This window comes from Nonomuraea antimicrobica, from assembly GCF_039536965.1.
Lineage (GTDB): Bacteria > Actinomycetota > Actinomycetes > Streptosporangiales > Streptosporangiaceae > Nonomuraea > Nonomuraea antimicrobica.
Genome location: NZ_BAAAZP010000103.1, coordinates 1 through 57,310, shown reverse-complemented (window position 1 = coordinate 57,310; position 57,310 = coordinate 1). Strand labels below are relative to the sequence as shown.

At 70.8% G+C, this 57,310-nt stretch carries 51 protein-coding genes (1 of these 51 cut by a window edge); 33 read left to right on the top strand and 18 right to left on the bottom strand.

What is annotated here, in order from left to right; all coding sequences use genetic code 11:
• The 3 genes from ABD844_RS29855 to ABD844_RS29845 form a co-directional block, all read left to right on the top strand.
• Nucleotides 1–464, top strand: the 3' portion of a protein-coding gene (locus ABD844_RS29855; protein ID WP_344885604.1) for a FadR/GntR family transcriptional regulator. It extends 241 nt beyond the left edge of the window; 464 of the gene's 705 nt are visible here — the last part of the coding sequence; its start codon lies off the left edge, out of view; the stop codon is at nt 462–464.
• Nucleotides 465–528: 64 nt separating this feature from the next.
• Nucleotides 529–1,281, top strand: a complete 753-nt coding sequence (locus ABD844_RS29850) for a hypothetical protein (protein ID WP_344885414.1) — start codon at nt 529–531, stop codon at nt 1,279–1,281.
• A gap of 82 nt (nt 1,282–1,363) precedes the next feature.
• A complete protein-coding gene (locus tag ABD844_RS29845) occupies nt 1,364–2,059 on the top strand; it encodes a hypothetical protein (protein ID WP_344885411.1) in 696 nt (231 codons plus the stop codon).
• Nucleotides 2,060–2,078: 19 nt separating this feature from the next.
• Here ABD844_RS29845 and ABD844_RS29840 read toward each other — a convergent pair whose 3' ends face one another.
• The 3 genes from ABD844_RS29840 to ABD844_RS29830 form a co-directional block, all read right to left on the bottom strand.
• Nucleotides 2,079–3,515, bottom strand: coding sequence for a nickel/cobalt transporter (locus tag ABD844_RS29840; RefSeq protein ID WP_344885408.1), 1,437 nt, complete (start codon nt 3,513–3,515; stop codon nt 2,079–2,081).
• Nucleotides 3,512–4,711, bottom strand: a complete 1,200-nt coding sequence (locus tag ABD844_RS29835; RefSeq protein ID WP_344885405.1) for a tetratricopeptide repeat protein — start codon at nt 4,709–4,711, stop codon at nt 3,512–3,514. The genes ABD844_RS29840 and ABD844_RS29835 overlap by 4 nt, the downstream gene beginning before the upstream one ends.
• Nucleotides 4,712–4,876: 165 nt before the next feature.
• A complete protein-coding gene (locus tag ABD844_RS29830; RefSeq protein ID WP_344885402.1) occupies nt 4,877–6,253 on the bottom strand; it encodes a DUF4331 domain-containing protein in 1,377 nt (458 codons plus the stop codon).
• Nucleotides 6,254–6,479: 226 nt separating this feature from the next.
• On the opposite strand from ABD844_RS29830, the gene ABD844_RS29825 reads away from it, so the two are divergent.
• The 3 genes from ABD844_RS29825 to ABD844_RS29815 all read left to right on the top strand — a co-directional run bounded on the left by ABD844_RS29825 (nt 6,480) and on the right by ABD844_RS29815 (nt 10,875).
• On the top strand, nt 6,480–8,186 hold the full coding sequence (locus tag ABD844_RS29825; RefSeq protein ID WP_344885399.1) for an ABC transporter ATP-binding protein: 1,707 nt from the start codon (nt 6,480–6,482) through the stop codon (nt 8,184–8,186).
• 135 nt (nt 8,187–8,321) lie between these two features.
• Nucleotides 8,322–9,971: a urocanate hydratase gene (gene hutU / locus ABD844_RS29820; protein WP_344885396.1), complete on the top strand. Its 1,650-nt coding sequence runs from the start codon at nt 8,322–8,324 to the stop codon at nt 9,969–9,971.
• A 58-nt stretch (nt 9,972–10,029) separates the two neighbouring features.
• Nucleotides 10,030–10,875 carry a MurR/RpiR family transcriptional regulator gene (locus tag ABD844_RS29815; protein ID WP_344885393.1) on the top strand — a complete coding sequence of 282 codons (846 nt, stop codon included), beginning with the start codon at nt 10,030–10,032 and terminating at the stop codon, nt 10,873–10,875.
• On the opposite strand, the gene ABD844_RS29810 is transcribed toward ABD844_RS29815, so the two are convergent.
• Genes ABD844_RS29810 through ABD844_RS29800 form a run of 3 tightly spaced genes read right to left on the bottom strand, consistent with a single transcriptional unit; the run spans nt 10,855 to nt 12,826 of the window.
• Complete coding sequence (locus ABD844_RS29810; protein WP_344885390.1) at nt 10,855–11,604, bottom strand: ABC transporter permease; 750 nt, start codon at nt 11,602–11,604, stop codon at nt 10,855–10,857. The genes ABD844_RS29815 and ABD844_RS29810 overlap by 21 nt on opposite strands.
• Complete coding sequence (locus ABD844_RS29805) at nt 11,601–12,554, bottom strand: ATP-binding cassette domain-containing protein (RefSeq protein WP_344885388.1); 954 nt, start codon at nt 12,552–12,554, stop codon at nt 11,601–11,603. Before ABD844_RS29805 ends, ABD844_RS29810 begins: the two co-directional genes overlap by 4 nt.
• Nucleotides 12,555–12,571: 17 nt before the next feature.
• Nucleotides 12,572–12,826, bottom strand: a complete 255-nt coding sequence (locus ABD844_RS29800; RefSeq protein ID WP_344885385.1) for a hypothetical protein — start codon at nt 12,824–12,826, stop codon at nt 12,572–12,574.
• Between the two features lie 47 nt (nt 12,827–12,873).
• Between ABD844_RS29800 and ABD844_RS29795 the strand changes: the two genes are divergently transcribed.
• The 5 genes from ABD844_RS29795 to ABD844_RS29775 all read left to right on the top strand — a co-directional run bounded on the left by ABD844_RS29795 (nt 12,874) and on the right by ABD844_RS29775 (nt 18,403).
• Nucleotides 12,874–13,560 carry an SDR family oxidoreductase gene (locus tag ABD844_RS29795; RefSeq protein WP_344885382.1) on the top strand — a complete coding sequence of 229 codons (687 nt, stop codon included), beginning with the start codon at nt 12,874–12,876 and terminating at the stop codon, nt 13,558–13,560.
• A 32-nt stretch (nt 13,561–13,592) separates the two neighbouring features.
• The gene (locus ABD844_RS29790) at nt 13,593–14,807 is read left to right on the top strand and encodes an allantoate amidohydrolase (protein ID WP_344885379.1); all 1,215 of its coding nucleotides are present in this window, start codon (nt 13,593–13,595) and stop codon (nt 14,805–14,807) included.
• Entirely contained in the window at nt 14,798–16,120 is a 1,323-nt protein-coding gene (locus tag ABD844_RS29785; RefSeq protein WP_344885376.1) for a formimidoylglutamate deiminase, read from the top strand. The genes ABD844_RS29790 and ABD844_RS29785 overlap by 10 nt, the downstream gene beginning before the upstream one ends.
• Nucleotides 16,121–16,209: 89 nt before the next feature.
• Entirely contained in the window at nt 16,210–17,355 is a 1,146-nt protein-coding gene (gene hutI / locus ABD844_RS29780; RefSeq protein ID WP_344885373.1) for an imidazolonepropionase, read from the top strand.
• A 106-nt stretch (nt 17,356–17,461) separates the two neighbouring features.
• Nucleotides 17,462–18,403, top strand: a complete 942-nt coding sequence (locus ABD844_RS29775) for a sigma-70 family RNA polymerase sigma factor (RefSeq protein WP_344885371.1) — start codon at nt 17,462–17,464, stop codon at nt 18,401–18,403.
• A 100-nt stretch (nt 18,404–18,503) separates the two neighbouring features.
• On the opposite strand, the gene ABD844_RS29770 is transcribed toward ABD844_RS29775, so the two are convergent.
• Complete coding sequence (locus ABD844_RS29770; protein WP_344885369.1) at nt 18,504–19,073, bottom strand: TetR/AcrR family transcriptional regulator; 570 nt, start codon at nt 19,071–19,073, stop codon at nt 18,504–18,506.
• 79 nt (nt 19,074–19,152) lie between these two features.
• Here ABD844_RS29770 and ABD844_RS29765 point away from each other — a divergent pair, with 79 nt between their 5' ends.
• Nucleotides 19,153–19,971, top strand: coding sequence for an alpha/beta fold hydrolase (locus ABD844_RS29765; protein ID WP_344885367.1), 819 nt, complete (start codon nt 19,153–19,155; stop codon nt 19,969–19,971).
• A gap of 49 nt (nt 19,972–20,020) precedes the next feature.
• Here the strand turns inward: ABD844_RS29765 and ABD844_RS29760 are convergent, their stop codons facing one another.
• The gene (locus ABD844_RS29760; RefSeq protein ID WP_344885364.1) at nt 20,021–20,947 is read right to left on the bottom strand and encodes an ABC transporter substrate-binding protein; all 927 of its coding nucleotides are present in this window, start codon (nt 20,945–20,947) and stop codon (nt 20,021–20,023) included.
• A 208-nt stretch (nt 20,948–21,155) separates the two neighbouring features.
• Here ABD844_RS29760 and ABD844_RS29755 point away from each other — a divergent pair, with 208 nt between their 5' ends.
• The 7 genes from ABD844_RS29755 to ABD844_RS29725 all read left to right on the top strand — a co-directional run bounded on the left by ABD844_RS29755 (nt 21,156) and on the right by ABD844_RS29725 (nt 29,590).
• Entirely contained in the window at nt 21,156–22,514 is a 1,359-nt protein-coding gene (locus ABD844_RS29755) for an ammonium transporter (protein ID WP_344885361.1), read from the top strand.
• The gene (locus tag ABD844_RS29750) at nt 22,511–22,849 is read left to right on the top strand and encodes a P-II family nitrogen regulator (RefSeq protein WP_185071480.1); all 339 of its coding nucleotides are present in this window, start codon (nt 22,511–22,513) and stop codon (nt 22,847–22,849) included. Before ABD844_RS29755 ends, ABD844_RS29750 begins: the two co-directional genes overlap by 4 nt.
• A gap of 121 nt (nt 22,850–22,970) precedes the next feature.
• Nucleotides 22,971–25,196 carry a [protein-PII] uridylyltransferase gene (locus ABD844_RS29745; protein WP_344885354.1) on the top strand — a complete coding sequence of 742 codons (2,226 nt, stop codon included), beginning with the start codon at nt 22,971–22,973 and terminating at the stop codon, nt 25,194–25,196.
• Nucleotides 25,197–25,329: 133 nt separating this feature from the next.
• Nucleotides 25,330–28,194: a nitrate- and nitrite sensing domain-containing protein gene (locus ABD844_RS29740; RefSeq protein ID WP_344885351.1), complete on the top strand. Its 2,865-nt coding sequence runs from the start codon at nt 25,330–25,332 to the stop codon at nt 28,192–28,194.
• Between the two features lie 25 nt (nt 28,195–28,219).
• Nucleotides 28,220–28,642: a roadblock/LC7 domain-containing protein gene (locus ABD844_RS29735; RefSeq protein ID WP_344885348.1), complete on the top strand. Its 423-nt coding sequence runs from the start codon at nt 28,220–28,222 to the stop codon at nt 28,640–28,642.
• A 26-nt stretch (nt 28,643–28,668) separates the two neighbouring features.
• The gene (locus ABD844_RS29730; RefSeq protein ID WP_344885345.1) at nt 28,669–29,031 is read left to right on the top strand and encodes a DUF742 domain-containing protein; all 363 of its coding nucleotides are present in this window, start codon (nt 28,669–28,671) and stop codon (nt 29,029–29,031) included.
• Nucleotides 29,012–29,590 carry a GTP-binding protein gene (locus tag ABD844_RS29725; protein WP_344885342.1) on the top strand — a complete coding sequence of 193 codons (579 nt, stop codon included), beginning with the start codon at nt 29,012–29,014 and terminating at the stop codon, nt 29,588–29,590. The genes ABD844_RS29730 and ABD844_RS29725 overlap by 20 nt, the downstream gene beginning before the upstream one ends.
• Here ABD844_RS29725 and ABD844_RS29720 read toward each other — a convergent pair.
• Entirely contained in the window at nt 29,587–30,390 is an 804-nt protein-coding gene (locus tag ABD844_RS29720) for a nitroreductase/quinone reductase family protein (RefSeq protein WP_344885339.1), read from the bottom strand. The genes ABD844_RS29725 and ABD844_RS29720 overlap by 4 nt on opposite strands.
• A gap of 75 nt (nt 30,391–30,465) precedes the next feature.
• Between ABD844_RS29720 and ABD844_RS29715 the strand changes: the two genes are divergently transcribed.
• The gene (locus ABD844_RS29715; protein ID WP_344885336.1) at nt 30,466–30,915 is read left to right on the top strand and encodes a MarR family transcriptional regulator; all 450 of its coding nucleotides are present in this window, start codon (nt 30,466–30,468) and stop codon (nt 30,913–30,915) included.
• A 40-nt stretch (nt 30,916–30,955) separates the two neighbouring features.
• Here the strand turns inward: ABD844_RS29715 and ABD844_RS29710 are convergent, their stop codons facing one another.
• The gene (locus ABD844_RS29710) at nt 30,956–31,729 is read right to left on the bottom strand and encodes a TetR/AcrR family transcriptional regulator (RefSeq protein ID WP_344885333.1); all 774 of its coding nucleotides are present in this window, start codon (nt 31,727–31,729) and stop codon (nt 30,956–30,958) included.
• An 80-nt stretch (nt 31,730–31,809) separates the two neighbouring features.
• Here ABD844_RS29710 and ABD844_RS29705 point away from each other — a divergent pair, with 80 nt between their 5' ends.
• Together ABD844_RS29705 and ABD844_RS29700 are read left to right on the top strand one after the other, a co-directional pair.
• Nucleotides 31,810–32,748, top strand: a complete 939-nt coding sequence (locus ABD844_RS29705; protein WP_344885330.1) for an ATP-binding cassette domain-containing protein — start codon at nt 31,810–31,812, stop codon at nt 32,746–32,748.
• Entirely contained in the window at nt 32,745–33,539 is a 795-nt protein-coding gene (locus tag ABD844_RS29700) for an ABC transporter permease (protein WP_344885327.1), read from the top strand. Before ABD844_RS29705 ends, ABD844_RS29700 begins: the two co-directional genes overlap by 4 nt.
• 3 nt (nt 33,540–33,542) lie before the next feature.
• On the opposite strand, the gene betA is transcribed toward ABD844_RS29700, so the two are convergent.
• Genes betA through ABD844_RS29675 form a run of 5 tightly spaced genes read right to left on the bottom strand, consistent with a single transcriptional unit; the run spans nt 33,543 to nt 40,143 of the window.
• Nucleotides 33,543–35,192, bottom strand: a complete 1,650-nt coding sequence (gene betA / locus ABD844_RS29695) for a choline dehydrogenase (protein ID WP_344885323.1) — start codon at nt 35,190–35,192, stop codon at nt 33,543–33,545.
• Complete coding sequence (locus ABD844_RS29690; RefSeq protein WP_344885320.1) at nt 35,168–36,106, bottom strand: ABC transporter substrate-binding protein; 939 nt, start codon at nt 36,104–36,106, stop codon at nt 35,168–35,170. Before ABD844_RS29690 ends, betA begins: the two co-directional genes overlap by 25 nt.
• Nucleotides 36,107–36,158: 52 nt before the next feature.
• Complete coding sequence (locus tag ABD844_RS29685) at nt 36,159–37,133, bottom strand: ABC transporter substrate-binding protein (protein WP_344885317.1); 975 nt, start codon at nt 37,131–37,133, stop codon at nt 36,159–36,161.
• Nucleotides 37,130–39,043 carry an ABC transporter permease gene (locus tag ABD844_RS29680; protein WP_344885314.1) on the bottom strand — a complete coding sequence of 638 codons (1,914 nt, stop codon included), beginning with the start codon at nt 39,041–39,043 and terminating at the stop codon, nt 37,130–37,132. The genes ABD844_RS29685 and ABD844_RS29680 overlap by 4 nt, the downstream gene beginning before the upstream one ends.
• Nucleotides 39,040–40,143, bottom strand: coding sequence for a quaternary amine ABC transporter ATP-binding protein (locus tag ABD844_RS29675; RefSeq protein ID WP_344885311.1), 1,104 nt, complete (start codon nt 40,141–40,143; stop codon nt 39,040–39,042). The genes ABD844_RS29680 and ABD844_RS29675 overlap by 4 nt, the downstream gene beginning before the upstream one ends.
• Nucleotides 40,144–40,486: 343 nt before the next feature.
• On the opposite strand from ABD844_RS29675, the gene ABD844_RS29670 reads away from it, so the two are divergent.
• From ABD844_RS29670 to ABD844_RS29655, 4 genes are all read left to right on the top strand, one after another.
• On the top strand, nt 40,487–43,267 hold the full coding sequence (locus ABD844_RS29670; RefSeq protein WP_344885308.1) for a sensor histidine kinase: 2,781 nt from the start codon (nt 40,487–40,489) through the stop codon (nt 43,265–43,267).
• Nucleotides 43,264–43,686 carry a roadblock/LC7 domain-containing protein gene (locus ABD844_RS29665; protein WP_344885305.1) on the top strand — a complete coding sequence of 141 codons (423 nt, stop codon included), beginning with the start codon at nt 43,264–43,266 and terminating at the stop codon, nt 43,684–43,686. Before ABD844_RS29670 ends, ABD844_RS29665 begins: the two co-directional genes overlap by 4 nt.
• Nucleotides 43,687–43,752: 66 nt before the next feature.
• The gene (locus ABD844_RS29660) at nt 43,753–44,067 is read left to right on the top strand and encodes a DUF742 domain-containing protein (protein WP_344885601.1); all 315 of its coding nucleotides are present in this window, start codon (nt 43,753–43,755) and stop codon (nt 44,065–44,067) included.
• Entirely contained in the window at nt 44,048–44,614 is a 567-nt protein-coding gene (locus ABD844_RS29655; protein WP_344885302.1) for a GTP-binding protein, read from the top strand. Before ABD844_RS29660 ends, ABD844_RS29655 begins: the two co-directional genes overlap by 20 nt.
• A gap of 32 nt (nt 44,615–44,646) precedes the next feature.
• Here the strand turns inward: ABD844_RS29655 and ABD844_RS29650 are convergent, their stop codons facing one another.
• Nucleotides 44,647–45,606, bottom strand: coding sequence for an SIS domain-containing protein (locus tag ABD844_RS29650; RefSeq protein WP_344885299.1), 960 nt, complete (start codon nt 45,604–45,606; stop codon nt 44,647–44,649).
• Complete coding sequence (locus ABD844_RS29645; RefSeq protein ID WP_344885296.1) at nt 45,603–46,817, bottom strand: hypothetical protein; 1,215 nt, start codon at nt 46,815–46,817, stop codon at nt 45,603–45,605. Before ABD844_RS29645 ends, ABD844_RS29650 begins: the two co-directional genes overlap by 4 nt.
• A 172-nt stretch (nt 46,818–46,989) precedes the next feature.
• Here ABD844_RS29645 and ABD844_RS29640 point away from each other — a divergent pair, with 172 nt between their 5' ends.
• The 4 genes from ABD844_RS29640 to ABD844_RS29625 are packed head-to-tail and all read left to right on the top strand — an operon-like array spanning nt 46,990 to nt 50,799.
• Nucleotides 46,990–48,105, top strand: coding sequence for a polyamine ABC transporter substrate-binding protein (locus ABD844_RS29640; protein ID WP_344885293.1), 1,116 nt, complete (start codon nt 46,990–46,992; stop codon nt 48,103–48,105).
• Nucleotides 48,106–48,124: 19 nt separating this feature from the next.
• Nucleotides 48,125–48,991: an ABC transporter permease gene (locus ABD844_RS29635; RefSeq protein ID WP_344885290.1), complete on the top strand. Its 867-nt coding sequence runs from the start codon at nt 48,125–48,127 to the stop codon at nt 48,989–48,991.
• The gene (locus ABD844_RS29630) at nt 48,984–49,763 is read left to right on the top strand and encodes an ABC transporter permease (protein WP_344885287.1); all 780 of its coding nucleotides are present in this window, start codon (nt 48,984–48,986) and stop codon (nt 49,761–49,763) included. Before ABD844_RS29635 ends, ABD844_RS29630 begins: the two co-directional genes overlap by 8 nt.
• The gene (locus ABD844_RS29625; RefSeq protein ID WP_344885284.1) at nt 49,750–50,799 is read left to right on the top strand and encodes an ABC transporter ATP-binding protein; all 1,050 of its coding nucleotides are present in this window, start codon (nt 49,750–49,752) and stop codon (nt 50,797–50,799) included. Before ABD844_RS29630 ends, ABD844_RS29625 begins: the two co-directional genes overlap by 14 nt.
• Here the strand turns inward: ABD844_RS29625 and ABD844_RS29620 are convergent.
• Nucleotides 50,793–51,398, bottom strand: a complete 606-nt coding sequence (locus ABD844_RS29620; protein ID WP_344885281.1) for a TetR/AcrR family transcriptional regulator — start codon at nt 51,396–51,398, stop codon at nt 50,793–50,795. The two genes, ABD844_RS29625 and ABD844_RS29620, sit on opposite strands and share 7 nt — an antisense overlap.
• Before the next feature lie 125 nt (nt 51,399–51,523).
• Here ABD844_RS29620 and ABD844_RS29615 point away from each other — a divergent pair, with 125 nt between their 5' ends.
• The 3 genes from ABD844_RS29615 to ABD844_RS29605 form a co-directional block, all read left to right on the top strand.
• The gene (locus ABD844_RS29615) at nt 51,524–52,789 is read left to right on the top strand and encodes a glycosyltransferase (RefSeq protein WP_344885278.1); all 1,266 of its coding nucleotides are present in this window, start codon (nt 51,524–51,526) and stop codon (nt 52,787–52,789) included.
• A gap of 27 nt (nt 52,790–52,816) precedes the next feature.
• Nucleotides 52,817–54,214, top strand: a complete 1,398-nt coding sequence (locus ABD844_RS29610; RefSeq protein WP_344885274.1) for an aminobutyraldehyde dehydrogenase — start codon at nt 52,817–52,819, stop codon at nt 54,212–54,214.
• Nucleotides 54,215–54,464: 250 nt separating this feature from the next.
• Nucleotides 54,465–57,310: sensor histidine kinase (locus tag ABD844_RS29605; protein WP_344885270.1), on the top strand; the 2,846-nt coding region annotated here is incomplete at its 3' end.

Sequence of the window (57,310 nt, the reverse complement as noted above, 5' to 3'; positions counted from 1 at the left end):
CGCCCGAGCCCGACGCCGGAGACCTGCGTCAGGCGGTCAACGAGATGGGCATGGCCGAGCTGACGGACGCGCTGACGTTCCGGCTGGCCGTGGAGTGCGGCGCGGCCCAGGTCCTGGCCGCCACCACGCTCACCGAGGACCAGCGGGAGGTGCTGCGCCGCCGGCTCGCCGAGCTGAACCAGGCCGGGCTCGACGACTACCGCCGCCTCGACACCGCCTTCCACCTGTCCATCGCGGAGCTGACCGGCTCCACCCTGCTCGCCACGACCTGCGCCGACGCCCGCTCCCGGGTCAGCGACCTGCTGAACGCGATCCCCATGCTCCAGGTCAACCTCGACCACGCCGCCGTGCAGCACCGGGCCATCGTGGAGGCCATACTGTCCGGAGACCAGGACGCGGCCAGGCGGGCCGTGGCCGAGCACCTGGAGGGCACGGCGGCGTTGCTGCGGGCGTTCCTGTCCTGAGGTTCCCCTGACGGGGCACGCGGCCCGTAACGGGCGGGCGGCTCGTACCATCGAAGCCAGGCTCATGGGGAACTGGTTCCAGCACAGCATCGTCGCCACGGGACGGCTTCCGCTGTTCTGCTACTTCGTCATGCTCATCGTGGCCTTCATCGCCACCCGCATCAACGTCCGCCTGATCAGGGCGAAGGTCGGCTGGTTCCGCAACGTCAACGTGGGGGAGATGCACATCCACCACGTGGTGTTCGGCGTGGTGCTGATGCTGGTCGGCGGCGTCGCGCTCATCGTCTCGCCCGGCTCGCAGGTCAGCACGGCCGTCGCGGCCTCGGTGTTCGGCGTCGGCTCGGCGCTGGTGCTGGACGAGTTCGCGCTGATCCTGCACCTGCACGACGTCTACTGGGAGGAGGAGGGGCGCACCTCCGTCGACGCGGTCTTCATCGCGATCGCCGTGAGCGGCCTGCTCCTCATCGGCCTGCGCCCCCTCACCTGGGACTACGGCACCCCGGTCAATCCGGCCGCGCTGATCGGGGTCAACCTGGTGCTCGCCGTCGTCACCCTGCTGAAGGGCAAGATCTGGACGGGCATGGCAGGGCTGTTCCTGCCGCCCATGCTGGTGGTGGGGGCCGTACGGCTGGCGCGGCCGGGCTCCCCGTGGGCCCGCTGGTTCTTCGCCGGGCGCTCCCCGCGCAAGCTGGCCAGGGCCGTCCATCGGGAGGAGCGGTGGCGGCGGCCGGTGATCAAGGTGAAGATCGCGTTCCAGGAGTTCCTCTCCGGGCGTCACGACCTGCCCTCCACGCGGCGTGCGCGGCGGCGTACCTGAGGTCGGGCATCGCTTGAGGTGTGGCACCTCCCCCGTGTCGGCATACTTGAGGCGTGGCATCTCCGCGGGAGATCATCGGCTGATGGGCTTTCCTCCGCCGCTCCAGGAGCGGGTGCTGCGCGTGCTCGCGCCCGTCTGCGAGCCCTACGGGCTGGCTCTGGCGGGATGGCACGCGTTCGGGGCGCACGGCGTGGCCGTCCGGCCGGGCGACGGTCTCGACCTCGTCGCCGCCTCGGAGATCCCGCTGGCGCTCGTGGCGCGAGGGGTCGCCGGAGCGTTCCCGGCCGACGGGCTGGAGGCGACGATCGCCGAGGTCACGCGGCGAACGGGGCGGGTGGTGGTCAAGGACCCCGTCACCGGCCAGACCTGCGCGTGCGGCCTGCACCGCGAGGCCCTCCAGGTCCCCCCGATCACCTGGGGCTCGCTGAAGGTGGTCGGCCTCGACGACGCCGTCGGGCTGCGGATGCGCGCCCTGCACGAAGGCGGCCTGGCCGGAGACCTCATCGACGTCGCCGCCGTCGCCCACCTCTACTCCTACCGGGCACTCGAACGCCTCGGCGCCGCGCACCACGACGGCTTCTCGGTGCACGAGCTGCTCGTGCGGCTGGAGTTCGCCGATCTCATGGGGCCGGAGAGCTTCGAGGCCCACGGCCTGGACGAGGAGCGGATCAAGGAGCTCCGCCGGTTCACCCGGGACTGGGTGGCGGACATCAAGCTGCGGCGGGCCGACGACGGCGACGCCGACCACGACTCTCCCGACGTGCCGGAGATCGACTAGGAGCCCGGTCGCCGCCCGGCTAGAGTGCCGCGACCGAGCGCAGGGCCAGGCCCGTGCCCAGGAGGACGATCATGGCGGCCGTTCCCACCGGGGCCAGGCCCGAGAGCCTCACGGCCAGGCGGCGGCCGGCCGAGGCGCGTCGTTCCAGTCGGTCCACGAGCCTGACCAGGAGCAGTCCGGTCACCGTGAGGGTGGCGGCCATGCCGACCCCGTACGCGGTCACCAGCGCCACCCCGAACCACGTACGGCCCAGGGCGATCGCGCCGAGCAGCACGATCAGGGCCGAAGGGCTGGGGACGAGGCCGCCCGCCACACCGAGCCCGATCAGCCCCGACCGCCTCGCGGGCCGATCTCCGTGCCCGTGTCCGTGCCCATGCCCGTGTTCGTGGGGGTGGCCGTGGCGGGCGTTCAGGAGGAGGCGCAGGCCGATGGCGGCGATGAGCGCGCCGCTGGCCACCCCCAGCCAGGCCAGCACCGACTCCCCGGCCAGCGCCGTGAACACCGTCAGCAGCAACCCCACCACCAGCACCCCGGCCGTGTGCGTGGCGGTCACCGTCGCGCCCACCACCAGGGCGTCACGCGGACGTCCGCGCCGCCCCGCCAGGTACGCCGCCATGACGGTCTTGCCATGCCCAGGGATCAGCGCGTGCCCGGCCCCGAGCACCACGGCCAGCCCCACCGCCAGCAGCCCGAGCGGCACCGTGAGCGACTCCGAGCCGATCAGCCCGGCGAACGTGCGGTCCAGCGCGGCCAGCGCGTCCCCGACCGGGCCGCCGACGCCGATGCCGCCAGGAACGGCGCCGCCCTGAGCGCCACCCTGCGTGCCGCCCGAGAGGGCACCGGTGCCGGAGACGGTGCCGGAGATGGTGCCGGAGACGGTGAAGGTGGCGGTGCGTTGGTCGAGCGGGTCCGAGAGGAGGTCGTCGGGGTAGGCCCGCAGCTCCCGGCTGACGCTCGTCGCGGGCGCCGAGGAGGCGGTCAGGCCCACCCCGTCCCCGGCCACGGTGATCTCGCGCCAGCCGATCCTGTCCTGCTCGAACCCGTCGGTGAAGGTCACGGCCCCCGAGGCGCGGACTTCGGCCACGAGACGGCAGGACAGGCGGCTGGTCCGCAGGCCCCCCTCGCCGGGGGAGTAGGTGAGGGCGGAGCCGGTCACCCGCCACGGCACCGCCGCACCGGCCACCTCCAGCCGCTGGGCGGCGGCCAGGGCGGCGCAGCGGCGGGCCGCGTACGTGGCGTCCGCCTCCGGCCGTTCCTGCAGGGTGGGCAGCTCGGCCAGGTCAACGACGGCGAGATTGCGCACGTCGGAGGCCGAGACGCGCAGGCCGTTGTAGTGGTTGACGGTGAAGTTGCCCAGCGGATGGGCGGCGGCGGGGGTGGCCAGGAGGACGCCCGCGCACAGCGTCAGCAGCAGCCCCGTCGCCACGGACAGCAGACCGAGCGGGACCGCTCTCATGAGAACCTCGCCAGCGCGGACAGAGCCGGGTCGAATCCGGGGTCCACCCGCGCGGGGCGTCCCAGGGCCCGCTCGATCCTGGCGCGGTGGTAGGAGAGCAGCGGGTTGCGCCAGCCGGTGGCGGTGGCCTCCTTCGCGTACGGCAGCGCCTCGCCCGGCCTGCCCGCCCTGAACAGCGCCCAGGCCAGGGCGTCGGCGGCGACGAGGTTGGGGTTGCGGGCGTATTCGGCCCGCGCGTGCCGTACGGCCTGCGCCGGGTCGCCGTGGTCGGCCTCGAACTCGGCCCACGTCAGGTCGTCGCGCACGCCCGCGGCCTGGAAGAGCCGGCGCTGGGCCCTGAGCAGCGTCCAGTCGGGGCGCCCGCCCGCCTTGATGCGGGTCTCACCCTGTTCGATGAGGTACTGCGGGAGGGGGAGGCGCTCGACGACCTGGTCGTACAGGTCGAGCGCCTCGGTGAGGCGGCCGTCGAGTGCCGCCGCCCTGGCCTGCCCGGCGAGCGCGGGCGTGTACGCGGGATACGCCTGCAGCGCCTTGGCGTACCAGCCGGTCGCCGTCTTCAGGTCGCCGGAGTGCAGGGCCAGCTCGCCCAGGTAGTAGCGGGCGTAGGCGAGGTCGGCAGGCAGCCAGGCGTCGTCGTGGGCGAGTTCGAGGTACCTGCGGGCCCCGTCGCGGTCGCCGCGCAGTTCGGCGGCGTACGAGGCGCGGGAGAAGGCCGCCACGCCGGGACGCAGATCCATCATCCTGTCCACGGCGCTCTGGGCCCCGCGCAGGTCGCCGAGCTGGATCCGGGCGTCGGCCAGTACGCCGTACGCCGCGGCCCCGTACGGGTTGGCGTCGATGGCGCGTTCGGCCAGCCGGGCGGCCTCGGCGAACTCGTGGCGGCCCGCAGCCAGGGCAGCCTGGCCGGTCAGGACGGCGTCGTCGCGGTCGTTCAGCCCGGCGGCCGTGGCGAGCGCGTCCTCCGCCTTGGCGTAGTACGACGGGTCGCCGGTGATCCGGGCCTGGTCGACGTACTGGGAGGCGAGCTGGGCCCAGCCGCGGTAGTCGCCGGGCAGGCGCTTGAGCCGCTCTTGCAGGGTCTCGCGGCGGGCCGCGTACGCCGTCGGCTCGGGTGCGGGCGCGGCGGAGAAGGAGAGGATGGTGAAGATCGTCGCCCCGACGAGGGCGAGACCGGCGAGTGTCGCGAAGGCACGCATGTCCATGGCTCCAGAGCGGGTGTGCGGGCCGGCCGGCCGCGACGGGGACACGGCCGGCCGGCCCTTTTCCGGTGGCGGCGGGCCATGGGAGACGGTGGTCCGCCGCCGGGTGGACCGGCCGGATCGGAGAGGGAGCCGGTCGGTCAGGAGGGTGCGAGCGCCGAGCTAGCGCTGGTTCACCGCGACGTCGCTCGGCAGCGGGATGTACGGGAACGTCCTGAGCGCGGGCTTGTCGTTGCCGTCCACCTTGTCCGTCAGCCCCGGGACGAGCTTGCCGGTCAGCGCGGCACCGGCCACGGCCTGCAGCGCGATGTCCACCACGTCGTCGCCGAGCCGGCGGCCGTTCGGGAAGCCCTGGAGATCCCCGCCGAGCACGCCGAGCCGGTTGGGGTCCTTGGCGGGCGGGATCGACATGTTCAGCCGCAGCATCTCCGAGGGGCGCAGCTTGCCCGCGTCCTTGTTGAGCACCTGTGAGTTCAGGTCGGCCTTGATGGGGCCGTTCCGCTTGGCCAGGCCGGTCAGGAAGATCTCGACCAGGTCGGTACGCGGGGTCGCGGGCGCCTTGATGCCGTAGACGGTCTGCAGCAGCCTGGCCACCTCGGGGTCGGTGACCCGGTTGACCAGGGCCTTGACGTCGGCGTCCATCGACGGGTCCAGCGCGTTGAAGGCGTCCTTCAGCCCGGCGGGCGCCACGACCTCGTTCACCAGCGGGTTGCACAGGCGGGAGACCTGCACGTACGAGCGACCGTCGAACTTGTCGGTGGTGGAGCAGACGCCGATCACCGGGTTGCGCCTGGGGTCGCCCTTGAGCGCCACCTCGGACTGCGGGACCTGGAGCGCCACGGTGTTGACGTTGTAGCCCTTGGCGGTGTCCTGGCCGACCTCGGACAGGTCGCCGCCGTACAGCAGGTCGAAGACCCGCAGGTCGAGGAAGAACGCCTCGTCCGACTGCCCGGCGAACGACCTGCCGCCGCCCGGCAGGCCCTTGATCGCCTGGTTGCGCAGGGTCGCGTAGTCGGGCATGGAGGCGCGGCCGACGTGGCTGGGCGCGACGATGCCGTCGTCGACCAGCGTCCTGGTGCCGCCAGGGGTGATCCGCTTGAGCGTGTAGCGCTGGCGGAAGAGCAGGTTGGGGTCGTCCAGCGAGGTGACGGGCCCGTTGTTGTAGAGGAACGTGGTCGTGCCGCGCTTGTCCTCGTTGCGGAACGTCCACTGGTAGGTGATGTCCGTCTTGGCGTCACCGTTGTTGTCGATCTTGATGTTGTACCGGGACTTCGTGGCGAACGGGTAGAAGTTCGGGCCGCCGTGGGGCTCCTCGAAGGGGATCCAGTTGGCCAGCAGGGTCACGGTGCCGGCTTTGTCGGGGCTCACGAACGCGTACAGGTCCGTGTTGTCGTGCTGCGGGTCACCCGCGATCATCGGGGCCTCGCGGTGCGAGGAGGCGGTGCCGGAGTCGGTACGGAGCACGGCCAACGACGACGCGGCGACCGCTGCGGCGAGGCCAAGTCCGACCAGAGCGCGCCGGTTGATCCGGAGCTCCATGTTCGGTCCTTTCGAAGGGCTGATCGTGACGTACGAGGTTCCGGCCGGGTTCCTCGACGCCCTATTCGTCCCTCGGCCCTCCGTGGATGTCGGCTCCTCCTTGAGGATGAGGGTCAACCAAAGTTGACATACTTAGGTCGTCAATTTAAGTTGACCCTGTCTCGGGGGTGCCGACCGCGTGCTCCCGTTCGTTGGCGAAACCAGAAATGTCGTGAAAGGAGATGTGGTGGTCAAGGAGCTGCTCGCCTACATCCGCCCGCACCGGAAGATCCTCGTCGTCGGCGGATTACTGAGCTTGATCGGCTCGGCGGCGGGCCTCGCGATGCCGCTGCTGGCCAAGTACGTGGTGGACGCCTTCGGCCAGGACCGGTCGATGGCCGGGCCGTTGCTGTGGCTGACCGTGGCGGTGCTGGTCGGCGCGGTCGTCTCGGCCGGGGGAAGCTACCTCATGGAGCGCACGGGCGAGGGCATCGTGCTGAGCGCCCGGCGCAAGCTGGTGGACCGCATGCTGCGCCTCAGGGTCGCCGACGTGGACCGGCTCAAGCCCGGCGACCTGTTGTCGCGGGTGACCGGTGACACGACGCTGCTGCGGGCCGTGCTGACGAACGGCATCGTGGAGTCGGTCAGCGCGGCGTTCATGCTGGTCGGGGCGATCGTCATGATGGCGGCCATGGACGGCGTGCTGCTGCTGGTCACGCTGCTCATCGTGGTGCTCATCGGCGGGCTGGTCGCGTTGATCATGCCGAAGATCCAGCGGGCCCAGACGCACGCCCAGGAGGCCGTGGGCGAGATGGGGGCCGTGCTGGACCGGGCGTTGCAGGCGTACCGGACGGTCAAGGCCAGCGGCGCGGAGGAGCGGGAGATCGCCGTGGTCGGCGAGGCCGCCGTGCGCGCCCGCGACCGCGGCCTGCAGGTCGCGGGATGGACGTCGCTCGCGGGGGTGGCGACGTGGATGGCCGTGCAGATCGCGTTCGTGGCCGTGCTGGCGGTGGGCGGCGCCCGGGTGGCCTCGGGCACGCTGGACGTGTCGTCGCTGATCGCGTTCCTGCTCTACCTGTTCTACCTCGTGCCGCCGATCGGCCAGCTCGTCCAGGGCGGGGTGCAGTTGCAGCAGGGCCTGGCGGCGATGAAGCGGATCAAGGAGATCGAGAACCTGCCCGCCGAGCCCGCCGACGCCGTGACGCCCGCGGACGGCCCGCCCATCGGCCTGACCTTCATGGACGTGGCCTTCCGCTACGGCGACGACCGGCCGACCGTGCACGACGGCGTGAGCTTCGAGGTGCCGCCGGGCGGCCTGACCGCGCTGGTCGGGCCCTCGGGTGCGGGCAAGTCCACGGTGTTCGGGCTGCTCGAACGCTTCTACGACCACCAGGACGGCCTGATCGCGATCGACGGCCGGGACATCCGCGAGTGGCCGCTGGGCGAGCTGCGCGCCGCCCTCGGCTACGTCGAGCAGGACGCCCCCGTGCTGGCCGGCACGCTCAGGGAGAACCTGCTCTTCGCCGCCCAGAACGCCACGGAGGAGGAGCTGCGCCGGGCGATCGCGCGTACCAGGCTCGACGACCTGGTGGACCGGCTGCCCGACGGGCTGGAGACGGCGGTCGGCCACCGCGGGGTGCTGCTGTCGGGCGGCGAGCGGCAGCGCGTGGCCATCGCCAGGGCGCTGCTGCGCAGGCCCAGGCTGCTGCTGCTCGACGAGGCCACCTCGCAGCTCGACGCGGTCAACGAGCTGCGGCTGCGCGAGGTCATCGCCGAGGTCGCGACGGAGACCACGGTGCTGGTCATCGCGCACCGCCTGTCCACGGTGACCAACGCCGACCGGATCGTGGTCATGGAGGGCGGCCGCGTACGGGCTGTGGGCACGCACGACGAACTCGTCGGCGGGGACGAGCTGTACCGCGAGCTGGCGGCCACCCAGTTCCTGGTCAGTTGACGCCGTTCCGGCCGAGGCCGTGTCCTGCGGCGGATCGACGGCATCGTCGTCGGGAAGGGCGCCTTCCACTGCGGCTGACGGTCGCGTAGCGGGTTAGTCTCTTCGTGAATGGTTTCATTCACGAAGGGACCACCCATGAGCCGGATTGTCCGCGCCCCACGAGGCACCACGATCACCGCGAAGGGCTGGCCGCAGGAGGCCGCGCTGCGCATGCTCCAGAACAACCTCGACCCCGAGGTCGCCGAGCATCCGGAACAACTGGTGGTCTACGGGGGGTCCGGCAGGGCGGCACGCGACTGGCCCTCGTTCGACGCGCTGGTCAGGACGCTGACCACGCTGGAGGGCGACGAGACCCTGCTGGTGCAGTCGGGGCGGCCGGTCGGCGTGTTCCGTACGCACGAGTGGGCGCCCCGGGTGCTGATCGCCAACTCCAACCTCGTCCCCGACTGGGCCACGTGGGAGGAGTTCCGGCGGCTGGAGGCGGCCGGGCTCACCATGTACGGCCAGATGACGGCCGGGTCGTGGATCTACATCGGCACGCAGGGCATCCTGCAGGGCACCTACGAGACGTTCGCCGCCGTGGCCGCCAAGCGCTTCGGCGGTTCGCTGGCCGGGACGATCACCCTCACGGCCGGGCTCGGCGGCATGGGCGGCGCCCAGCCCCTGGCCGTCACCATGAACGGCGGCGTGGCCATCTGCATCGACTGCGACCCGCGCTCGGTGGCCCGCCGCATCGAGCACCGCTATCTCGACGTCGAGGCGGCCTCGCTGGACGAGGCGCTGCGCCTGGCCTACGAGGCTCGCGACGCCCGCAGGCCGCTGTCGATCGGAGTCGTCGCCAACGCCGCCGAGGCCCTGCCCGACCTGCTGGCCCGCGGCGCGGAGATCGACATCGTCACCGACCAGACCTCGGCCCACGACCCGCTGATGTACTTGCCGCTCGGCCTGGCCTTCGACGACATGGCCGCGGAGCGCGACAAGGACCCGGCCGGGTTCACCGAGCGGGCCCGCGCGTCGATGGCGCGGCACGTCGAGGCCATGGTCGGCTTCCAGGACGCCGGGGCCGAGGTGTTCGACTACGGCAACTCCATCAGGGGCGAGGCCAAGCTGGCCGGTTACGGCCGGGCCTTCGACTTCCCCGGGTTCGTGCCCGCCTACATCAGGCCGCTGTTCTGCGCGGGCAAGGGCCCGTTCCGGTGGGCCGCCCTGTCGGGCGACCCGGCCGACATCGCCGCCACCGACCGCGCGATCCTGGAGCTGTTCCCCGACAACGAGCCCCTCGCCCGCTGGATCCGCAAGGCCGGGGAGAAGGTGCACTTCCAGGGCCTGCCCGCGCGCATCTGCTGGCTGGGCTACGGTGAGCGGAACGTGGCGGGCGAGCGGTTCAACGACATGGTGGCCTCCGGCGAGCTGCAGGCGCCCGTCGTGATCGGGCGCGACCACCTCGACAGCGGCTCGGTCGCCTCCCCCTACCGCGAGACCGAGGCCATGGCCGACGGCTCCGACGCGATCGCCGACTGGCCGCTGCTCAACGCGATGCTCAACACCGCCTCCGGCGCCGCCTGGGTGTCCATCCACCACGGCGGCGGGGTCGGCATCGGCCGCTCCATCCACGCCGGGCAGGTGACGGTGGCCGACGGCACCCCGCTGGCCGCCGAGAAGCTCGCCCGCGTGCTCACCAACGACCCGGGCACCGGGGTCATGCGGCACGTGGACGCGGGCTACGAGGAGGCCGCGGAAGTGGCCGCCGACAAGGGGGTGCGCATCCCGATGCGGGAGAGCTGATCAGATTCGGCACCCGTGCGCGGGATGAGAATGGCGGGTCGACGGCGTTGGAGGTGGCGTGGCGGACGGATATCACGATGGCTACCACCTGGGGCTCGACGTGCTGCTGGACGGCCGGAGGCTGTCACCCGTACAGCGCAGGATCGCGCACTATCTCAGCGAGCATCTGGACGAGGCGATCTTCCTGTCCAGTGTGGAGCTGGCAGAACGGGCCGGGGTCAGCCAGCCCTCGGTGACCAGGTTCGCCATGGTGCTGGGCTTCGCGGGCTATCCGGAGCTGAAGCAGGCGCTGCGGCCGCTGGTGCTCGGCGGCGGCGTCGAGGCGCCGCGGGAGAGCCTGCTGCGCGGGGCCATCGACTGCGAGATCCGCAACCTCGCGCTGGTCAGAGAGCGGCTGGCGGCGTTCCCGCTCAAGGAGCTGGGTGAGCAGCTCGCCGCGACCGAGCCGCTGCCCGTGCTGGGGCTGCGCGTCTCGTGCGGGCTGGCCACCACCTTCGCCTACTACGCCCGCCGCATCCACCCCGACGTGCGGCTGCTCACCCACGGCGGCTCCGAGCTGGCCGACGGGCTGCACGCGGCCCGCCGGGCCGGCGCCGAGTGGGTGGTGGCCGTCGTGCTGCCGCGCTATCCGGCGGAGGCCCTGCAGGCCCTCGACTACGCGGGGAAGCTGGGCCTGCGGGTGGCCGCCATCACCGACAGCGCCGGCTTCCCCGCCGACGTGGTGCTGGACGCGCCCGTCGGCGACCGGCTGGTGTTCGACTCGCACGCGGCGCCGCTGGCGCTGGCCATGGCCCTGGTGGAGGCCATGGCCGACGCGGTGCCGCTGCGCACCCGGGCCAGGCTCGACGAGTACGAGCGCATGGCCGAGGAGACCGGCACCTTCCTACCCGGCGATGTGGCGTAGTGACCGCATCGACCACAGGGTGGTGAGCACCGCCAGCACCGCGAACACCCCGAACGCGATCGGGATCGCCGGGTCGCCCAGCCGCCCGGCGAACAACGCCCGCCCGGCCTCGACGGCGTGGTAGAGCGGGTTGACCGGGGCCAGGAACTTCATCCAGTCGGGCGCGAACGAGATGGGCACGAACAACCCGGCCAGCAGCATGATCGGCAGCATGAAGAGGTTGAGCGTCTGCGACATGCCGTTCTCGTCGCGCACGGTCAGCGCCAGTCCCTGTGACAGCCCCGAGGCGAACAACCCGGTCGCCGCCATCAGCAGCAGCACCAGCAGCAGCTCCACGACGCCGATCCGCACACCCATGACGGCGGCCACGATCAGCACCAGCACGGCCTGGAGGACCAGGACGACCATGTCCTTGGCCACCCGGCCGAGCACGATGGCCGGTCGCCAGGCGGGGCTGACGGCGTACCGCTCGAGTGAGCCGTTGCGCAGCTCGGCGATCAGCCCGAACCCGGAGAACAGCGACCCGAAGACCGCGATCATCATCATGGCCGCCGGGGTGAACATGCGCAGCGCGTCGACGGTCGTGCCGCCCGGCGTCATGGTCTTGAGCAGCGGGGCGAACATCAGCAGGTACAGCACCGGCTGCATGATGCCGAACAGCGGCCAGATCGGGTTGCTGAACGACTTGCGCAGCTCGTAGCCGGTGAACAGAACGGTGTGGCGGATCATGCGGCGGCTCCTGAGTCGCGCAGGGTACGGCCGGTCTTGGCCAGGAAGACGTCGTCGAGGGTGGACCGGTCGAGCGCGATCGAGCTGAGCCCGAGGCCCTGCTCCTCCAGCGCCCGCAGCAGCACGGGCAGCGTGTGCTCGCCGTCGTCGGCGTAGACGCGCAGCAGGTCGTCGTCGACGCGGACCTCGCGGGCCAGCGGCCCGAGCGTCTCGACGGCCCGTTCGGGATCGTCGACCCTGAGCGAGATCACGTCGCCGGAGACCTCGCGCTTGAGCGCGGCAGGGGTGCCCTCGGCGACCACCAGGCCGTGATCGACGATCATCAGCCGGTCGCACAGCGCGTCGGCCTCGTCGAGGTAGTGGGTGCTGAGCAGGACGCTCGTGCCCGACTCGCGCAACTGCCTGATGCGCTCCCACAGGTTGGCGCGGTTCTGCGGGTCGAGGCCGGTGGTGGGCTCGTCGAGGAAGAGCAGCGGCGGGGTGTGCACCAGCCCGATCGCGATGGCCACGCGCCGCTTCTGGCCGCCGGAGAGCGTACGGCCCGGGCGGTCGGCCATCTCGGTCAGCTCGAACCGTTCGAGCACCTCGGACGTGGCCCGCCTCGGGTCGGCCATCGCGTGGATCTTGGCGGCCATCATGATCTGGGCGCGGGCGCTGGTGGTGTCCTCGACCCCGCCGGCCTGGCTCACGTAGCCGAGGCTGCGCCGGATCGCGGCGGGCTCCTTGCGCAGGTCGTGGCCCGCGATGGTGGCCGTGCCCGCGTCGGGGGCGATGAGCGTGGACAACATCCTGATCGTGGTGGTCTTGCCGGCGCCGTTGGGCCCGAGCACGCCGAAGATCTCGCCCTTCTTCACCTCGAGGTCGACGCCGCGTACGGCCTCGACGGTCTGGGTGCCCTTCCTGCTCTTGGTGGTGAACGTCTTCCGCAGGCCATGCGCCTGAATGATCATTGGGGGGGTCAGCTCCTTCATGGCAACTGGTCGGCCTCGACCCGGGGTATCGCCCGCTCCACCCAGTCGAGCTGGGCCTGGAACATGGCCCGCTGCAGGCCGAGGTTCTCCTTGACGTGCTGGGGAGCCCCGTGGGCGTGCTTGACGCCGGTCAGGTGCCCCATGGTCTCGACGTACATCTTGAGCTGGGCCATCCTGCCATGCAGAGCGGCCGATATCTGCTGTTTTTCCAGGCGGTCCATGAAGGTCATCGCCACCTGGAACGGGTCCACGATCGGCTCGAATTCGCGTATCCGTCAACCTCAATAAGCTGCCTCCCATGACTGAACGAGCGCAGGCGCTGGTCACAGGTGCGTCCAAGGGCGTCGGCGAGGCCGTGGCACGGGCCCTGGCACCCACCCACGACGTCATCCTCGGTGGTCGTGACAAGGAGGCGCTGGCCGCGCTGGCGGCCGAGCTGCCCGGCGCGCGGGCCTGGCCGGTGGAGCTGACCCAGGTCTCGGCGGCCGACGTCGCGGGCGTCGAGCGGCTCGACGTCCTCGTGCACAGCGCCGGGGTCGCCACCCTCGGCCCGATCGCCGACCAGGGCGCCGACGTGTGGCGGCGCACGATGGAGATCAACGTCGTCGCCGTCGCCGAGCTGACCAGGCTGCTGCTGCCCGCGCTCAGGCGGGCCGAGGGCCACGTGGTCTGCGTCAACTCCGGCGCCGGGCTGCGCGCGAACCCCGAGTGGGCCTCCTACGCGGCCAGCAAGTTCGCGCTCAGGGCGTTCGCCGACGCGCTGCGGCTGGAGGAGCCCGCGCTCAGGGTCACCACCGTCTATCCCGGCCGGATCGCCACCGACATGCAGCGGGGAGTGCGGGCCCACGAGGGCGGGGAGTTCGAGCCGGAGAAGTACCTGCGGCCGGAGACCGTGGCGCGGGCGTTGCTGGCCGCCGTCACCGCCGGGCCCGACGCCCACCTCCCCGAGCTGACCGTCCGCCCCAGAGGAGGCCCCGTCAACTGAGGTGAATGGATTCATTCACTACAGTTGGCTCCATGCTTGAACCACTCGCGCACATCGGACGAGATCCTAAGACCGGCGGATACCTGAGGGACTCGTGGTCGGACGCCGACCTGGAGCTGCGCGAGTGGTTCGCGGGCGAGGCCGCGCGCCGGGGCCTCGACCTGCGGGAAGACCGCAACGGCAACCTGTGGGCGTGGTGGGGCGCCCCGTCGCCCGAGCGTCCCGGCGTGGTGACCGGCAGCCACCTCGACTCCGTACGCCAGGGCGGCGCGTACGACGGGCCGCTCGGCGTCGTGTCGGCCTTCGCCGCGCTCGACCTCCTGAGAGGCCGGGCCGTGACGCCGTCCGTCCCGGTGGGCGTGGTGTGCTTCGCCGACGAGGAGGGCGCCAGGTTCGGCGTGCCCTGCATGGGCTCGCGGCTGCTGACCGGGGTGCTCTCGCCCGAGCGGGCGCTCGGGCTTACCGACGACGACGGCGGCACGCTGGCCGAGGCCATGCGGCGGGCCGGGCGCCGGCCGGAGCGGGCCGGGCGTGACGACGAGACCCTGGCCGACGTCGGCACGTTCGTGGAGCTGCACGTCGAGCAGGGGCGCGGGCTCGTGACCGAGGGCAGGCCCGTGGGCGTGGCCGCCGCGATCTGGCCCCACGGGCGGTGGCGGTTCGACTTCCGCGGGCGGGCCGACCACGCGGGCACGACCGGGCTGGCCGACCGCGACGACCCGATGCTGCCGTTCGCCCGCATGGTGCTGGCCGCGCGGGAGGCCGCGCAGCGCCGCGGGGTGGTGGCCACGGTGGGCAAGGTACGCGTCTCGCCCGGCAACGCCAACGCCATCCCCGGCCTGGTCTCGGCCTGGCTGGACGCGCGCGGCGCGGACGAGAGCGAGGTGCGGGGGCTGGTGGCCGACCTCGCCCAGGCAGTCGGCGCGGACGAACCGGGCGCGGGGCCGGGGCCGGGGCCGGGCGGGGTGGACGTGCGGGAGGAGTCGTGGACCCCGGTCGTCGACTTCGACGTGGCGCTCAGAGACCGGCTGGCCAGGGTGGCGGGGGGCGACACGCCCGCGCCGATCCTGCCCACGGGCGCCGGGCACGACGCCGGGATCCTGGCCGCGGCGGGGGTCCCGAGCGCCATGCTGTTCGTCAGGAACCCCACCGGCGTGTCCCATTCCCCCGACGAGCACGCCGAGCGGGCAGACTGCGAGGCGGGAGTCGTGGCACTCGCGGACGTGCTGGAGGATCTGTGTCGCTGACCTACTGGTGCGAGCGGGCCTGGCTGCCCGACGGGGTCGCCGACGACGTGCTCGTCGAAGTCGACGGCACCAGGATCACGAGGGTCGAGCAGGGTCCGCCCGGCTCGGCGGAACGCCTGTCGGGGCTGACGATCCCCGGCCTGGCCAACGCCCACTCCCACGCCTTCCACCGCGCCCTGCGCGGCGCGACGCAGGAGGGCAAGGGCGACTTCTGGACCTGGCGCGAGCGCATGTACGAGGTGGCCGCCCGGCTCGACCCCGCCTCCTACCAGCGGCTGGCCACGGCGGTCTACGCCGAGATGGCGCTGGCAGGGGTGACCTGCGTGGGCGAGTTCCACTACCTGCACCACGACGAGGGCGGGCGGCCCTACACCGATCCCAACGCGATGGGCCACGCCCTCGTCCGCGCCGCCCGTACGGCCGGGCTGCGCATCACGCTGCTCGACACCTGCTACGTGTCCGGCGGCGTCGGCGCCCCGCTGACCGGCGTGCAACTGCGGTTCAGCGACGGCGACGCCGAACGCTGGGCGGCCAGGGCCGAACGGCTGGCGGCCGAGTACGAAGGGCAGCCCGACGTCGAGATCGGCGCGGCCATCCACTCCGTACGCGCGGTGCCGCCCGAGCAGATGCCCGTCGTGGCCGACTTCTCCCACCGGCACGCGGCGCCCCTCCACATGCACGTCTCCGAGCAGCGGGCCGAGAACACGGCCTGCGTGGAGCAGTACGCGGCCACGCCCGTCCAGGTCCTGCACGAACGCGGGGCCCTGGGGCCGCGCTCGACCGCCGTGCACGCCACCCACCTGACCGACGTGGACATCGAGCTGCTGGGGCAGTCGGGCACGTACATGTGCGTGTGCCCCACCACGGAACGCGACCTCGCCGACGGCATCGGCCCGACGCGGGCGGCCTTCGAGCGGGGCGCGCAGATCACGCTGGGCTCCGACAGTCACGCCGTGATCGACCTGTTCGAGGAGGCCAGGGCGGTGGAGCTGCACGAGAGGCTGGCCACCGAGCGACGCGGCCACTGGCCGGCCGCCGACCTGCTCGCCGCCGCCGCGGGCGCGGGCCACGCCTCGCTCGGCTTCCCCGACGCGGGCCTGCTGGTGCCCGGCGCCTGGGCCGACCTGGTGTCGATCCGGCTCGACTCGGTGCGTACGGCGGGCACGCCCGGACTGGAGGCGGTCGTGTTCGCGGCCACGGCGGCCGACGTGCACTCCGTCGTGTCCGGCGGCCGCCGGATCGTCACGGACGGAAGGCACGTGCTCGGCGACATCGGCCCCCTGCTGGCCGAGACGATAGCCGACCTGCGATGACGGCCCAACGGACGACAGCACAGCGATGACAGCACAGCGATGACAACCGGGTGGGGCGGCGCGTGCCGCGTGTTGACGGGAGACCTTTGGTGACCACGACGTTGATCGACGGAATCGGCCTGCTCTACACCGGCGACCCCGAGCGCGAGGAGATCCCCGACGCCGCGCTCCTCATCGAGGACGGCCTGGTCGCCTGGACCGGCCCCGCCGCCCAGGCCCCCGACGCCGACGAACGGGTGGACGCCGCCGGTCGGGCCGTCATCCCCGGCTTCGTCGACAGCCACGCCCACCTGGTCTTCGCCGGTGACCGGACGGCCGAGTTCCAGGCCCGCATGTCCGGCGAGCCGTACACGGGGGGCGGCATCAGGACCACGGTCGCCGCCACCCGCCGGGCGAGCGAGGCGGAGCTGGCCACCCGCGCCCGCGCCCTGGTGACGGAGATGCTGGCCCAGGGCACGACCACCGTGGAGATCAAGAGCGGTTACGGCCTGTCCGTCGAGCACGAGCGGCGCTCGCTGGAGATCGCCACCGGTCTGACCGACGAGACCACCTTCCTGGGGGCGCACGTGGTGCCGGCGGACATGGACGCCGACTCCTACGTCCGGCTGGTGGCCGGGGAGATGCTGGAGGCGTGCGCGCCGTACGCGAAGTGGGTGGACGTGTTCTGCGAGCGGGGCGCGTTCGACGGCGACCAGACGCGGGAGATCCTCGCCGCCGGACTCAAGGCCGGGCTCGGGGTGCGGGTGCACGCCAACCAGCTCACCGAGGGGCCGGGCGTGCGCATCGCGTGCGAGCTGGGCGCGGCCTCGGCCGACCACTGCACGCACCTCACGCCGGGCGACGTGGAGGCGCTCTCCTCCTCGGGGACGGTGGCCACGCTCCTGCCGGGGGCCGAGTTCTCCACGCGCTCGCCGTACCCCGACGCGCGGGGGCTCATCGACGCAGGGGTGACCGTGGCGCTGGCGACCGACTGCAACCCGGGGTCGTCGTTCACGTCGTCGATGGCGTTCTGCGTGGCGCTGGCCGTACGGGAGATGCGGATGACGCCGCTGGAGGCGGTCAGGGCGGCGACGTACGGAGGGGCGCGCGCACTGCGGCGTACGGACGTAGGCTGGCTGCGGCGCGGAGCCCGCGCCGACCTCGTCGTCCTCGACGCCCCCTCTTATGTACACCTTGCCTACCGGCCCGGCGTCCCCCTCGTTCACCAGGTGTTTCACGGCGGGCTCCTCCTTTAGGAGGACATCCAGAACCATCCCGCAGGCGTAGTGCTTTAGGGAATCTTTGCATCTGGCCGGACGTTGGCCGGGTATAGAACGCATCTGCGGAACGAGGTGCCTGGGGATGGCAAGGCCTACGGGGAGTCGCACGCAGGAGCAGCACATCGCTGACCGCGATCTGCTGGGGACATATCTGGCCGAGATCGGCCGGGTCCCACTGCTCACGGCGGAGGAAGAGGTTGAGCTCGCCAAGCGGATAGAGGCGGGGCTCTTCGCCGAGCAGCTCCTCGACAGCGGGGGCTCGGAGCCGCGCATCGGGGACGCGGCCGACGAGGAACTGGAGCGGCTGGCCATTTCCGGCCAGCGGGCCAAGGAGGAGTTCATTCAGGCCAACCTGCGCCTTGTGGTGGCGGTGGCCAGGAAATATTCGGGTCGGGGGATGCCGCTGATCGACCTGGTCCAGGAGGGGAACCTGGGCCTGGTGCGCGCGGTGGAGAAGTTCGACTACCGGCGGGGGTACAAGTTCTCGACGTACGCGACGTGGTGGATCAGGCAGTCCGTGGGGCGGGCCATCCACGAGCAGGCGCGTCCGGTGCGGCTGCCCACGCACGCGGGGGAGCAGATGACCCGGCTGATGCGGGTCCGTCGTGACATGCTGGCGGAGTTCGACGCCGAGCCGACCGACGACGATCTCGCCGGGATCCTCGACCTGCCGATCGAGCGGGTCCGCGAGCTGCGGCGCTGGGCGTCCGACCCGGTCTCGCTGCAGCTCGGCGTGGGCGACGAGGACGAGACCGAGCTGGGCGACATGATCGCCGACGAGACGTGGGCCGACCCCGAGCAGCAGGCCATCGACATCCTGGAGCGGGAGCGGCTCGACCAGTGGCTCACCGGTCTGGAGGGGCCGACCAGCGAGATGCTGCGGTGGCGTTACGGGCTGGTCGACGGGCGCGAGCACACGCTGACCGAGGTGGGCGAGCGCTACGGCATCGGCCGTGACCGCGCCCGGCGCATCGAGCGCGACGCCCTGGCCCGCCTGCGCAAGATGGCCACGGCGGCCGCCTGACACCTGCGACGCCGACGGGGGCGCCGGACACCTGATCCGGCGCCCCCGTCGGCGTGTTCCGAAGACCCCACGCACGCCGCCTCTGTCCGGCGTCGGATGGTCAGCGCGGGCGGAGCAGCCTGTGGACGAACTCCCGCACGGCGGCCTCGGCGGTGGCCTGGTCGCCGCCGCGCGCCACCATCAGGACGCTCTCGTTGACGGCCGCCAGCAGCATGTGGGCGTGCAGGTCCAGGAACTCGGCCGGCACCGCCCCCGTGGCGTCGAGTGCCGCCTTGAGCATGCCGAACGAGTAGCGCTCCTCCATCGCCCGCCACCGCTCCCAGCCCAGCACGGCCGGGGCGTCGGTGAGCACGATGCGTTTGATCACCGGGTCGCGCGCCAGCCGGACCCAGGCCAGCACGCCCGTGAGCAGGGCCTCCTCGGCGTCGCGTGAGCCCCGCACCGCCCGCACGAGCTCGGCGCCGATGGCCGCCTCGGTGGCCTCCAGCACGGCCTCGAACAGGGCCTCCTTGCCGGCGTAGTGGTGGTACAGAGCCCCTCTGCTCAGCCCCGACTCCTGCAGCACCGTCTCGATCGACGTGTCGTCGTAGCCGCGCTCGGCGAACAGCCGCGTGGCGATGGTCAGGACCTTGTCGCGGGTGGCCGCGCCGCGTTCGGCCTTGAGGTTCATGAATCCAGAATAGACAAACCGACTATCGGTCGGTAACTTCGTAGACCGACAGTCGGTTTGTAAAACGGAGGAACCACCGATGGACGGCATCCACTACGTCGACGTGGGCGAGGGGTCCGAGGGTCAGCCCGTGAGCCTGTTCGTGCATGGGGTCGGCACCAGCTCCCACCTTTGGCGCAACGTCATCGCCGAGCTGCGCGACGAGCGCCGCTGCGTGGCCATCGACCTGCCCCTGCACGGCGGCAGTGCCCCGCGCGACGACCTGTCGCTGCCCGCGCTGGCCGAGGCCGTCGAGGAGCTGTGCGAGCACCTCGGCCTGAGCGAGGTCGACCTCGTCGCCAACGACACCGGCGGGGCGGTGGCCCAGGTCTTCGCCGTACGCCACCGCGAACGCCTGCGCACGCTCACCCTCACCAACTGCGACGTGCACACCAACCTCCCGCCCGAGGCGTTCAGGTCCACCGTCGAGCTGGCCGCCAAGGGCGAGCTGGCCGCGCTCGTCGCCGCCGTGCTCGACTGGCCCGACCTGCTGGCCGACACCGCGCTCGGCGCCGGATACGAGCGCATCGACGACCCGGCGGCGCTGGTGGAGGCGTACCTGCGGCCGATCTTCGCCAGGCCGGACGGCGGGCGCGCGTTCGAACGCCTGCTGACCTCCCTCGACGCCAAGGACCTGGTCGCCATCGAGCCGCAGCTCACGGTGCTGACCGTGCCGACGCTCGTGGTCTGGGGCACGGGCGACGTGTTCTTCGACGTGAGCTGGGCGCGCTGGCTGCGGGACACCATCCCCGGTGTGCGGGAGATCGTGGAGATCGAGGGCGGGCGGCTGTTCTTCCCCGACGAGCGGGCCGATGAGCTGGTGCCCCATCTGCGGCGCTTCTGGGCGGCGCAGCCGTAGGCCCCCTGAGCGCGGCCCGGTCTCGTCGGGAGGGCGGCCCCCGCCCGGGTCACGCGAGCGGCATCAGATACTTGTCGAGGTCGTCGAGGATCTTGCCGGCCGCCGTGACGCCGATCCCGAGCATCCAGATCTCGTCGTCCACGTTGTGGGCGTTGTCCGACTTGACCGCTTTCAGGTTCTTCCACAGCGGTCCACCGGTCACCGCGGCCTGCGACTTGGCGGACGCCTCCCCGTACGCGCTGTAGAAGATCGCGTCGGCGTCGGCCTTGGCGATGTTCTCCTGGCTCACCTTGCCGAAGCGCCGGTCCTCCTGGTCGGCGAGCTGCTGCGCCTCGGGCCGGGGGATGCCGGCGTCGCCGACGACGATGCCGCTGAACGACTGGGGCCCGTACATGCGGATCTCGGTCGGCATGAACCGTACGATGCTGACCTGCAGCTTCGCGAACTTGGCGCCCACCTCCTTCGCCCGCGTCCCGTACGCGGTCAGGAGCTGCTGCGCCTGCTCCTTCTTGCCCAGCGCCTCGGCGTCGAGCAGGAAGTTCTCCTTCCAGGTGATGCCGACCCGCTCGGTGAACACGGTCGGGGCGATCTTGGCGAGCTTGTCGTAGAAGGCCTCCTGGCGGAACTTCGTGCCGAGGATCAGGTCGGGCTTGAGCGCCATGATGGCCTCGATGTTGAGCTGCTGGAGCGTCCCCACCGGCTTGGTGGCGGCCAGGGCCGAGCCCAGGTATTCCGGCCAGGACTGGCTCTCCTGGGCCTGGGCCGCGCCGACGGGGGTGAGGCCGAGCGAGACCATCGTGTCGAGCTTGTCCGTGTCGAGCACGACGACGCGCTTCGGGGTCATGGGCACCTTGGTCTCGCCCATGGCGTGTTTTACGGTCCTGGTGGGACCGGCCTCCTGGGAGGCGGTGGAGGTGCCGCACGCGGCGAGGGTGAGGAGGGGGAGCATGGCGGCTAGGGCCAGGCGCAGTCGCATGGGCGTTCCTTGATCGCTTAGGTTAGGCAACCCTAAGTATCGCACGCTCGATATCGCGTCGCTCAAATAGGTGCTGTGAGTGGCCCGAAACGTCGGCGAAACACCCGCATGGCGAGATTCACGAATGTGAAACACGCCCGGTCGAGCCACGAAACCCCGGAAGAACACGCTGTGGCCACACGTCACATGCAAAAGGAGGGTCGCTTCGATGATCGACAGCGGCACTACCGCCTGGATGCTGGTATGCACCGCCCTGGTGCTGCTGATGACTCCGGGCCTCGCGTTCTTCTACGGGGGAATGACCAGGGCCAAGAGCGTGCTCAACATGATGATGATGTCGTTCGTCAGCATCATCGTCGTGACGGTCGCATGGGTCCTGTACGGCTACTCCCTGGCGTTCGACACGGCCGGTGACGGGACCGGCTTTGTCAACAAGATCGTCGGAGGGCTCGACTACGTCGGCCTGAGCGGGGTCTTCAACGCCGTCTACGAAGGTCTGATCGTCGAGGGCGGCAGCGTGACGGCCGAGGCCGCCGCTGCCGACAACTTCCCGCTGATGGTGTTCTCCGCCTTCCAGCTCACCTTCGCCATCATCACGGTGGCGCTGATCAGCGGCGCCATCGCCGACCGGGCCAAGTTCGGCGCCTGGGTGCTGTTCTCCCTGGTGTGGGCCACGGTCGTCTACTTCCCCGTCGCCCACTGGGTCTGGGGCGGCGGCTGGCTCACCCAGCTCGGCATCGAAGACTTCGCCGGCGGCACGGTCGTCCACATCAACGCCGGCGCCGCGGCGCTCGCGCTCGCGCTCGTCCTGGGCAAGCGCCAGGGCTGGCGCAAGGAGCCCATGCGGCCGCACAACCTGACCCTGGTGCTGCTCGGCACCGGGCTGCTGTGGTTCGGCTGGTTCGGCTTCAACGCGGGCTCCGAGTTGGCCCCCGACCAGACCGCGGGTCTGGCGTTCATGAACACCCAGGTCGCCACGGCCGTGGCCGCCGGTGCCTGGCTCGTGGTGGAGAAGCTGCGCGACGGTCACGCGACCACGCTCGGCGTCGCCTCCGGCGCGGTGGCCGGTCTGGTCGCCATCACGCCCGCCTGCGGTTTCGTCGACCCGTGGGCGGCCGTGGTGATCGGCGTGCTGGCCGGTGTGGGCTGCGCCTACGCCGTGGGCCTGAAGTACCGGGCGGGCTTCGACGACTCGCTCGACGTGGTCGGCGTCCACCTGGTCGGTGGTCTGATCGGCGCGATCGCGCTGGGCTTCGTGGCGGCCTACCCGTTCCTGCCCGGCCAGAACAAGGGCATCCTGATCGAGGGCGGCCAGGTCAGCCAGCTCGGCCTCCAGGTGCTCGGCCCGGTCGCCGTCGGCGGCTACTCGTTCGTCATGTCCTGGATCATCGGCAAGGTCATCGACAAGACGATGGGCTTCCGCATCGGCGAGGACGCCGAGCTGACCGGCGTCGACATCGCCACGCACGCCGAGACGGGCTACGACCTCGGCACCGTCTACGCCTCCGGCGTCAGCTCCTCCAACGGTCCCGTAATCTCCCCGGCCACGAAGAAGGTGGACGCATGAGGCTCATCACGGCGATCATCAAGCCCTTCAAGCTGGATGACGTGAAGGCCGCGCTCGAACAGTTCGGCATCAAGGGCATGACCGTCAGCGAGGCCAGCGGCTACGGCCGCCAGCGGGGCCACACCGAGGTCTACCGCGGCGCCGAATACCAGGTGGACCTCGTGCCGAAGGTCCGGCTGGAGGTGCTCGCAGAAGAGGATGACACCGAGGACGTGATCGACGTCATCGTCAAGGCGGCGCACACCGGCAAGATCGGCGACGGCAAGGTGTGGTCGGTCCCCGTGGACACCGTCGTCCGGGTGCGCACGGGAGAGCGGGGTCCGGAAGCCCTGTGATGGTTTCGCGGCGAAGCCGGGACGACGGCGTCCCGGCGGAGCACGGCAGGATTTCCACGGGGGGTCCGCGGCGATGCCCGGACGACGAGGTCCGGGCTGTGCTCGGCGAGGGGGCGCGACAGTGAGGGGAGAGGCCCGTTCGTACGCCGCGGCCCGCAAGGAGCGGACCACCGACACCGACCGCTGGCTCAAGGATCTCTTCCGCACGGCGAGCGACGGCGACCACGTCTCCCTGGTCGCCGTCGGCAGCCTCGGCAGGGGCGAACCGGCCCCAGGCAGCGACCTCGACCTGGTGCTGCTGCACAACGGCCGGGCCGACGTGGCCAGGATCGCCGACCGGATCTGGTATCCGATCTGGGACTCGGCGGTCAGCCTCGACCACTCCGTACGCACGGTGGAAGAGGCGGTCTCCGTGGCCCGGCAGGATCTCAAGGCCGTGCTCGGCCTCATCCAGGCCAGGCACGTGGCCGGCGACCCCGACCTGACCAGGAAGGCCAGGGAGGCGGTGCTGGCCGAATGGCGCGCCGACTCCCGGCGCCGGCTCAGTGAGCTGCGCGACGCCTCCGACCAGCGGGCCCAGTCCAGCGGGGAGCTGGCCTTCCTGCTGGAGCCCGATCTCAAGGACGGGCGCGGCGGGTTGCGCGACGTCCAGGCCATGCAGGCGGTGGCCGCCGCCTGGGTCGCCCCGGCGCCCGGCCCGCGGGCGCGGGAGGCGTACGAGTTCGTCCTCGACGTGCGGCACGCGCTGCACATCGTCACCGCCCGCGGCACCGACCGGCTGGTCCTCCAGGAGCAGGACGCGGTCGCCGGGCTGCTCGGCCTGCTGGACGCCGAGGCGCTGATGCGCAGGCTCGCCGAGGCGGGCCGCACCATCTCCCACGCCTTCGACGGCACCTGGCGCACCGTTGACAGGCTGGTGTCAGGCCCCGCGCCCCGAGGCCGCCGTCCGCTGGCCGACGGCGTGGTCGAGCACGGCGGCGAGGTGGTGCTCGCCAGGGGGGTCGACCCGCGCAGGGACCCCGTGCTCGTGCTGCGCGCCGCCGCCGCGGCGGCCGGCTCCGGGCTGCCGCTGGCGCCCGCGACGATCTCCGTCCTGGCAGCTCAGTCGCCGCCGATGCCGGTGCCCTGGCCCGAGGAGGCCCGTGACGCGCTGGTGTCGATCCTCGGCGCGGGCCGTGCCGCCGTGCCCGTGTGGGAGGAGCTCGACCAGGCGGGCATCCTTGTCAGACTGCTCCCTGACTGGGAACGCGTACGCCACCGCCCGCAGCGCAACCCGATCCACCGCTTCACGGTCGACCGCCACCTGATCGAGACCGCCGCGAACGCCGCCGGTCACACCCGCGAGGTCTCCCGCCCCGACCTCCTGCTGATCGCGGCGCTCCTGCACGACGTGGGCAAGGGCTGGCCGGGCGACCACTCGGCGACGGGCGAGGTGGTGGTCCGCGACATCGCCGCCCGCATCGGGCTGCCCGCGCCCGACGTCGAGACGCTGGCCACCGTCGTACGCCACCACCTGCTGCTCCCCGAGACCGCCACGCGGCGAGACCTCTCCGACCCCGTCACGATCGAGAAGGTCGCCGCCACGGTCGGCTCGCGGGAGGTGCTCGAACTGCTGGCCGCGCTGGCGGTCGCCGACGGCACCGCGACCGGCCCGGCCGCCTGGAACGCGTGGAAGGCGGGGCTGGTCGCCGACCTCGTACGCCGCGTCAGGTCCGTGCTGACCGGCTCGCCGCCCCCCAAGCCGCCGACCCTGTCGCCCGAGCAGGCCGCGCTGGCCCGGCACGGCGGCGGGGCCGTCCGGGTCAACGGGGGAGCGGTCACGGTCGTCGCCCCCGACCGGGCGGGCCTGCTGTGGAGCGCCGCCGGGGTGCTGGCCGCCCACCGGCTCGTCGTGCGCTCGGCCTCGGCCGCGTTCGCGGGGTCCACGGCGGTGATCGAGTTCTCGGTCATCCCCGAGTACGGCTCCCCTCCCGACCCCGCGACGCTGGAGTCCGATCTGCGTCTCGTCCTTGCTGGACGTCTTGACATCGAGCAGCGGCTGGCCCGCCGGGCCAGGTCTCTCAGGCCGTCCCGCGTACCGGTGGCTCCACCTCGGGTGACGTTGGTCGACGACGCCTCCGCGACAGCCACCGTGGTGGAAGTCAGGGCCCATGACAGGCCGGGACTTCTGTGGCGTATTGGGCGTGCGTTCGGTGAGTGCGGTCTTGACGTGAGAGCCGCTCGCGTAGAGACTCTCGGCGCGGAGGCGGTGGACGTCTTCTATGTTGTGGACCGCGCTGGTCGCCCCCTCAGCGACGACGCGCAGAGGGCTCAAGTCCGCGATCAAGTCCTTGCCGCGCTGCGATAACCAACAGCACACAACTACCGGTCGCATTTGTAACGATTATGTCCGATATGCCTGATACGTCAGATGCTGTGGATACTTTGTGGACGGCTTGATGACCCGTTGCTTACGGGACGATTGAGGGGTTGCGGGAGCGGTGACTACGGGGAATTCGAGCAGCGGCCCAGCCGCTCAGCGGGCCCGCGGCAGGCAGCCGCTGCAGCGGCTCGCCCTGCGCAACTGGCGGGTGAGGTGGCGCCTCACCGCGCTCATCCTGGTGCCCACCATCGCCGGCGTCGTGCTCGGGGGAGCGCGCGTGGTCGGCTCGGTGCAGAGCATCGGCGTCTACGACCGCACGGCCATCGCGGCCGAGCAGGCGGGGCGGCTTCGCGACCTCGTCCAGGCGCTGGGGCTGGAGCGTGACACCGGTGGCTGGATCGGCGCCAACCGCGCCATGCGCAAGAAGCTCGAAGCCCCTCTCGAACAGCGCAAGGCCGCCGTCGACACGCTGATCAAGACCGTCCGCGCCGACCTCGACACGATGGACGAGTCGTACGGCCCCCGCGTGGTCAAGGCCGCCGCCCAGGCCAGGTACGACCTGAGCCGCCTGTCGGGGATCAGGACCGAAGGTCAGACCGACACCATCCGCTACGACTTCCTCGCCGACACCCTCATCAAGCTGCACGACGAGCTGAGCCTGATGTCGCACGACTCCCAGATCGTCGGCTACTTCCGCGCCCTGAGCGCGCTCGTGGCGGCCAAGGAGGAGCTCTCTCGCCAGCGCGTCCAGCTCCTTCAGGCCAGCTACAACCCCGACAGCGTGGACGCCAAAGAGGTCGAGCAGTTCATCGCCTCCAACGCCCGCCAGCAGAGCGACATCGCCACCGTGGGCGCCGAGGCCGGGACCGAGGTCGGCGAGCAACTGTCCAAGGCACTCGCCTCCAGGCCCGAGTACGTCAACATCCAGCTCACCAAGTCCCGCGCGATCACGCTGGCCAGCGGTCGGCAGCCGGGCGCCCGCATCACCGACAACCTCATCTCCGCCAGGGCCGAGCGCGAGGAGTGGTTCAACAGCAACACCGTCGCCATCGACGTGCTGCACGGCATCGAGGAAGAGCTGGCGGGCAAGGTGAGCCTGCGCAGCCAGGAACTGCGCGACGCCGAGACCCGCAACGCGATCATCGCCGGTGCGCTCATCGTGGCGTTGCTGCTGGTCGTCCTGCTGCTCACCGTCGCCATCGCCCGTTCCATGGTGGGCCCGCTGCGGCGGCTGCGTACCGAGGCGCTGGAGGTCGCGGGGTTCCGGCTGCCCGACGTGGTGCGCCGGTTGCGCGTCAGCGGTGAGACGGCCGTACGCGACGTGCACCCGATCGAGGTCGAGGGCAACGACGAGATCGGCGAGGTGGCGCGGGCCTTCGACCAGGTGCACCGGCAGGCCGTGCGGCTGGCGGGCGAGGAGGCCGAGCTGCGCAGCAACATCAGCTCGATGTTCGTCAACCTCTCGCGCCGCACGCAGACCCTGGTCGAGCGGCAGATCTCGCTGATCGACGGCCTGGAGAAGGGCGAGCAGGACGGCGGCCGGCTGGCCGACCTGTTCAAGCTCGACCACCTGGCCACCCGCATGCGCCGCAACTCCGAGAACCTGCTGGTCCTGGCCGGCCACGAGGCCACCCGACGGCGCAGCCAGCCGGCCAAGCTGGTCGACGTCGTACGCGCCGCGCTGTCGGAGGTCGAGGGCTACGAACGCGTCCAGGTCCGGGTGCACCGGGCCACCTCGGTGCTCGGGAACTGCGCCAACGACCTGGTCCACCTGGTCGCCGAGCTGGTCGAGAACGCCATCCAGTTCTCCCCGAGCAACTCCCAGGTCACGGTCACCAGCAGCCTCATCGAGGGCGGCGGCGCGCTGCTGTCGGTCAGCGACACCGGCATCAGCATGACCGAGGACGAGCTGGCCGAGGCCAACCGCCGCCTGGCCGAGCCGCCCGTCGTGGACGTGTCGGTGTCGCGGCGGATGGGCCTGTTCGTGGTCGGCCGCCTGGCGCTGCGCCACGGCATCAGGGTGCAGCTCCGCAAGGGCGACGGCGCGGGCCTGATCGCCATGGTGCTGCTGCCGCCCACGCTCATCGTCGACGGGACCCAGCAGCAGCCGCTGCCGCAGCGGCCCGCGTTCGGCGGCGGCACCGTGGCGAGCCAGCCGGGGCCGGCGCCCGCGGCGAACGGGTCGTTCAGGTCGTTCGCCAGCTTCGACTCCTTCGACGCGGGACCGGGCAGGACGGGGCCGTTCGACGTGGGGCGCCCGCGCGGGGCCGGCCTCGCGGGGCAGGGGCCGGGCGCCTTCCACTCCGAGCCGGGCGCGGCGGGGGCCAACGGCTTCACCGCCGACACCGACGGCGGCTCGTACCGGCGGCGGCCGGGCTCGTTCGACTCCGGGGCGTTCCCGTCATATCCGAGCCCGCAGCCGCCCTCGCCCCCGGCGGTCAGCGGCCCTTCCGGCGGCGGCCCATCTGGTAATGGCGCGTTCCATATGCCGTCACCGGCCCCGTCGTTCCCCACGAACGACGTGCGTACGCCGGAGCCCGCGCCCTCGGTCGACGTCTCGCCGATGGACCAGGAGCAGGAGGAATTCCTGCCGATCTTCGCATCGGTGGAGTCGGCCTGGTTTCGCAAGCCCCCAGGGGAGGCGCCGAGCCCCGAGGCCGGGGGTGAGCCCACGCCCACACAAGCCGTACCCTCTGGGGAGGAAGCATGGCGAACGGCCGCAGACGCCGGATGGCGGGCGGCGGCCGCAGCCAGCGAGCCGAGCCTGGGCGGCATCACCGCCGCCGGGCTCCCCAAGCGGACCCCCAAGGCCAACCTGGTGCCGGGCACCGCCGGTCAGCCGGCGCAGCTCCAGCAACCGCAACCGGAGGCGCCTGCGGTGCCTCCGGTCTCCGCGGAGCGGATACGCAACCGGATGGCCGGCTTCCAGCAGGGTGTGCGACGGGGCCGCCAGGAAGTACGTGGACAGGAGGAAACAGAGTGAGTAAGCGTCCCGCCGGGGAGGATGCGTGACAATCCTTAGCCATGAGGCGCACAGGTTCGACTGGCTGATCACCGACTTCGTACGTAACACGCCCGGAGTCGCGCATGCCGTCGTGGTCTCGGCGGACGGGCTCTGCCTGGCCGCCTCGGAGGGCTTCCCTCCAGACCGAGCCGACCAGCTCGCCGCGGTCTCCGCCGGCCTGCTGAGCCTCACCGTGGGCGCGTCGAGGGTGTTCGAGGGCGGCTCGGTGACGCAGACCGTGGTCGAGATGCAGCGGGGCCTGCTGCTGGTCATGGCGATCAGCGACGGCTCCGTGCTCACCGTGCTCGCGGGGCCCGACTGCGACATGGGTCTCGTGGCCTACCAGATGACGCTGCTGGTGGACAGAGCGGGACAGGCGCTCACGCCGGCCCTGCGTGCGGAGCTTCAGGCCGCCAGGACCCGGTGATGTGATGGAACTGATGGGAGCGGGCCGTGTACGGCGCTGACGGAGCCGGGGACGACGAGCCCCTGTTCCGTCCCTACGCGGTGACGGGCGGCCGGTCTGAGCCGCGCTATCACCTCGCGATGGAGACGTTGATCTCCTCGATGTCGATCCCGGACGACGAGATGGCCCTGCTCACTCCCGAGCAGGAGGCCATCATGCAGTTGTGCAGGTCGTTCCGGTCGGTCGCGGAGATCTCGGCCCTGCTCCGTGTCCCGCTGGGCGTGGCGAGGGTGCTCGTGGCGGACATGTCCGACGAAGGGCTTGTCCGCCTGCACCAGCCACGCCTCAGCCAGGGGCAGCCAGACCTCAACATGCTCGAAAGGGTGCTCAGTGGACTACGCAGGCTCTAGCCCCGGCCTCACGTCGACGAAGATCGTCGTCGCCGGCGGGTTCGGTGTCGGGAAGACGACGTTCGTGGGGGCGGTGTCCGAGATCCTCCCGCTCACCACGGAAGCGGTGATGACGGACGCGTCCGCGGGCATCGACGACCTGGGCATGACGCCGAACAAGCAGACCACGACCGTGGCCATGGACTTCGGCCGGCTCTCGCTCGACCGCGACCTGATCCTCTATCTGTTCGGGACTCCCGGGCAGCACCGGTTCTGGTTCATGTGGGACGACCTCGTGCGCGGGGCCATCGGGGCCGTGGTGCTGCTGGACACGCGCCGCCTGGCCGACAGCTTCCCGGCCATCGACTACTTCGAAGAGGCCAAGCTGCCGTTCGTGATCGGGGTCAACGGCTGGGAGGGCCAGTTCCCGCACGGTGAGCAGGAGGTCAGGGAGGCGCTCGCGCTCGCGCCGCACGTGCCGATCGTGCGTACGGACGCCCGCAACCGCGAGTCGGTCAAGGCGACGCTGATCGCGCTGGTCGAGCACGTCGTACGCCTGCGCGCCGCGCCCGTGCGCTAGCGCCGGCCCGCCGACCAGGGCACCTCCTCCAGCGAGTTGAGCACCGGGATGAGGTGTTCCTCCTCGTAGGCGAAGTGGGCCTCCATCTTCGCGGCGACGCGCTCCAGCGTGGCCGGGTCGGCCGCCCCGCGCAGTTCCTCCACCAGCCCGGCGAGCACGGCGTGCTCGTCGCGCAGCCGGTCGAGGGGTTGCTTCAGCTCGGGGAACAGTTGCTCCAGGTGCGGGAAGACCACGCGGTCCTCGCCCGTGTGATGGAACGTGATCGCCTCGCAGAAGGCCAGGCAGTGCGCCCGCAGGTCGGCGGAGTCCGCCTCGCCGGCGCGCACCCGGGCCAGCTCGCCCCTCAGGTAGTCGTGGATCCTGACCAGCTCGTCCCCGAACGCCCGCAGCCGCTCGTGCTCGGGGTGGAGCGCGACGACGGGGATGACCCGGTCCGTCTTTTCCTGGTAGGCGGCGAAGGCCGGGTCGATGGCCGCCTGGCGGGCGTACAGGCGGTCGCGCTCCGCGCCTTCCAGCGGCACCGCCCTGGCCGTGAACGTCTCCTCCCCGAGCTCGACCGTGACCCTGGGGTTCGCCACCACGTTGTGGTACCAGGCCGGGTGGGCGTCGCCGCCCGCGTTGGAGGCGAAGACCAGCACGCGCTCGCCGTCGCGCAGGTAGACCGCCGGGTTCGTCCGCCGCCGCCCGGTTTTGGCGCCCACCGTGGTCAGCAGCACGAGCGGGGCGCCCTCGAACATGCCGCCCACCTTGCCGCCGTTGGCCCGGAACTCCTCGATCACCCGCTGGTTGAAGTCCGTCATCTCACTATCCTTTGGTGAGGCGCGATCGATATTTGCTTTGCAAGCAAAGCTAATTTAGACAGCAAGGTATTGGCTATGTCAACTGACGGCTTGAGCGTGGACGACGGCATCAGGACGTTGCTGCTGCTGATGCCGCGCATGGTGGGGCGGGTCAAGCGGCTGAAGGTGCCCGAGGCGCTGCAGGCGTTGTCGCTGGCGCCCCGGCATCTGTCGCTGCTGTCCTACCTGCAGTTCGACGGCTCGATGACGGTCAACGAGCTGGCCGGGCGGCTGGAGGTGGCGCCCGCCACGGTGAGTCTCATGGTGGGGGAGCTGAGCAGGAAGGGCGTGCTGGAGCGGCGCGAGGACGACGCCGACCGCCGCCGTACGATCGTCAGCATCGCCGACGGGCACCAGGACTCCATCGACGAGTGGCTCGGCTACGGCGCCCAGGCGTGGCGGCGGGCGCTGGCGCCGCTCACGCCCGCGCAGCGGCGCATGTTCGTCGACACGCTGCTCGCCTACGAGCAGGCCCTGTCAGGCTGAGGCGCCCGCCCGGAAGGGCTGAGGCGCCCGCCCGGAGGGCTCAGGCGGAGGTGGTGCGGCGCTTGGCGACCAGGGCCTCGATGCCGTCGAGGATGCGCTCCAGGCCGAACTCGAAGGCGTGCTCGGGGCTGTAGGCGCCCTGGAGCTCCTGCCCCGCCGCCTGCCCGACCCGGGAGGCGACGGGATAGCGGGTGGTGTCGGCGATGCGGGCGAGGAAGGGCGCGTGCGCGGCCCACCACTGCTCGTCGGTCAGCCCCGTCAGGCTCTCGGCCTGCGCGGCCTCCACCGCGCCCCTGGCCGCGCCGTGCACGAACCCGGTGATCAGGGTGATCACCGAGTCCATCTCCAGGTCCGACAGGCCGATGCCGTCCACCGCGCCCAGCTCGTACTCGTATTTGGCCGTGACGTTCGGGCCGAGCACCGGGCGGTTCGCGGCCACCTGCAACAACCACGGATGGCGCAGGTAGAGCGCCCAGTTCTCCCTGGCGATCTGCTCCAGCCCGCCCCGCCAGCCGCCCGGCACGTCGTCGGGGCGGGCGGTCTCGCCGTAGACCTCGTCGAGCATGACGTCGAACAGCTCCGGCTTGCCCGGCACGTACGTGTAGAGCGACATCGTCCCCACGCCCAGCCGCTCGGCCACGCGGCGCATGGACAGCGCCTGCAGCCCTTCGGCGTCGGCCACCTCGATGGCGGCGCGCACGATGCGCTCGACGCTCAGCTCTGGCCTGCCCTTGCGGCTAGCCCGCTCGCTGGTGCGCCAGAGCAGCGCCAGGCTGCGCGCGGGGTCGCCCCTCCCGGAGAACTCAATCGTCACACCTCCGTACGGTACACCGTACGGTTGCCGCCTCGGAACGTATGCTGTACGGTACGGCGTACGATTCATTGGGAGGTGGTATGTCAGCGGTATCGGCACAGGGCCTGCGCAAGACGTACGGCGAGAAGACGGCGCTGGACGGCATCGATCTGGACGTGCGCGAGGGCACGGTCTACGGCCTGCTCGGCCCGAACGGCGCGGGGAAGAGCACGACCGTGCGCATCCTCACCACGCTCCTGCGCCCCTCGGGCGGGCGCGCGCAGGTGGCCGGCTTCGACGTGACGACCCAACCCCGCCAGGTACGCCGCCACCTCGGTCTGGTCGGCCAGCACGCCGCGGTCGACGAGCTGCTGACCGGGCGGCAGAACCTGGAGATGTTCGGCCGCCTCCACCACCTCGGCGCCGCCGCGGCCCGCGCGCGGGCGGCCGAGCTGCTGGAGCGCTTCGGGCTGGAGCACACCGGCCCGGCCAAGGAACTGTCGGGAGGCATGCGCCGCCGCCTCGACCTGGCGGCCGGGATGATCCTGGCGCCGCCCGTGCTGTTCCTCGACGAGCCGACGACCGGCCTCGACCCGCGCAGCCGGGCCGAGATCTGGCGGTCGGTGCGCGACCTGGTCTCCGGCGGCACCACGGTGCTGCTGACCACGCAATACCTGGAGGAGGCCGACCAGCTCGCCGACCGGATCTCGGTCATCGACGCGGGCCGGGTGGTGGCCGAGGGCACGCCCGACGCGCTCAAGTCCAAGCTCGGCGGCGACCGGCTCGACGTGGTGATCCACGATCACGACCGGCTGGCGGAGGCCGCCGCGATCCTCGGGCGGGTCGCGTCCGGCCCGGCCGACCTGGACAGGGACACCCGGCACGTGAGCGCGCCGGTGAACGAGCGCGTGCGGGCGCTCACGGACGTGCTCGCGGCCCTGTCGGCGGCCGGCATCGAGGCCGAGGACGTCGCCGTCCGCCGCCCCACTCTCGACGAGGTCTTCCTGCACCTCACCAACGCCGGAGGAGGCGACGAATGAGCGAGATCTCACTGCGGTGGGCCCTGGCGGACGGCTGGACGATCGCCCGCCGGGACCTGATCCACTGGGCCAACCAGCCCGCGACCGTGGTGTTCGGGGTGGTCTTCCCCGTGGTCATCACGCTGGCCTTCGGCTACCTGTTCGGCGGCGCGGTGGAGGTGCCCCAGGGAGCCGACTACTTCGCCTTCCTGATGCCCGGCATGTACGGCATGACGATGCTCTTCGGCCTGACCGCCACCATGATCGCCGTCACCACCGACGCCTCGAAGGGCGTCACCGACCGCTTCCGCTCCATGCCCATGGCTCCGTCGGCCGTCCTGATCGGGCGGGCCGTCGCGGACCTGCTCCACTCGGTCCTCGTGCTGGCCGGGCTGCTGGTCTGCGGGCTGGCGGTCGGCTGGCGTCCGGCCACGGCCGGGGGCGCGCTCGCGGCCGTGGGCCTGCTGCTGCTCCTGCGCTTCTCGCTGTTGTGGATGGGCATGTACCTGGGGCTGCTCACCAGGGACCCCGGTGGGGTGGTGGCGGTGCAGATGCTGGAGTTCCCGATCGGGTTCCTGTCGAACGCCTTCGTCGCCCCGGAGACCATGCCCGGCTGGCTGGGGGCGATCTCCGAGTGGAACCCGCTGTCGTCCACGGTGGCGGCGGCCAGGGAGCTGTTCGGGAACCCGGGGTGGGGCGGCGACTCGTGGGTGGCCCAGCACGCGGTGCCGATGGCCGTGGCGTGGCCGCTGGTGATCACGGTGGTGTTCTTCGTCCTCTCGGTCCGCCGCTACCAGCGCCTCGACCGCTGAGGGTCACCTCGTATGGCGATAGAACTCCACCGGCTCCGGCGGGAGCGGGGTGTTGCCCAGGATGAGGTCCGCGGACTTCTCGGCGAGCATCATGACCGGGGCGTAGATGTTGCCGTTCGTGACGTACGGCATGGCCGAGGCGTCCACCACGCGCAGCCCGTCCAGGCCGTGCACGCGCATGGTGCCGGGGTCCACGACGGCCAGCTCGTCGGTGCCCATCTTGCAGGTGCACGACGGGTGCAGCGCCGTCTCGCCGTCCCTGGCGACCCAGGCGAGGATCTCCTCGTCGGTCCGCACCCCGGGGCCGGGGGAGATCTCGCCCGCGTCCAAATCCGCCCACGCGGGCTGGGAGAGGATCTCCCTGGCGTGCCGGATCGCCTCCACCCACTCCCTGCGGTCCTGCTCGGTGGACAGGTAGTTGAAGCGCAGGGCGGGCTTGCGGCGCGGGTCGGCCGAGGTGATGCGGACGGAGCCGCGGGCGTCGGAGTACATCGGCCCGATGTGCACCTGGTAGCCGTGCCCGCCCGCCGGGGCCGAGCCGTCGTAGCGGACCGCGATCGGCAGGAAGTGGAACATCAGGTTCGGGTACGCCACGTCGTCGTTCGACCGGATGAACCCGCCCGCCTCGAAGTGGTTCGTGGCCCCGGGGCCGCGCCGCAGGAACAGCCAGTCCGCGCCGATGAACGGCCGCCGCCACAGGGCCAGTGACGGCTGCTGCGAGACCGGCTGCAGGCAGGCGTGCTGGACGTAGACCTCCAGGTGGTCCTGGAGGTTCTCGCCCACCCCCGGCAGGTCGTGCACGACGTCGACGCCCAGCGGCTCCAGCAGGGCCCGCGGGCCCACGCCGGACAGTTGCAGCAGTTGGGGGGTGTTGATCGCGCCGCCGCACAGGATGACCTCCGACGCCTCGATGCGCTCCCCGCCGCACAGCACGCCCACGGCCCGGGTGCCGTCGAAGAGCACCTTCTCGACCAGGGCGCGGGTGCGTACGTGGAGGTTGGGACGGCGGCGTACGGGGTGGAGGTAGGCGCGGGCGGCGCTGAGGCGGCGACCACGGTGGATGTTGCGGTCGAAGGCGGCGAAGCCCTCCTGGCGGTAGCCGTTCACGTCGTCGGTCAGGGGGTGCCCGGCCTGCCGCACCGCCTCGAAGAACGCCTCGAACAGCGGCCCGCGCGCGGGGCCGCGCTCCAGCGTCAGCGGGCCCTCGCCGCCGCGGAAGTCGGTGCCGGGCTCTGCCAGGCAGTTCTCCATCTTCTTGAAGTACGGCAGGCAGTGCGCGTAGTCCCAGTGCCCCATGCCGGGATCGCCGGCCCAGCGCTCGTAGTCGAGCGGGTTGCCGCGCTGGAAGATCATGCCGTTGATGCTGCTCGAACCGCCCAGCACCTTGCCGCGGGCGTGGTAGACGCGCCGCCCGTTCATGTGCGGCTCTGGCTCCGACTCGTACTTCCAGTCGTAGTGGCGGTTGCCGATCGGGAACATCAGCGCCGCCGGCATGTGGATGAACACGTCCCACAGGTGGTCGGCCCGGCCCGCCTCCAGCACCAGCACCGAGGTCGAGGGGTCGGCGCTCAGCCGGTTGGCCAGGGCGCACCCGGCCGAGCCGCCGCCCACGATGACGAAGTCGAACCTCAACGGGGGATCCAGTCCTTCCACACGATCTTGTTCTCCTCGACCCACCGCCTGGCGGCCTCCTCGGCGCTCAGCTTCTCGTTGATCATGTCGCTGGCCACGGTGTTCTGGTCGTCGTTGGTCCAGTTGAAGTTGCGCACCAGCTCGTACGCCGGCCCGCCCGTCTCCGCGAACCGCTTGCTGACGATCTTGTCCAGCAGGTACGGCGGGTAGTCGCAGGCGACCTTGGCCGGTTCGTCGTCGCAGCCCACGGCGTAGGCCGGCAGCGCCACCTTGACGAGTTTGATCTTGGCGAAGAGCCATTGCGGTTCGTAGAAATACATGAGCAGCGGTGTCCGATTCTTCGTCGCGGCCTGGGCCGCCTTGATCAGCGCCGCCTCGCTGCCCGAGTAGACGACCTGGTAATTGAGCCCGAGATTCTTGACGATGGCCTCGTCGTTCGTCACGAACGTCGGGTCGCCATCTAGGACTTGTCCGGCATTTCCGGTTTTTTCGGTCCGGAAGAGTCGGGCGTACTTATTGAGGTTTCGGTAGTCCGTAATGTCGGGGTACTTTTTGGCCATCCACTCCGGCACGTACCAGCCGATGACCCCCTTGTTGCCCGTGAGGCCCGCCGACAGCGCGACCTTCTTCTCCTCGATGTACTCCTTCTTCCAGTCGTTGTGACCCCAGCTTTCCACGATCACATCGACCTTGCCGGACTCGAAGTCCTTCCAGGACTCGTCCTCTTTCATGGGCCGCTTGTTCACCTTGTAGCCCAGCTCGTGCTCCAGCAGGTACGCCAGCACGGCGGCCTGGGCCTCGTACCCGGCCCAGCCGTGGATGTCGATGTTCACGGTGCCCTTGGCCGTGGCGGTGGTCTCGGGCTCCCCGCTGGAGCAGGCGGCCAGGAGCAGGGCCACGACGAGCGGCCCTGCGAGCGTCTTCGTTCGGATCATGAGAGGTCTCCGGGACCGCGGGCCCCAGGGGCGGGGCCGCGGTCGAGAGGGGTCACTTGGGGATCCACGCCTGCCACTTGGCGGTGTTGGCCTCGATCCACTTCTTGGCGGCGTCCTCGCCGGTCATGCCGTTGTTGGTCATGTCGTCGGCCACGGCGTTCTGGTCCTCGTTGGTCCAGGTGAAGTTCTTGACCAGCTCGTACGCCTTCCCGCCGGTCTGCGCGAACTTCGTGCTGACGATCTTGTCGAGGTCCATCTCCGGGTAGTCGCAGGCGACCTTCTTGGGGTCGGCGTCGCAGCCCTCGGTGTAGGCGGGCAGGTTGACTCGGACCAGGTCGGTCTTGCTGAACAGCCAGTGCGGGTCCCAGAAGTAGAACAGCAGCGCCTTCTTCTGCTCCTGCGCCTGCTGGGCGCTCTTGATCAGGGCCGCCTCGCTGCCGCCGACCACGACCTTGTAGTCGAGCTTGAGGTTCTTGATCAGGGCTTCCTCGTTGCTGACGTACGAGGGGTCGCCGAACAGGAGCTGGCCCTGGTCGCCCGACTCGGAGGTCTTGAACAGGCTCGCGTACTTGTTGAGGTTCTTGTAGTCGGTGATGTCAGGGTGCTCGTCGACCATCCACTTGGGGATGTACCAGCCGATGACGCCCTTGTTGCCGGTGGAGCCCGCCTCCTGCGCGACCTTCTTCTCCTCGATGAACTGCTTCTTCAGGTCGGGGTGACCCCAGTTCTCGATGATGACGTCGACGTCGCCGGTGCCGAAGCCCTCCCAGGCGAGCTGCTCCTTGATCTCGGGCAGCTCGACCTGGTAGCCCAGCTCGTTCTTCAGCAGGTACGCCACGACGTTCGCGCTGGCCTCGTACCCCACCCAGGGGTTGATCGCGATCTTCACGGTCCCTGCGGACGCGGAGGCGGTGCCACTCCCGGCGGCCGGGGCGGTGGAGCTCGGCGAGGTCGCCACGGTGGCCCCGCCGCAGCCCGCGGCGGCCAGTCCCAAGGCGAATATGCCTGCGAGCAGGCGAATCTTCATGTGAACTTCCTCTTTCGGGGGGACGGACGCCTGTCGGCGCCCTGCGTGATGCGGTCGAGCATGACTCCGAGCAGCACGGTCGCGATGCCCGCCACGAAGCCCATGCCGAAGTCGGTCCGCTGGGAGAATCCGGTGACCACGTCGTAGCCGAGAGCCCCCGCCCCGACCAGGCCGCCGACCACCACCATGGCCAGCGTCATGACGATGCCCTGGTTGGCCGCGAGCAGGATGGCCCGCCTGGCCATGGGGAGCTGCACCTTCCACAGGAGCTGTCCCGGGGTGGACCCGGCCGAGACCGCGGCCTCGACGACCGTGCCGGGCACGGCCCTGATGCCGTCCTCGACCAGGCGCACCACGGGCGGCACGGCGTAGATGACCGAGGCGAAGATCGCGGTGAACCGGGTCGTCCCGAACAGCGCCAGCGCCGGAAGCAGGTACACGAACGCGGGCATGGTCTGCGCGGCGTCCAGCAGGGGCCGCTGAACGGCCGAGTAACGCGGCGAACGGGCCGCGGCCACGCCGAGCAGCAGGCCGATCATCAGCGTGACCAGCACCGCGACGGCGACCGTGGTCATCGTCTGCATGGTGTGCTCCCACACGCCGAGCAGCGCGATCGCCAGCAGGCAGCCCAGCGCGACCAGCGCCGGTCGCGGGCCGCTGACCCGCCAGGCGACGGTCAGCACCGCGAGGGCGACCAGCCACCAGGGGGCCGAGGTGAGCAGCGACTCCAGGGGGTTGAGCAGGGCGTGGGAGGTCGCGTCCTTGATGAACGTGGTGACCGCGTACCAGTTGGTCTCGGCCCAGCCGACAGCGTCGTTGACCTCGGCGACCAGGTTGAGCGTGAGATTCTCCGGCCAGAGCTTCGGCAGCACGGGGATGAGCGCCAGACCGGCGACGGCCAGCGCGAGGGCCGCGAGCAGGTTCGTGCGGCCGGTCTTCGCGTGCGGCTCGCGGTGGGCCACGGCCATCATCATCCGGTCGAGCACCACCGCCATGATCACGACGGCGACGCCGGCCGGGAGCATGATGCCGACCTGCGCCCGCGACAGGCCGCGGATGATCTCGCCGCCCAGCCCGGGGGCCGAGATCAGGCTCGCGATGACGACCATGGACAGTGCCATCATGATCGTCTGGTTGATCGCCAGCGCCATCGTGGACCTGGCCAGCGGCAGGTGCACCTTGACCAGCGTCTGCCAGCGCGTGGCGCCCAGAGAGGCGGACGCCTCGACCGCCGTGGGGGAGACCTGCGACACGGCCAGCGCGGTGATGCGGATGGCGGGCGGGATCGAATAGATCATCGTGGCGATGGCCCCGGCCGGCGCCCCGATGTGGAAGAACAGCGCCAGCGGCGCGAGGTAGGCGAACGTCGGCATGATCTGCATGACGTCCAGCGCCGGGGTGATCGCCCGCCGCACGCGTACGGAGAGCCCGGCCCACACGCCCACCGGGATCCCGATCGCCAGCGACAGCAGCACCGCCACCGCGACCAGGGCCAGCGTCTCCACGCTCGACTCCCACAGCCCGAGCACGCCGAACGCGCTCACGCCCCCCAGGGCCAGCAGCCCCACCCGCCAGCCGCCCGCGAGCCAGGCCAGCGCGCCCATCACACCCGTGATGCCGGGCCAGCCGAGCGCGTGCAGGCCGGCCAGGAACAGGTCGTAGAGCCAGGCCACGAAGAGCCGGACGTAGTTGAGGAAGTACAGGAAGAGGGGGTTGTCGTTGCGGTGGTCGTCGATCCACTCGCGGAACTCGGTGACCGCCAGGAACTGCGGCGCCTCCTTGTCGTGCGGCAGCGTCCCCGTGCCCTGGAAGACCAGGTACGCCGCCACGAACAGCGCCGCCGCCCCCACCGGGGCCGCCCACCTCGGCAACCGGAGCCCGGAGGGCGTGGTGACGGCCGTCGTGCTCATGTGGCGACCTTCGGGGACGTGTTCCGGCCCGGCTCGGCGGCGGAGTCCTGGCCCGGCTTCGCGACGGTGTCCTGACCCGACAGGAAGCCCAGCAGGTCCACCCGGTCCACCACGCCGACCAGGTCGTCGCCGTCCACGACCCGGATCGGCTGGGACGACTCGGAGGCCACGGCCAGGGCGTCCTTGATCACCGTGCCGACCGGTAACGTGGGGCCGGTCAGCGACTCGCCGGGCTCGGGGTCGCGGCAGATCCAGCGCAGGGTCAGCACGTGGCTCCGCGGTACGTCGCGGACGAAGTCGGCCACGTAGTCGTCGGCCGGCGCGCCCACCAGCTCCTCGGCCGTGCCGATCTGCACGATCGAGCCGGCCCGCATGATCGCGATGCGCTCGCCCAGCTTGAGCGCCTCCGACAGGTCGTGGGTGATGAACACCATGGTCTTGCCGACCTCCCGGTGCAGGCGGATCACCTCGGCCTGCATGTCGCGCCGGATCAGCGGGTCGAGCGCGCTGAACGGCTCGTCGAACACCATCACCCGCGGCTCCACGGCCAGCGCCCTGGCCAGCCCGACGCGCTGCTGCATGCCGCCGGAGAGCTGGTCGGGGTAGGCGTCGGCGTGGCCGTCGAGGCCGACGAGCGAGAGGATCTCGGCGGCGCGCGCGTGCCTGGCCGCCTTGGCGGTGCCCTGGATCTCCAGCCCGTAGGCCACGTTGTCGATCACCCGGCGGTGCGGCAGCAGGCCGAAGTGCTGGAAGACCATGCTGACCTGGTGGCGGCGGATCTCGCGCAGCCGGGCGGGGGTGGCGGCGCGGATGTCCTCGCCGCCGATCCTGATCTCGCCCGCGCTCGGCTCGACGAGCCGGGTCAGGCAGCGGGCGAGCGTGGACTTCCCGCTGCCCGACAGGCCCATGACGACGAAGACCTCGCCGGGGCGCACCTCGAAGCTCACGTCTCTGACGGCGGCGGTGCAGCCGGTCTTCTCCCTCAGCGCGGCGGGGTCAAGGTGCCTGTCATCGCTGTTCAGCACTCGTTGCGCGGTGGATCCGAAGATCTTCCAAAGGCCCGCAACGGTGATGGCCGCGCTGTCGGGAGAATCTCCCACACTCGCCTCCTCGCTTTTTGACGTCGCTCAACATATGGCGTGAATGGCGAGATTCTCAACGGCGTGACCCGCCGGAGACCGCGGTGCGCCGGGCGTGTTACGCGATTGGAACGCACTAAACGCCCATTGGCGGACATTTATTCTGTTAGAGGTTTATTTCGTGTCGCGAGTGGTTCCAGGATGGAGCACCAGGTTCTATCCTCAGGAGTCACATGTACTCTCTTTTGTCGCGTTATGTTCGCTTGGCCACGAGCCGTGGGATGTGTTCCAATTACCGACACTTGCTGATTTCCCCCAGGGCACAGGGGTCCTCATATACGCCGAATCGGGCGAGGTGCGTTTGGTGAGTACAGCGGTGGGCGTCAAGCAGACCGGCGAGAGTGGCTGGCGGCTGCGCAACTGGCGGGTCCGGGCGCGGCTCGTCGCCCTGATCCTGGTGCCGACCGCCGCCGCCGTGCTGCTCGGCGGCGTCCAGGTGCTCTCCTCGACGGCGGCGGCGGCGGACTACGCGCGGACCAACCAGTTCGCCCAGCTCTCGGCCGAACTGGGCGGGCTCACCCACCTGGTCTCCGCCGAGCGGGCCAGGACCGCGTGGTACATCGCACGCGACCGGCCGGTGAACGGGCTGTCCGAGGTGCAGGCCCAGATGGACCAGGTGGACCTGGCGGCCCGGCAGGTACGCGGCATCGCCAGGCAACTGATGAGCGAGTCGACCGGGCGTACCGCGGACCAGTTGGAACACCTGCTCAACCGCCTCGACGACCTGACCTCCCTGCGCAAGCAGGCGCTGGACGCCAACCTGTTGCCCGGCCCAGCCGTCGAGCTCTACACCACGGTCGTCAACGACCTGCTCTCGGTCCACAACGAGCTGGTCAAGGGCAGCGTGGACGACGAGCTGTTCCGCCAGACGAGCCTGCTCGACGGGCTCGCCCGCGCCAAGGAGAGCGTCTCCTACCAGCAGGCGCTGGTCACCATCGTGCTGGTCGAGGGGGCGTTCGACGCCGACCAGCTCGAGCGGTTCCTCGGCGAGCAGTCCAGGGAGGCCAACGAGCGCAAGGGCTTCGCCGCCGAGGCCACCGCCGAGGAACGGCGCGTCTTCGACGAGACCGTCAACGGCCGCTCCGCCGACCGAATGCTGTTCCTGCGCGAGCTGGTGCTGATCAGGGCCACCAGCGGGCTGCCGCTGCACGGCCTCGACCAGGCCAAGAAGGACGACGCCAAGGAGTGGTTCGACGCGGCGAACGTGGTCGTCGACTCCATGCGCAAGATCGAGGAGCGCCAGGCCCAGGACATCGTGGCCCGCAGCCAGGAGCTGAGCGGCGCGGAGCGGACGCAGGCGTTCGTGACCGCGGGCGCCGTGCTCGCGCTGCTCGTGGCCGTGCTGCTGATCACCACCGGCGTCGCGAGGTCGCTCGTCCGTCCGCTGCGCCGCCTGCGCGGCGAGGCCCTGGAGATCGCAGGCAAGCGGCTGCCCGAGTTCGTGCAGCACCTGAGGGAGTCGCGCGACGGCGCGGCCACCGCCGAGGTGCCGCCCATCGGCATCTTCACCAAGGACGAGGTGGGCGAGGTCGCCCGGGCGTTCGACGAGGTGCACCGCGAGGCCGTACGGCTGGCCGGCGACGAGGCCAAGCTGCGCTCCAACGTCAACGCGATGTTCGTCAACCTGTCGCGGCGCAGTCAGACGCTGGTCGAGCGGCAGCTCACGCTGATCGAGAAGCTGGAGCGCGGCGAGCGCGACGACACCCGGCTCGGCGACCTGTTCAAGCTCGACCACCTGGCCACCCGCATGCGGCGCAACAGCGAGAACCTCCTCGTCCTCGCCGGGCAGGAGGCGGCCCGCAAGTGGAGCGAGCCGATCGAGCTGATGGACATCGTGCGGGCGGCGCTCGGCGAGGTCGAGAGCTACGACCGGGTCAGCATCCAGGTGCAGTCGGACGTCGCCATCGCCGGGCAGGCGGTCACCGACTGCGTGCACCTGCTCGCCGAGCTGGTCGAGAACGCGGTGTCGTTCTCCTCGAAGGACACCAAGGTCATCATCTCCAGCAGCCGGATCGACGGCGGGAGCCTGATGCTGTCGGTCACCGATCACGGCATCGGCATGAGCCAGGAGGAGCTGACCGAGGCCAACTGGCGGCTGGCCAACCCGCCCGTCGTGGACGTGTCGGTGTCGCGGCGGATGGGCCTGTTCGTGGTCGGCCGCCTGGCGCTGCGGCACCACATCCGGGTGCAGCTCAGGCGGCAGGACATCGGCGGGCTGACGGCCATGGTGCTCGTCCCGCCCACGCTGCTCACCGGCGTGCCCGGCCCGGTGCCCGGGGCGGGGCAGCGGGTCCAGGTGCCCAGGCAGAACGGCGTCCAGCAGGCAGCGTCCCCGGCGACCGGGCCGCTGACCGGGCCGCCGGCGGGTCACCCGTCGTTCGACGCGAGCTTCGAGGCGGGGTTCGACACCGGCTTCGACGCCAGGGTGGACTCGACGTTCGACAGCGGGTTCGAGAGCGGGTTCGACAACAGGTTCGACAGTGGGCTCGGCGGTGGGCTCGGCGGTGGCTTCGACGCCGGGCTCGACCGGCACGATCCCCGGCTGGACCCACGGCTGGACCCACGGCTGGACCCACGGCTCGACACCGCCGCTCCCGCGGCCGAGCCGTCGTCGTGGTTCAGCGCCACGCAGAGCCGCTCGGTCGAGCAGCCGCCCCCGCCCGACGTGGTCGCGCCCCGGCCCTCGTTCTCCGGCCTGGCCGCGCCGACCTCGTTCCCGACCCCGGCGGCGCCCGCCAATGACGAGTTCCTGCCGATCTTCGCCTCCGTCGAGGAGAGTAGTTGGTTCAGCAAGTCCGCCCCCACGGCCGACCACCGTGACGAGCAGCGGGAGGGCCACTGGTCGTCCCCGGCCGACCAGGGCTGGCAGGCCGCCGGGGCGAGCGCTCAGCCCGCCGGCAACGGCACCACGAACTCCGGCTTGCCGAAGCGGACGCCGAGAGCGAATCTGGTACCGGGCACCGCGAACCCCCAGCCGCCGCCCGTTCCCGCTCCTCCGGTGTCCCCCGACCGGTTGCGCAGCCGGCTGGCCAGCTACCAGCAGGGCGTACGCAAAGGACGCGCTGAGCTCGAGGAGGACTCATGAAGGAGCTGAGCCAGGCCGCCAGAGACGTCAACTGGCTGGTCAGCGGCTTCGTCGACGAGGTCCCGGGCGTGGCGCACGCGGTGGTGGTCTCCGCCGACGGACTGCCCATGGCCTTCTCCAGGGGCTTTCCCAAAGACCGGGCCGACCAGCTCGCCGCCATCGCGGCCGGGTTGGTGAGCCTCACGCAGGGGTCCGCGCGCGTGTTCGAGGGCGGCGGGGTCACCCAGACACTGGTGGAGATGGAACGGGGCCTGCTGCTGGTGATGTCGATCAGCGACGGGTCCTGCCTGGCGGTGCTGGCGACGCCCGACTGTGACATGGGCCTGGTCGCCTATCAGATGACGATCCTGGTCGAACGCGCGGGACAGGTGCTCACACCTGCCGTACGGGCGGAGCTGTCCGCCTCGCGCCCGTGGTGAAGGGAGTGAACCTTGGCATCGTGGCACAACGGTGAGCCGGAGCCCGAGCGCAGTTCGCTCGTCCGGATGTATGCCGTCACCGGCGGCAGGACCACTCCGCGCACGGAGCTGGCCATGGAGGCGCTGGTGTCCTCGGCCACCTCGGCGCAGCTCGGCACGACGTACACGCGCGAGTACCGCGCGATCAGCGAGTTGTGCCGGCAGGTGCGGTCCGTGGCGGAGATCTCGGCGCTGCTCGGCGTCCCGCTCGGGGTGGCGAGGGTGCTGATCGCCGACATGGAGGCGGACGGGCTGGTCAGGGTGTACCAGCCGCAGCTCGAGGCGGGTCTGCCCGACCGGGGCCTGCTCGAAAGGGTGCTGAGTGGACTCCGCAGGCTCTAGCCGGCTCACCGCCACGAAGATAGTCGTGGCGGGCGGGTTCGGCGTGGGGAAGACCACGTTCGTGGGCGCGGTGTCGGAGATCACGCCGCTCACCACCGAGGCGCTCATGACGGACGCCTCGCAGGGCATCGACGACCTCGGGCACACGCCGGCCAAGACGACCACCACCGTGGCGATGGACTTCGGCCGGCTCTCGCTGGACCAGGACCTGATCCTCTACCTGTTCGGCACGCCGGGGCAATACCGGTTCTGGTTCATGTGGGACGACCTGGTACGCGGGGCCATCGGCGCCGTGGTGCTGGTCGACTCGCGGCGGCTGGCCGACAGCTTCCCCGCCGTCGACTACTTCGAGGAGTCCGGCATCCCGTTCGTGATCGGGCTCAACGGCTGGGACGGCGCGTTCCCGCACGTCGAGAGCGAGGTGCGGGAGGCGCTGACGCTGTCGGCGCACGTGCCGATCGTCCGCACGGACGCGCGTGCGCGGGAGGCGGTCAAGCACACCCTGATCACGCTGGTCGAGCACGCGCTGACCGTGCGGTCGCGTTGAGGTCCCGCGAGCCGCTCAGTCTCGCGAGCCCCTCACTGCTCCGCCCACCAGTAGGCGGTCACCAGTTCGGCCACGAGCGTCTCGGTGAGCAGGGCCACGTCCGGGTCGTCGTCGTGCGTGTACCGGATCGCGGCGGTGGCGTCCTTCACCTCGGGGCCCACGGTGACCACCGTGGACTCGCGGCGGCGTACCCAGTCCATGGCCTGCTCGTCGTAGCGGGAGCCGGGGAAGAGCAGGGCGCGGTAGTCGAGCGTCTTGGTGAGGTAGACGTCCACGTGCGACCAGTCGCCGCTCTCGCAGGCGTCGGCCGGTCGGCGCGGGCCCTCGCGGAACATCAGCGCCGACTGCTCGGCCGACGACAGGCGCTCGGCGGGGGCGATCGTGTAGACGCCGTGCGGGCCGTCCAGCAGCTCCATGGCCAGGGGGACCCATTCGTCCCTGCGCTCCAGCAGGTCCGCCGTGGCCTGCGCGGCGCGTTCGACCAGCTCGGGGAGGTCGCGGCCGCGGCCCGTGAGCCGTTGCTCCAGGGCCAGGAGCAGCGCCAGGGTGTGCTGGAACGTACGGCAGGCCACGCCGCCCTGCTCCTCGCCCGCCCGCAGGTCGACCACCAGGTCGGCGGCCTCGGCCAGCGGGGAGCCCGGCCGGTTGGTCAGGGCCGCCAGGAAGGCGGGGCCGCCCGCGTACCGTTCGACGGCGTCGAGCGTCTCGCGGCTGGAGCCGGTGGCCGAGATCGGCACCACCAGCGTGCCGGGGGCGGGCGGGAGACTCGCGGCGGCGGAGGCGTACTCGGCGTGGGCGTTCACCCCGGCCGCGCGCAGCCGCAGCGCCGCCACCCCGGCCGCGTAGCGGGAGCTGCCCATGCCCAGAAACAGCACCCGCTCGACGTCCTCGGGAAGCCCATCGAACGGGTCGGACGCCCTGAGCGCCGCGGCCAGCCTCGCCAGCGCCTCCGGCTTGGACTCCAGATCGGACAGGTAGTGCTCGGAATTCACGAGATGTTCTCCTCGGGGTACCAGGTGCGCAGCACACCCATGGGGGCGTAGCGCCAGCGGGGGAGGTGGCGGGCGGCGTAGATCAGCTCACGGCACTCCTGCTCCACCTCGAACGGGCGGATCAGGCTCTCGTCCAGCAGATGCCCGCCGTGCCCGGCGGACAGGTGCACCCGGTAGGCGGCCAGCAGACGGGCGCGGGCCCGCCGCGCCCATCCGGTGGCCTGATCGGGCGCGGTGTCGCGGCGCCTGACCGCGACCTGGGCCACGTGCTCCAGGCTCGTGGTGAGCTGGGCCACGTCCCTGGCGGGCGGCTGGTACGGGTCGGCGTCGGCCACCGTGGGATTGCCGTCGAAGTCGATGACCGCGTACCCGTCGCGCCACCGCAGGAACTGGCCCACGTGGAGGTCGCCGTGGATCCGGATGGCGGGCGTGGTGACGGGCGCGTCGAGCGGGGCCAGCTCCCGCCGCATGGCCTCGGTCCTGGTCGCCAGCCACGCGCCGTCCTCCCCGCCGGTCAGCTCGATCGCCTCGGCGAGCGCCTGCCGCGCCCTGGCGGCCGCGCTCGTCGCCTGGCCCGTCGCCCGATCGGGGGAGCCTGTCTTCCGACCGGGGGAGCCTGTCCTTCGATCGGGGGAGCCTGTCTTTCGATCGGGGGAGCCTGTCTTTCGATCGGGGGAGCCTGTCTTTCGATCGGGGGAGAGGGTGGACAGGGCCAGGTGCAACTCGGCGGCGAGGCGGCCCAGCTCGGAGGCGAAGGCGGTGCGACCGGCCACGGCCTCGTCCACGCACCACTCCCAGCCGTCCGTGGCCTCAGGCAGATACCCCGTCACCAAGGCGAGCAGGTGCTCCCGGCCGTCCAGCACGCCGGTCAGCGCCGCGTAAGGAGGCGCGGTGTCGTTGAAGCCCGCCTCAACGAGGTGGGCGAGGATCTCCGGGGCGGGGTGCGGCAGCGGAACGGGGGGTGTCAGCCACTTCACGACCACCCGCTCGCCGACGATCACCGAGTAGTTCGTCTGGTCCACGTGGTCGCCGAAATCTCGCTCACCTGGGGCCCCAGTGTGGAGATCTCCAGGGCCGTACGAGAGGGTGGGCAGCGGCAGGAATCGCCGGACGGCGAAGGGCGGCGGCACCTCCCCCTCCAACAGCCGCAGCAGAGCGGCGGTGAGCCCGCGATCTCGGGCGGTGAGTGGCCTCTCACCCAGAGAGATCATGCGATGGCTTATTGAATCCCAATTCAACAGGTGGACCAAACTTCCTGGTAGCAATGTTATGAAAAGTCTTGCTCATGTTGATTTCTGCTGCAACACTCCTGCTCTGGTCCGCTGTGTCCGGTAAGGTCGCGCGACCCCTCTTACATGACAAATTTCAGAAGGAGTAGCGGCCGTGCCCCGTACCCGGTTCACCCGTCGTCTCCCGGCCGCCGCGGTGGCGGCCGGACTCGCGCTGGCTGTCACGGCGTGCGGCGGTGAGTCGTCGTCAACCTCAGCCGGCGCGGCGGCGGCCGACCAGCTCAAGCCCAATGCGGACCTGTCGAAGCAGACTCTCCGGATCACGGTGTGGGACGGTTACACGCCCAAGGAGCTCCCCGAGAAGGTCAAGGAGACGCTGAAGGTCCAGGGGCTGGACGTCAAGCTGCACGGCACCAACGAGGAGGCGATGGCCAAGCTGACCGCCTCGGGTGACAGCGGGATCGACGTGGCCTTCGTCTCCGGCCAGTACGCCCAGGCGCTCAACGCCCAGGGCCTCCTGGAGCCGATCCACCCCGAGCTGATCCCCAACCTGGCCAACCTCTACCCGGAGGCCACGCAGCTCTCCTACGACAAGGGCAACAAGTACTCCGTGCCCTACACCTGGGGCACCACCGGCATCTGCTACCGCACCGACCTGGTGAAGGCCAAGCCGACCAGTTGGAACGATCTCCTCAAGCCCCCCGCCTGGGCCGAGAAGAAGGTCACGATGATGACCACCGAGCGCTGGCTGGCCCTGCCCGCGATCAAGGCGCTCGGCTACTCGGTCAACACCGACAAGGACGAGGAGATCGAGAAGGTCCGCGAGCTGCTCATGGCCCAGCAGCCCCACCTGCTCACCTACGACGACACGACGTTCGGCGACCGGCTGAAGAGCGGCGAGGCCATCATGGTCGAGGCGTGGGACGGCTGGTGCCCGACCACCGACCCGAAGGGCAACATCGCCTTCGAGGTGCCGAAGGAGGGCAGCGACCTCTGGGTGGACACCATGGTGATCATGAAGTCCTCCAAGAACAAGGAGGCCGCGCACGCCTTGATCAACTACATCCTCGACCCCGAGATCCACAGCTGGGCGGCCGAGAACATCAACTACAAGGTCCCCAACAAGCCGGCCATGGAGCAGGTGCAGGTCCCGAAGGGCTCGCTGCTCGGCATCACGCCCGCCGAACTGCTCGACGGTGAGTCGATCATCGACCTCGGTCAGGCGTCGACGAAGTACACCCGTCTCTCGGAAGACATCAAGGCGCAGTAGTCGTAGTGAAGTCGAAGTAGTGAAGTCAGAGTCCAAGGCCCGGCCGGCGTCCCGTTCGCGGGGGCGTCGGCTGGGCGCCTTCGTGTTCCTGACGCCGGGGCTGACGTACCTGCTGGTGCTGATGCTGGTGCCGCTCGCGCTGATGATGAGCTACACCGTGTTCCAGCGCGGGCGCTTCGGCGGGGTGGTCTACGAGTTCACCTCGGAGAACTTCGCCCGTCTGGTCGACCCGCTCTACCTGGGCGTGGTCGCCGACTCGATGAAGATCGCGGCCATCACCACGCTCATCGCGCTGCTGGCCGGCTATCCGACGGCGTACCTGATCGCCCAGCTCCCGCGTAAGTGGAAGACGATCGCGCTGGTCGCGGTCGTGCTGCCGTTCTGGACGAACTTCATCATCCGCGTCTACGCGTGGATCATCCTGCTGAGCGGCCCCGGGCTGGTCAACAGCGGGCTGAAGGTGTTCGGGCTCGGGCCGCTGGACCTGCTCTACAACGAGGGCGCGATCGTGGCGGGGCTGGTGTACTCGTACCTGCCGCTCATGGTGCTGCCGCTGTACGCCACGATCGAGAAGCTCGACCCGCAGCTCAGGGAGGCCTCGGCCAACCTGGGCGCCTCGGGGTTCACCACGTTCAGGAAGGTCACGCTGCCGCTCACGGTGCCGGGGGTGCTGACCGGGAGCCTGTTCGTGTTCGTGCCGAGCTTCGGCAACTTCGTCATCCCCGAGATCCTCGGCGGCGGCAAGTCGAACATGGTGGGCAACCTGATCAGGCAGCAGTTCCTGTCGGCGCGCGACTGGCCGTTCGGCTCGACGCTGGCGCTGGCCGTCATCGCGGTGCTGATCGTGCTGCTGATCGCGCAGGCGTGGGTGGCCCGCCGTGCGTAGGTCGAAGCTCCTCTACGTCCCCTTCTGGGCCACGTACGTCTTCCTGTACCTGCCGATCGCCGTGCTCGTCGTGATGTCGTTCAACTCCGGCGACTCGGCCTACACCTACGAGGGCTTCAGCCTCAAGTGGTACGGCGAGCTGGCCGGGGACGAGCGGGTCGTCAACGGCGTGGTCAGCACGCTGATCGTGGCCACCGGGTCCACCGTGATCGCCACCGTGCTGGGCACCCTGCTGGCCGTCGGGCTGGCCAGGCACACCAGGTCGAAGGCGCTCGACGCGATCTCGCTGATGCCCGCGGTGCTGCCGGACCTCGTGCTGGCCATCGGGCTGCTGGTGTTCTACGGCATGATCCAGCTCACGCTGGGGCTGTACTCGGTGGTGCTGGCCCACGGCGTGTTCGCGATGGCGTTCGTGGCGGCCGTGGTGCGTACCCGGCTGACCGGGGCCGACACCTCGCTGGAGGAGGCGTCCAGGGACCTGGGCGCCGGGCCGGTGACGACGTTCATGAGGATCACGCTGCCGCAGCTCATGCCGGGCATCGTGGCCGGCGCGCTGCTGGCGTTCACGCTGTCGCTGGACGAGTTCGTGATCGCGTTCTTCACGATCGGCAACGGCGAGCCGACGCTGCCGATCGTCATCTACTCAATGATCCGTTTCGGGGTCACCCCGAAGATCAACGCGCTGGCCGCGGTCCTGCTCATCGTGAGCTTCACGGCCGTGATCGCCGGGCAGCGCCTGACCAAGATCGGGGAGTCGCGTGCTCAGGATTGACGGGGTCTCGCGCAGGTTCGGGGAGGTCACGGCGCTCGACGGCGTGTCGCTGGAGATCGGCCAGGGCGAGTTCTTCGCGCTGCTGGGCCCCTCCGGCTGTGGCAAGACCACGCTGCTGCGCATCGTCGCCGGATTCGAGACACCCGACGCGGGAACGGTCACGCTTGACGGCGCCGACCTGCTCGCGCAGCCGCCGAACCGGCGGCCGATCAGCCTCATGTTCCAGTCGTACGCGCTGTTCCCGCACATGACCGTGGCCAAGAACGTGGCCTACGGGCTGGAGCGCGAGCGCCTGCCCCGCGACGAGGTCAGGCGGCGCGTCGGCGAGGTGCTGGAGACGGTCGGGCTGTCGGCGCACGGCTCCCGCAAGCCCGCCCAGCTCTCCGGCGGCCAGCGGCAGCGGGTGGCGCTGGCCCGCTCGATCGTCAAGCGGCCCCGGCTGCTGCTGCTCGACGAGCCGCTCTCGGCCCTGGACAAGAAGGTCCGCGCCGACATGCAGCTCGAACTCAAGCGGCTGCAGCACGAGGTGGGCATCACCTTCGTGGTCGTCACCCACGACCAGGAGGAGGCCATGTCGCTGGCCGACCGCATCGCGGTCTTCGAGCGCGGCAACGTACGCCAGGTAGACGAGCCGATCGCCCTGTACGAGCGCCCGCGCTCCCCGTTCGTGGCCGACTTCGTCGGCGCCAACAACCTCTTCCCCGGCTCCTCCAGCGGCCTGGACGGCATCAAGAGCGAGCGGTTCGGCCTGCTGGCGGGCACGCCGCTGGCGGAGCTGCCGACCGGCGCGCAGGCGCTGCTGGCCGTGCGGCCCGAGAAGATCGAGCTGGCCGACGAGGACGCCGCCAGGGGTCTGCCGGGCAGCGTCCTGGACGTCAGCTTCTACGGCGGCGTGTCGCACCTGTCAGTGGACGTCCCCGGCCACGACAAGCCCGTCCTGGCCGCCGTGCAGGGCGCCAGCTCGGTACGGGCGGGCGCCAAGGTCAAGGTCCGCTGGGAGCAGGAAGACGCGGTGATCATGGCGGCCGATCAGTGAGCGAGGTCGTTGCCCGTGACGGCACGCGCGTACGAGAGGATCAGCTCGGCCGCCTCGGCCGGGCCGATCACCGGGTGGCGGGCCGTGATGCGGTAGCCGTAGGCGTCCTCCAGCGCCACCAGGTTGCGCGCGATCGTCAGCGAGTCGGCGCTCAGCCTGAACACCCGCAGCGCGGCCCCGGTGTCCAGGATCGCCTGGTACATCGACACCTGGCGGTCGTAGAGCGAGGTGAGCAGCACGCCGTAGACCCGGTTGCGGCCCGCCGCCCCACCCAGCTCGTTGAGCAGGCGCACGTCGGGATCGAGCGGCCCGGTGGGCAGCCCCGACCTGATCGTGACCACGAGTTTCTCCACGGGGTCGGTGAGCGCGGCGAGCTGGCGCAGCCGCTGCTCGTAGAAGCGTTCCATGCCCGCGTGCTGCGCCTCGACGAGCAACTCGCTGAGGTCGGGATAGTGGTAGAGCACGGCGCCGGAGGTCAGACCGGCCTCCTCGGCGACGTGCGAGAGCTGTACACCGTCGATGCCGTGGCGGATGATGGCCCTGCGTGCGGCCTCGATCAGATCGATGCGCCGATCACTGCGGCTCTTGCGCTGAGCCACCCTCACCACCTTCACTCGTTTGGCCACTGTTCAGTTAGCCGTGACCATAGTGCCCTTAACTTGACCTTCCCGCTAGATCCGTTTTTGAATTCCCCTTCAAAATGACGAGTCCAACCGGAGGCTCGATGTCTCTCACGTTCCTGTTCATGCCGGAAAGCGCCTACGGGCCCACCAACAACTCCATCGGTATCGGCGACATCCTGCGGCAGCGCGGCCACCGGGTCGTCTTCGCCGCGGAGGCGTCCTGGAAGGGCAAGCTCGAAGCCCTCGGGTTCGAGGAGGACCTGGTCGACCTGGCCCCGCCCGCCGAGGAGGAGCAGGACGCCGGCCAGTTCTGGAAGGACTTCATCCGCGAGACCGCGCCCGAGTACCGCAAGAGCACGCTGGAGCAGCTCGAGACCGTTACCAAGCCGATCTGGGCCGAGCTGATCGACGGCGCGAAGTACTGCGAGCCGCAGCTCAAGGCCATCATCGAGCGGGTGAACCCCGACGTCATCGTCGAGGACAACGTGATCACGTTCCCGGCGCTGCTCACGACGGGCAAGAAGTTCGCCCGCATCGTCTCCTGCCAGCCGCTGGAGATGCGCGGCGAGAACGTCCCGCCGGTCTTCTCCGGCCTGCCCGCCGCCGACCGCTCCGACTGGGACGCCTTCCGCGCCGAGTACGACCGCACCCACCGCGAGCTGTGGACCGCCTTCAACGAGTGGTGCGTCGAGCAGGGCACCGCGCCGCTGCCCGACCTCGACTTCATCCACGAGGGCGACCTGAACCTCTACGTCTACCCGGAGATCGCCGACTACGTCGACGCCCGCCCGCTGGGCCCGGCGTGGCACCGCCTCGACTCCTCGGTGCGCGAGACGGAGGGGGACTTCACGCTGCCCTTCGAGCGCAACGACGGCTCGCTGATCTACTTCTCGCTCGGCTCGCTGGGCTCCTCGGACGTGGAGCTGATGCAGCGGGTGGTCGACGTGCTGGCCACGACCCCGCACCAGTACATCGTCTCCAAGGGCCCGCTGCACGAGGAGATCAAGCTGGCCGACAACATGTGGGGCGCGGAGTTCGTTCCGCAGACTAAGATCATCCCATTGTGTGACTTGGTCATCACCCATGGCGGCAACAACACGACTACCGAGGCGCTGCACTTCGGCAAGCCGATGATCCTGCTGCCGCTCTTCTGGGACCAGTACGACAACGCCCAGAGGGTCGATGAACTCGGTTACGGCGTCAGGCTTTCGACCTACGCCTTCACCGACGAAGAACTCACGGGGGCGGTCTCGCGCCTGCTCGGCGACGCCGAGCTGCGGGCGGGGCTCGCCGCCGCGGGCGAGGAGATCCGGCGCCGCGACGGCCTGCGCAAGGCCGCCGACCTGATCGAGCAGCTCGGCCAGTAGCACGACCTGAAAGATGAAGTCTTCCTGATGCGCGAACTGATCAACCCCGCCACCGGCCTCCCGTGTGCCGAGATCCCGGACACGCCGGTGCAGGGCGTGGCGTCGGCCGTACGAGCCGCGCGGGCGGCGTTCGAGGAGTGGTCCCAGACCACGCCCGCCGACCGCGCCCGGCTGCTGCTGCGGCTGGCCGACCTCGTGGAGGCCGACGCCGACGAGCTGACCAGGCTCGAAGTGGAGGAGACGGGCAAGCCGGCCGCGGTGTTCCGCGACGGCGAGCTGCCGTTCGCGGTGGACAACCTGCGCTTCTTCGCCGGAGCCGCCCGCTCGCTGGAGGGCACGGGGGCCGGGGTGTTCAGCCCCGGCTACACCTCGGTCCTGCTGCGCCGCCCCGTCGGGGTGGTGGGGTCGATCGCGCCATGGAACTTCCCGTTCGTGATGGCGGTCTGGAAGGTCGGCCCGGCGGTGGCCGCGGGCAACGCCGTGGTGATCAAGCCGGCCCCGCAGACGCCCCGTACGACGTTGCGCCTGGCTGAGCTGTTCGCCAAGGCGGGCGCGCCCGACCACCTGGTCCAGGCCGTCACCGGCGACGCGGAGGTGGGCCAGGCCCTGGTCACCGACCCCGGCGTGGACATGGTCAGCGTGACCGGCTCCACCGAGACCGGCCGCGCGGTCATGAACGGCGCCGCGGCCACGCTCAAGCGGGTCCACCTCGAACTCGGCGGCAAGGCGCCGGCGCTGGTGTTCGAGGACGCCGACCTGGCGGAGATGGCCCGTGGCGTGGCCATGGGCGCGACGTACAACAGCGGGCAGGACTGCACGGCGGCCACCCGCGTCTACGTCGCACGGGAAATCTACGGCGAAGCCGTAGAGGCGATCCGGGCAACTCTTGCCGAAATCACCGTCGGCGACCCCTGGGACCCGGCGACGGACATCGGCCCGCTGATCTCGGCCGCGCACCGGGACCGGGTGCACGGGTTCGTCTCGCGGGCGGAGGGCCGGGTGCTCCACGGTGGGTCCCCGATCGGGGGCTCCGGGTTTTTCTACCCGCCCACGCTCGTCGCCGACGTCGCACAGACCAGCGAGATCGTGCAGGGTGAGCTTTTCGGGCCGGTTCTCGTCGCGTTGCCGTTCGACGGCGAGGACGAAGCGGTCAGACTGGCCAACGACACTAGATACGGTCTGGCCTCGTCGGTGTGGTCGCGTGACGTGGCCCGCGCGCTGCGGGTCTCGCACCGGCTCGATGTGGGTGTGACCTGGGTGAACGACCACCTGCCCATCGCCAGCGAAGCTCCGCACGGCGGGGTGAAGGGCAGCGGGTTCGGCAAGGACATGAGCCAGGAGGCGGTCCAGGAGTACTCGGTGACGCGGCACCTGATGGTGAAGCACGCGGCACCCGCGGAGCGGGATTCGTTCCGGCCCGCCTGAAAACGTGATGGTGCAATGCTGCCCAAAGTGCCTCTTTGGGCGCATGTGATGGGATATGTTCGGTTGGCCGATCTGGTATGGGTTGTGTTCCAATTACCCAGCCGGAAGAATCCCATGCGCCACACGCGTGTCTGATTTTCTTCGAGCACGTACCGGCGAGAGGTTGCGAGACTCAGTGAGGACGAAAGACCCCAGACACACGAAGTCAGGGGAGTACACAGGCGGACGGTTCCGGCTGGCGAACTGGCGTGTGCGCTCGAGGCTGGTCGCGCTGATCCTCATCCCCACCGTCGTGGGTGTGCTGCTCGCCGGCGTCCAGCTTGCCGACGCCATCGGCACCAGCGCCGAGTACCGCCGGCTCACCCAGGTGGCCGAGCTGGTCCAGCGCATCGGTGCGCTCAACCACGAACTCGGCGAGGAACGCACGCTCACCGCGTGGTACGTCGCCGACAACCGCAGGGGCACGCGCCTCGTCCAGCTCAAGACGCAGCGCCAGGCCACCGACAAGGCCAAGCAGCAGGCGCTGGCGGCCGCCACGGCCATCGACACCTCGCACTCGCTCCGCGTGCAGGACGGCGTCAGGAACATGCGCCGCTGGCTCGACGGCCTCGACAGCCTGCGCGAGTCGATGGTCGGCAACGTCCCGGCCCGAGCCGCCGTGAGCACGTACTCCACGATGATCCAGGCTTTCTCCGTCATCCAGGGAGACCTGGGCGACGGCGTCAACGACGACGCGCTGCAGGGAGACGTGGCCGCGCTCGGCTCGCTCCAGCGGCTCAAGGAGGAGGTCTCGCGGCAGCAGATCATCCTCATCATCACCCTGGAGCAGCGCAAGATCGACAGCGCCGACTGGTCCGACTTCCTCGGCTCCTGGAACAAGCAGCAGTCCGAGCTGGCCGCCTTCGAGCTGGAGGCCGATCCGGCGGACATCGAGGCGTACCAGAAGAGCGTCAAGGGCCTGGAGGTCGACCGCGCCGACGCCATGCGCCAGCGCGCGCTGGCGCAGGTGAGCGCCGACAACCGGATCAGGGACCTCGACGTCACCACCCTGCGCGACCTGAGCAACTGGTACGAGAGCACCACGGCCGTCGGCAACGCCATGCGCAAGGTCGAGGACGGCGTGGCCGCCAAGATCGTGGCCACCACGCGTGACCTGAGCGACTCCGAGCAGCGCAACGCCATCATCTCGGGTGCGCTGATCCTCGTCCTGCTGCTCCTGGTCCTGATCATCACCACCCGCGTGGCCGGTTCGCTGGTGCGCCCGCTGCGCCGGCTGCGTGCCGAGGCGCTGCAGGTCGCCACGACCCGGCTGCCCGACACCGTCCGCGTGCTGCGTGAGTCGGGCGACGGAGCGCAGGTGCCCGAGGTGCCGTCGATCGGCGTCAACACCCGTGACGAGATCGGTGAAGTGGCGCGGGCGTTCGACGAGGTCCACCGCGAGGCGATCCGGCTGGCCGGCGACGAGGCCAAGCTGCGGGCCAACGTCAACTCCATGTTCGTCAACCTCTCCCGCCGCAGCCAGACGCTGGTCGAACGGCAACTCCAGCTCATCGAGGGCCTGGAGCAGGGCGAGGAGGACGAGCAGCGGCTCGCGAACCTCTTCCGCCTCGACCACCTGGCCACCCGCATGCGCCGCAACAGCGAGAACCTCCTGGTCCTCGCCGGCCAGGAGGCCGCGCGCAAGTGGAGCGACCCGGTGCCGCTGGTCGACATCGCCCGCGCCTCGCTCTCGGAGGTCGAGAACTACGAGCGGGTCCAGATCCAGATCCCGTCCGGCACGCTGATCGTGGGCCCGGCCGTCACCGACGCCGTCCACCTGCTCGCCGAGCTGATCGAGAACGCGATCTCCTTCTCGCCCCGCGAGAGCAAGGTCACCGTCAACAGCACCCCCGCAGAGGGCGGCGTGCTCGTGACGATCAACGACCTGGGCATCGGCATGAGCCAGGACGAGCTGGCCGAGGCCAACTGGCGCCTGGCCAACCCGCCCGTCGTGGACGTGGCGGTGTCGCGCCGGATGGGACTGTTCGTGGTCGGCCGCCTGGCTCTGCGCCACGGTGTCCGGGTCCAGCTCAGCATGCGCGAGACCGGCGGCCTGAGCGCGCTGGTGATGATGCCCGACATGCTCATCAGCAACGGCCAGGGCGTCCCGCAGCAGGGCGGCCAGTACGAGGCGTTCACCACGTTCGACCCGAGCACGTTCGGGCTGCAGTCGCCCAACGGCTCCCACCCCTCCTTCGACGACGCCCCCGAGCAGCAGGTGGTCGACACCCAGTGGCCGGGCTCGCTGCCCGCGCCGGGAACCGGGAACTGGCCCTCGTTCGGCGATCAGCAGCCCGCCGTCTACGGGGAGGCGCAGCCGACCGCGTTCGGCGATCAGCCCTCGTCCTTCGGTGACCAGCCGTCGGTCTTCGGCGACACGCCGGTCCCGCAGGCCGCCGACGAGCCCCGCTGGCCGTCGTTCGCCGAGGAGGCGCCGCCGCTCCCGCCGCAGCCGCAGCCGTTCGGCGAGCAGCGCTGGCCCTCCTTCGCCGAGGAGCAGCCGCAGGCCGCCGAGCCGCGGCCGTTCGCGGAGAACCGGTGGCCGTCGTTCGCGGAGCAGCCGCCCCCGATGCAGGACGACGAGCAGCGCTGGCCGTCCTTCGCGACCGAGCCCCCACCGCCGCAGCCGCAGGAGGAGCCGAGCTGGTCGTCGTTCGCCGACCCGCTGCCGCGCAGGTCGCTCTTCGAGTCCGAGGAGCGGCAGCGGCCGCAGTTCGGCGACTCCTACCGCTCCCCGTTCGCCGACGAGCCCAAGCCCGCCGACCAGTTCGAGCAGAACGGCCACTCCGCCTACAACCCGTTCGGCCCCGGCAACTACTCCTCCCAGGACATGACCGGGCCGCTCCCCGTGGTGCGCAGCTCGCCCATCGAGGACCAGGGCGACGAATACCTGCCGATCTTCTCCTCGGTCGGCTCCGACTGGTTCCGCCGGCCGGAACCCGAGCCGCTCAGGCCGCATTACGAGCCGGAGCCCGAGACCGAGACCACGGCCGTCAGCCCGGCCGTGCCCGCCGAGACGCCGAGGCCCGCCGCGCCCTCGGTGCCCCCGGCGCCCGC

Coding starts and splice junctions, on each gene's coding strand:
- ABD844_RS29715 (WP_344885336.1), top strand. CDS start 30,466: ATGTCAACTGACGGCTTGAGCGTGGACGACGGCATCAGGACGTTGCTG.
- ABD844_RS29685 (WP_344885317.1), bottom strand. CDS start 37,133: ATGAAGATTCGCCTGCTCGCAGGCATATTCGCCTTGGGACTGGCCGCC.
- ABD844_RS29765 (WP_344885367.1), top strand. CDS start 19,153: ATGGACGGCATCCACTACGTCGACGTGGGCGAGGGGTCCGAGGGTCAG.
- ABD844_RS29795 (WP_344885382.1), top strand. CDS start 12,874: ATGACTGAACGAGCGCAGGCGCTGGTCACAGGTGCGTCCAAGGGCGTC.
- ABD844_RS29755 (WP_344885361.1), top strand. CDS start 21,156: ATGATCGACAGCGGCACTACCGCCTGGATGCTGGTATGCACCGCCCTG.
- ABD844_RS29770 (WP_344885369.1), bottom strand. CDS start 19,073: ATGAACCTCAAGGCCGAACGCGGCGCGGCCACCCGCGACAAGGTCCTG.
- ABD844_RS29615 (WP_344885278.1), top strand. CDS start 51,524: ATGTCTCTCACGTTCCTGTTCATGCCGGAAAGCGCCTACGGGCCCACC.
- hutU (WP_344885396.1), top strand. CDS start 8,322: ATGAGCCGGATTGTCCGCGCCCCACGAGGCACCACGATCACCGCGAAG.
- ABD844_RS29790 (WP_344885379.1), top strand. CDS start 13,593: ATGCTTGAACCACTCGCGCACATCGGACGAGATCCTAAGACCGGCGGA.
- ABD844_RS29705 (WP_344885330.1), top strand. CDS start 31,810: ATGTCAGCGGTATCGGCACAGGGCCTGCGCAAGACGTACGGCGAGAAG.
- ABD844_RS29720 (WP_344885339.1), bottom strand. CDS start 30,390: ATGACGGACTTCAACCAGCGGGTGATCGAGGAGTTCCGGGCCAACGGC.
- ABD844_RS29805 (WP_344885388.1), bottom strand. CDS start 12,554: ATGATCATTCAGGCGCATGGCCTGCGGAAGACGTTCACCACCAAGAGC.
- ABD844_RS29665 (WP_344885305.1), top strand. CDS start 43,264: ATGAAGGAGCTGAGCCAGGCCGCCAGAGACGTCAACTGGCTGGTCAGC.
- ABD844_RS29840 (WP_344885408.1), bottom strand. CDS start 3,515: ATGAGAGCGGTCCCGCTCGGTCTGCTGTCCGTGGCGACGGGGCTGCTG.
- ABD844_RS29750 (WP_185071480.1), top strand. CDS start 22,511: ATGAGGCTCATCACGGCGATCATCAAGCCCTTCAAGCTGGATGACGTG.
- ABD844_RS29835 (WP_344885405.1), bottom strand. CDS start 4,711: ATGCGTGCCTTCGCGACACTCGCCGGTCTCGCCCTCGTCGGGGCGACG.
- ABD844_RS29690 (WP_344885320.1), bottom strand. CDS start 36,106: ATGATCCGAACGAAGACGCTCGCAGGGCCGCTCGTCGTGGCCCTGCTC.
- ABD844_RS29775 (WP_344885371.1), top strand. CDS start 17,462: ATGGCAAGGCCTACGGGGAGTCGCACGCAGGAGCAGCACATCGCTGAC.
- ABD844_RS29760 (WP_344885364.1), bottom strand. CDS start 20,947: ATGCGACTGCGCCTGGCCCTAGCCGCCATGCTCCCCCTCCTCACCCTC.
- ABD844_RS29645 (WP_344885296.1), bottom strand. CDS start 46,817: ATGATCTCTCTGGGTGAGAGGCCACTCACCGCCCGAGATCGCGGGCTC.
- ABD844_RS29610 (WP_344885274.1), top strand. CDS start 52,817: ATGCGCGAACTGATCAACCCCGCCACCGGCCTCCCGTGTGCCGAGATC.
- ABD844_RS29830 (WP_344885402.1), bottom strand. CDS start 6,253: ATGGAGCTCCGGATCAACCGGCGCGCTCTGGTCGGACTTGGCCTCGCC.
- ABD844_RS29660 (WP_344885601.1), top strand. CDS start 43,753: ATGTATGCCGTCACCGGCGGCAGGACCACTCCGCGCACGGAGCTGGCC.
- ABD844_RS29850 (WP_344885414.1), top strand. CDS start 529: ATGGGGAACTGGTTCCAGCACAGCATCGTCGCCACGGGACGGCTTCCG.
- ABD844_RS29680 (WP_344885314.1), bottom strand. CDS start 39,043: ATGAGCACGACGGCCGTCACCACGCCCTCCGGGCTCCGGTTGCCGAGG.
- ABD844_RS29700 (WP_344885327.1), top strand. CDS start 32,745: ATGAGCGAGATCTCACTGCGGTGGGCCCTGGCGGACGGCTGGACGATC.
- ABD844_RS29810 (WP_344885390.1), bottom strand. CDS start 11,604: ATGATCCGCCACACCGTTCTGTTCACCGGCTACGAGCTGCGCAAGTCG.
- ABD844_RS29845 (WP_344885411.1), top strand. CDS start 1,364: ATGGGCTTTCCTCCGCCGCTCCAGGAGCGGGTGCTGCGCGTGCTCGCG.